This is a genomic window from Sphingobium sp. SG1 (assembly GCF_057063145.1).
This window is the reverse complement of sequence record NZ_JBVVOJ010000008.1, coordinates 54911-112581: the sequence shown is the minus strand read 5'-3', so window position 1 is coordinate 112581 and position 57671 is coordinate 54911. Positions and strand designations below refer to the sequence as shown.

At 65.5% G+C, this 57671-nt stretch carries 46 protein-coding genes (2 of these 46 running past the window's edge); 17 read left to right on the top strand and 29 right to left on the bottom strand.

Translation table 11 applies throughout. The features are described from left to right. Positions 1-2049: the 3' portion of a TonB-dependent receptor plug domain-containing protein gene (locus AC0KVN_RS17715; RefSeq protein WP_435568442.1), read on the top strand. Its footprint begins 933 nt before the window's first position; 2049 of the gene's 2982 nt are visible here — the last part of the coding sequence; its start codon lies beyond the left edge, outside the window; the stop codon is at positions 2047-2049. Positions 2050-2165: 116 nt separating this feature from the next. On the opposite strand, the gene AC0KVN_RS17710 is transcribed toward AC0KVN_RS17715, so the two are convergent. The 3 genes from AC0KVN_RS17710 to AC0KVN_RS17700 all read right to left on the bottom strand — a co-directional run bounded on the left by AC0KVN_RS17710 (position 2166) and on the right by AC0KVN_RS17700 (position 7236). Beyond that, positions 2166-2897, bottom strand: coding sequence for a 2OG-Fe(II) oxygenase family protein (locus tag AC0KVN_RS17710; protein ID WP_435568441.1), 732 nt, complete (start codon positions 2895-2897; stop codon positions 2166-2168). Continuing rightward, complete coding sequence (gene clpB / locus AC0KVN_RS17705; RefSeq protein WP_435568440.1) at positions 2894-5473, bottom strand: ATP-dependent chaperone ClpB; 2580 nt, start codon at positions 5471-5473, stop codon at positions 2894-2896. The genes AC0KVN_RS17710 and clpB overlap by 4 nt, the downstream gene beginning before the upstream one ends. Before the next feature lie 95 nt (positions 5474-5568). After that, positions 5569-7236, bottom strand: a complete 1668-nt coding sequence (locus tag AC0KVN_RS17700) for a M28 family metallopeptidase (RefSeq protein WP_435568439.1) — start codon at positions 7234-7236, stop codon at positions 5569-5571. A 186-nt stretch (positions 7237-7422) separates the two neighbouring features. Between AC0KVN_RS17700 and AC0KVN_RS17695 the strand changes: the two genes are divergently transcribed. The 7 genes from AC0KVN_RS17695 (at position 7423) to AC0KVN_RS17665 (ending at position 15821) form a co-directional block, all read left to right on the top strand. Further along, positions 7423-10308, top strand: coding sequence for a M16 family metallopeptidase (locus AC0KVN_RS17695; protein ID WP_435568438.1), 2886 nt, complete (start codon positions 7423-7425; stop codon positions 10306-10308). A gap of 23 nt (positions 10309-10331) precedes the next feature. Beyond that, entirely contained in the window at positions 10332-10634 is a 303-nt protein-coding gene (locus AC0KVN_RS17690) for a hypothetical protein (RefSeq protein WP_004209325.1), read from the top strand. A gap of 143 nt (positions 10635-10777) precedes the next feature. Continuing rightward, complete coding sequence (locus tag AC0KVN_RS17685; protein WP_251007672.1) at positions 10778-11188, top strand: MarR family winged helix-turn-helix transcriptional regulator; 411 nt, start codon at positions 10778-10780, stop codon at positions 11186-11188. After that, the gene (locus tag AC0KVN_RS17680; RefSeq protein WP_435568437.1) at positions 11185-13275 is read left to right on the top strand and encodes an FUSC family protein; all 2091 of its coding nucleotides are present in this window, start codon (positions 11185-11187) and stop codon (positions 13273-13275) included. The genes AC0KVN_RS17685 and AC0KVN_RS17680 overlap by 4 nt, the downstream gene beginning before the upstream one ends. Continuing rightward, positions 13272-13487, top strand: coding sequence for a DUF1656 domain-containing protein (locus AC0KVN_RS17675; protein ID WP_004209328.1), 216 nt, complete (start codon positions 13272-13274; stop codon positions 13485-13487). Before AC0KVN_RS17680 ends, AC0KVN_RS17675 begins: the two co-directional genes overlap by 4 nt. Then, positions 13484-14386: an efflux RND transporter periplasmic adaptor subunit gene (locus AC0KVN_RS17670; protein WP_435568436.1), complete on the top strand. Its 903-nt coding sequence runs from the start codon at positions 13484-13486 to the stop codon at positions 14384-14386. The genes AC0KVN_RS17675 and AC0KVN_RS17670 overlap by 4 nt, the downstream gene beginning before the upstream one ends. Then, positions 14379-15821, top strand: coding sequence for an efflux transporter outer membrane subunit (locus AC0KVN_RS17665; protein ID WP_435568435.1), 1443 nt, complete (start codon positions 14379-14381; stop codon positions 15819-15821). The genes AC0KVN_RS17670 and AC0KVN_RS17665 overlap by 8 nt, the downstream gene beginning before the upstream one ends. On the opposite strand, the gene AC0KVN_RS17660 is transcribed toward AC0KVN_RS17665, so the two are convergent. From AC0KVN_RS17660 to AC0KVN_RS17605, 12 genes are all read right to left on the bottom strand, one after another. Next, positions 15777-16718, bottom strand: a complete 942-nt coding sequence (locus AC0KVN_RS17660) for a glycoside hydrolase family 43 protein (protein WP_435568434.1) — start codon at positions 16716-16718, stop codon at positions 15777-15779. The genes AC0KVN_RS17665 and AC0KVN_RS17660 overlap by 45 nt on opposite strands. Continuing rightward, on the bottom strand, positions 16718-17929 hold the full coding sequence (locus AC0KVN_RS17655) for a glycosyl hydrolase 53 family protein (protein WP_435568433.1): 1212 nt from the start codon (positions 17927-17929) through the stop codon (positions 16718-16720). Before AC0KVN_RS17655 ends, AC0KVN_RS17660 begins: the two co-directional genes overlap by 1 nt. After that, complete coding sequence (locus tag AC0KVN_RS17650; protein ID WP_435568432.1) at positions 17926-20322, bottom strand: beta-galactosidase; 2397 nt, start codon at positions 20320-20322, stop codon at positions 17926-17928. The genes AC0KVN_RS17655 and AC0KVN_RS17650 overlap by 4 nt, the downstream gene beginning before the upstream one ends. Positions 20323-20412: 90 nt before the next feature. After that, positions 20413-21168 (bottom strand): 2-dehydro-3-deoxy-D-gluconate 5-dehydrogenase KduD, encoded by a 756-nt coding sequence (kduD, locus tag AC0KVN_RS17645; RefSeq protein WP_483656227.1) that lies wholly within the window; start codon positions 21166-21168, stop codon positions 20413-20415. Between the two features lie 90 nt (positions 21169-21258). Further along, a complete protein-coding gene (gene kduI, locus AC0KVN_RS17640; protein ID WP_004207756.1) occupies positions 21259-22098 on the bottom strand; it encodes a 5-dehydro-4-deoxy-D-glucuronate isomerase in 840 nt (279 codons plus the stop codon). A gap of 79 nt (positions 22099-22177) precedes the next feature. After that, positions 22178-22816: a LutC/YkgG family protein gene (locus tag AC0KVN_RS17635; RefSeq protein ID WP_435568214.1), complete on the bottom strand. Its 639-nt coding sequence runs from the start codon at positions 22814-22816 to the stop codon at positions 22178-22180. Next, complete coding sequence (locus AC0KVN_RS17630; protein WP_435568213.1) at positions 22813-24228, bottom strand: lactate utilization protein B; 1416 nt, start codon at positions 24226-24228, stop codon at positions 22813-22815. Before AC0KVN_RS17630 ends, AC0KVN_RS17635 begins: the two co-directional genes overlap by 4 nt. Further along, positions 24225-24983, bottom strand: a complete 759-nt coding sequence (locus AC0KVN_RS17625; RefSeq protein WP_435568212.1) for a (Fe-S)-binding protein — start codon at positions 24981-24983, stop codon at positions 24225-24227. The genes AC0KVN_RS17630 and AC0KVN_RS17625 overlap by 4 nt, the downstream gene beginning before the upstream one ends. Then, the gene (locus tag AC0KVN_RS17620) at positions 24980-25951 is read right to left on the bottom strand and encodes an alpha/beta hydrolase (RefSeq protein ID WP_435568211.1); all 972 of its coding nucleotides are present in this window, start codon (positions 25949-25951) and stop codon (positions 24980-24982) included. The genes AC0KVN_RS17625 and AC0KVN_RS17620 overlap by 4 nt, the downstream gene beginning before the upstream one ends. After that, entirely contained in the window at positions 25948-26754 is an 807-nt protein-coding gene (locus AC0KVN_RS17615) for a rhamnogalacturonan acetylesterase (RefSeq protein ID WP_435568220.1), read from the bottom strand. The genes AC0KVN_RS17620 and AC0KVN_RS17615 overlap by 4 nt, the downstream gene beginning before the upstream one ends. Before the next feature lie 126 nt (positions 26755-26880). Beyond that, positions 26881-27645, bottom strand: a complete 765-nt coding sequence (lra1, locus tag AC0KVN_RS17610; RefSeq protein ID WP_004209342.1) for an L-rhamnose 1-dehydrogenase Lra1 — start codon at positions 27643-27645, stop codon at positions 26881-26883. A gap of 17 nt (positions 27646-27662) precedes the next feature. Then, positions 27663-28490: an IclR family transcriptional regulator gene (locus tag AC0KVN_RS17605; protein ID WP_004209343.1), complete on the bottom strand. Its 828-nt coding sequence runs from the start codon at positions 28488-28490 to the stop codon at positions 27663-27665. 134 nt (positions 28491-28624) lie between these two features. On the opposite strand from AC0KVN_RS17605, the gene rhmD reads away from it, so the two are divergent. Genes rhmD through AC0KVN_RS17565 form a run of 8 tightly spaced genes read left to right on the top strand, consistent with a single transcriptional unit; the run spans position 28625 to position 35460 of the window. Continuing rightward, positions 28625-29845: an L-rhamnonate dehydratase gene (rhmD, locus tag AC0KVN_RS17600; RefSeq protein WP_017500963.1), complete on the top strand. Its 1221-nt coding sequence runs from the start codon at positions 28625-28627 to the stop codon at positions 29843-29845. Positions 29846-29872: 27 nt separating this feature from the next. After that, positions 29873-30730 carry a 2,4-didehydro-3-deoxy-L-rhamnonate hydrolase gene (locus AC0KVN_RS17595; protein ID WP_063976044.1) on the top strand — a complete coding sequence of 286 codons (858 nt, stop codon included), beginning with the start codon at positions 29873-29875 and terminating at the stop codon, positions 30728-30730. Beyond that, complete coding sequence (locus AC0KVN_RS17590) at positions 30727-31476, top strand: SDR family NAD(P)-dependent oxidoreductase (RefSeq protein ID WP_004209347.1); 750 nt, start codon at positions 30727-30729, stop codon at positions 31474-31476. The genes AC0KVN_RS17595 and AC0KVN_RS17590 overlap by 4 nt, the downstream gene beginning before the upstream one ends. Further along, complete coding sequence (locus AC0KVN_RS17585; RefSeq protein ID WP_313228658.1) at positions 31419-31655, top strand: hypothetical protein; 237 nt, start codon at positions 31419-31421, stop codon at positions 31653-31655. The genes AC0KVN_RS17590 and AC0KVN_RS17585 overlap by 58 nt, the downstream gene beginning before the upstream one ends. Beyond that, positions 31652-32554: an amidohydrolase family protein gene (locus tag AC0KVN_RS17580; protein ID WP_063976045.1), complete on the top strand. Its 903-nt coding sequence runs from the start codon at positions 31652-31654 to the stop codon at positions 32552-32554. Before AC0KVN_RS17585 ends, AC0KVN_RS17580 begins: the two co-directional genes overlap by 4 nt. Next, entirely contained in the window at positions 32551-33615 is a 1065-nt protein-coding gene (gene rhaT / locus AC0KVN_RS17575; RefSeq protein ID WP_159367584.1) for an L-rhamnose/proton symporter RhaT, read from the top strand. Before AC0KVN_RS17580 ends, rhaT begins: the two co-directional genes overlap by 4 nt. Then, on the top strand, positions 33615-34655 hold the full coding sequence (locus AC0KVN_RS17570) for a glycoside hydrolase family 43 protein (RefSeq protein WP_435568209.1): 1041 nt from the start codon (positions 33615-33617) through the stop codon (positions 34653-34655). Before rhaT ends, AC0KVN_RS17570 begins: the two co-directional genes overlap by 1 nt. Beyond that, on the top strand, positions 34642-35460 hold the full coding sequence (locus tag AC0KVN_RS17565) for an alpha/beta hydrolase (protein WP_435568208.1): 819 nt from the start codon (positions 34642-34644) through the stop codon (positions 35458-35460). Before AC0KVN_RS17570 ends, AC0KVN_RS17565 begins: the two co-directional genes overlap by 14 nt. A gap of 25 nt (positions 35461-35485) precedes the next feature. Here AC0KVN_RS17565 and AC0KVN_RS17560 read toward each other — a convergent pair whose 3' ends face one another. From AC0KVN_RS17560 to AC0KVN_RS17510, 11 genes are all read right to left on the bottom strand, one after another. Further along, complete coding sequence (locus AC0KVN_RS17560) at positions 35486-36535, bottom strand: LacI family DNA-binding transcriptional regulator (protein WP_004209352.1); 1050 nt, start codon at positions 36533-36535, stop codon at positions 35486-35488. A gap of 46 nt (positions 36536-36581) precedes the next feature. Continuing rightward, a complete protein-coding gene (locus AC0KVN_RS17555; RefSeq protein ID WP_435568207.1) occupies positions 36582-37547 on the bottom strand; it encodes a glycoside hydrolase family protein in 966 nt (321 codons plus the stop codon). Next, a complete protein-coding gene (locus tag AC0KVN_RS17550) occupies positions 37544-38734 on the bottom strand; it encodes an SGNH/GDSL hydrolase family protein (RefSeq protein WP_435568206.1) in 1191 nt (396 codons plus the stop codon). The genes AC0KVN_RS17555 and AC0KVN_RS17550 overlap by 4 nt, the downstream gene beginning before the upstream one ends. 13 nt (positions 38735-38747) lie before the next feature. After that, entirely contained in the window at positions 38748-40262 is a 1515-nt protein-coding gene (locus tag AC0KVN_RS17545; RefSeq protein WP_435568205.1) for an MFS transporter, read from the bottom strand. 108 nt (positions 40263-40370) lie between these two features. Further along, a complete protein-coding gene (locus tag AC0KVN_RS17540; protein WP_435568204.1) occupies positions 40371-42803 on the bottom strand; it encodes a glycosyl hydrolase 115 family protein in 2433 nt (810 codons plus the stop codon). Continuing rightward, entirely contained in the window at positions 42803-44383 is a 1581-nt protein-coding gene (locus AC0KVN_RS17535) for a rhamnogalacturonidase (RefSeq protein ID WP_435568203.1), read from the bottom strand. The genes AC0KVN_RS17540 and AC0KVN_RS17535 overlap by 1 nt, the downstream gene beginning before the upstream one ends. 28 nt (positions 44384-44411) lie before the next feature. Beyond that, on the bottom strand, positions 44412-45527 hold the full coding sequence (gene bglB, locus AC0KVN_RS17530) for a beta-galactosidase BglB (RefSeq protein ID WP_435568202.1): 1116 nt from the start codon (positions 45525-45527) through the stop codon (positions 44412-44414). Then, positions 45528-48536, bottom strand: coding sequence for a glycoside hydrolase family 35 protein (locus AC0KVN_RS17525; RefSeq protein ID WP_435568201.1), 3009 nt, complete (start codon positions 48534-48536; stop codon positions 45528-45530). Positions 48537-48558: 22 nt separating this feature from the next. After that, positions 48559-48873: an L-rhamnose mutarotase gene (locus tag AC0KVN_RS17520; protein ID WP_097385013.1), complete on the bottom strand. Its 315-nt coding sequence runs from the start codon at positions 48871-48873 to the stop codon at positions 48559-48561. A gap of 104 nt (positions 48874-48977) precedes the next feature. Continuing rightward, positions 48978-50513 carry a rhamnogalacturonidase gene (locus AC0KVN_RS17515; protein WP_435568219.1) on the bottom strand — a complete coding sequence of 512 codons (1536 nt, stop codon included), beginning with the start codon at positions 50511-50513 and terminating at the stop codon, positions 48978-48980. Positions 50514-50525: 12 nt separating this feature from the next. Continuing rightward, positions 50526-51737 carry a rhamnogalacturonan acetylesterase gene (locus tag AC0KVN_RS17510; RefSeq protein WP_435568200.1) on the bottom strand — a complete coding sequence of 404 codons (1212 nt, stop codon included), beginning with the start codon at positions 51735-51737 and terminating at the stop codon, positions 50526-50528. Between the two features lie 328 nt (positions 51738-52065). Here AC0KVN_RS17510 and AC0KVN_RS17505 point away from each other — a divergent pair, with 328 nt between their 5' ends. After that, positions 52066-55008, top strand: a complete 2943-nt coding sequence (locus AC0KVN_RS17505; protein ID WP_037519407.1) for a TonB-dependent receptor — start codon at positions 52066-52068, stop codon at positions 55006-55008. Positions 55009-55161: 153 nt separating this feature from the next. On the opposite strand, the gene AC0KVN_RS17500 is transcribed toward AC0KVN_RS17505, so the two are convergent. The 3 genes from AC0KVN_RS17500 to tolB all read right to left on the bottom strand — a co-directional run. Next, positions 55162-55938 carry an IclR family transcriptional regulator gene (locus tag AC0KVN_RS17500; protein ID WP_313393393.1) on the bottom strand — a complete coding sequence of 259 codons (777 nt, stop codon included), beginning with the start codon at positions 55936-55938 and terminating at the stop codon, positions 55162-55164. A gap of 162 nt (positions 55939-56100) precedes the next feature. Beyond that, a complete protein-coding gene (gene pal, locus AC0KVN_RS17495) occupies positions 56101-56613 on the bottom strand; it encodes a peptidoglycan-associated lipoprotein Pal (protein WP_004209366.1) in 513 nt (170 codons plus the stop codon). 119 nt (positions 56614-56732) lie between these two features. After that, a protein-coding gene (tolB, locus tag AC0KVN_RS17490) for a Tol-Pal system beta propeller repeat protein TolB (RefSeq protein ID WP_037519409.1) crosses the window boundary here: on the bottom strand, positions 56733-57671 show its 3' portion. The gene runs 396 nt beyond the window's last position; the window shows 939 of its 1335 coding nt (coding positions 397-1335); its start codon lies off the right edge, out of view; its stop codon occupies positions 56733-56735.

The following is a 57671-nucleotide window of genomic DNA, read 5'->3' as shown; positions in this document are numbered from 1 at the left end:
AACCTGACCCCTTATACGCTCACCGATCAGGAATACGCGGACAACGCAACCGCGCCGCATACCGTCTGCCAGCAGGACATTACCCATGATTATGGACAGGTTCTGCCGGAACAGCAGCGCTGGGGCATTTCGGGCCGCTTCACCAAGATCGTCGGCGACAGCGGCGAAGCCTATCTCGAACTCAACTATGAGAACAGCAAGTCCTCCTATACCGGCCTTGCCTCGATCATCCGCGCCAATGCGCCGGCCGGCATCGACTATTCGGCCTATTCGACTTCGACCGGTGCGGGGCTGCTGCGCCTGCCGGTCTATGTCTGCGCCCGCGGCACCGCCAGCTGCGATGCCAGCAACGGCACGCTGAACCCGAACAACCCCTATGCCGCCCAGGGTCAGGAAGCCGCCATCATCGGCCGCCTGCCGACCAGCACCGAATATAATGAATCGGTCAGCCAGGTCTTCCGCGCTGCCGCCGGTATCAAGGGCGATTTCGGCAACGACTGGCATTATCAGGTCGATGGCACCGCCATGGTCTCGAAGCTGAAGACCACGGCCAAGGGCTATGTCTATATCCAGCATCTGCTCGATGTGATCGCGGACGGTTCGTATAATTTCATGAACCCGTCGGCGACCTCGCAGGAGACGCTCGACTATCTGACCCCGACCCAGATCAACCACAGCAAGACCCAGCTCTATCAGGGCCAGGCCAGCATTTCGAAGGAAGTGTTCGACCTGCCGGGTGGCCCGCTGCAGGTCGCAGTCGGCGTCGCCGCGCGTTATGAATCGCTCAACAATCCCAGCGGCAACCCCGACTATGATGGTCAGACTGAGCGCTATTTCCGCCTGAACGCCTTCGGCGCCAAGGGCCATCGCGATGTCGAATCCGCCTATTTCGAACTGAGCGCACCGATCGTCGAGCAGCTCGAACTGACGGCGGCGGGTCGCTACGACCATTATTCGACCGGCCAGGACAATTTCTCGCCCAAGTTCGGCGCGAAGTTCAAGCCGATCCGCGAACTGATGTTCCGGGGCACCTTCTCGAAGGGCTTCCGCATCCCCAGCTTCGCGGAAATGGGCGCCCTGCCGACCACCGGCTATGTCACCCAGTCGATCGGTTCGATGCCGCAGGAATTCATCGACCAGCATCTGAACTCGGTCGGCACCGGTCCCAACACCTATCTGACCAACTATTCGATCGGTCAGACGACGGTGGGCAACCCGAACCTGAAGGCGGAAAAGTCGCGCAACATCACGCTTGGTGCGACCTTCCAGCCGCTCAACAATGTGTCGTTCAGCGTCGACTATTATAATATCAAGAAGACCGGCGCGATCACCTCGGTGAACTTCTCGAACGCGATCGCCAACTATTACGCCACCGGGGAAACCTCCTATGATGGCGTGACGGTGATCCCGGACGAAGTCGATCAGGAACATACCGGTTCGCAGCGCCGCATCGCCTTCGTGCAGGGCAGCTTCATCAACGCCAACACGATCAAGACGTCGGGTATCGATTTCAACGCGATGGGCAAGTTCCGCCTGAGCGACAACATCACCTTCTCGACCTCGATCGATGCGACCTATGTCATCAAGCTGAACACCGAATATCCCGACGGGACGGTTGAACATTATGTCGACACGCTCGGCAACTTCAACCTGACGGCCGGTTCGGGCACGCAGCAATGGCGTGGCAGCTGGCAGAATACGCTGGACTTCGGCCGGGGTTCGATCAGCGCCACCGCTTATTATACCGATGGCTATAATTATTCGGCCGAGGATCAGGGCGGCACCGCTGGCGACTGCAGCCTGGTGCCGACCAACTATAATGGCGACGCCTATCAGGGCTGCCGCGTAAAGTCGTTCATCAGCGTCGACATGACGGGCACGATCAAGGTCAATGACCAGTTCGAGCTTTATGCCAACGTCATGAACGTCTTCAACAACAAGCCGCCGATCGATGCGACCACCTATGGCGCCTATCTCTACAACCCGGTGGTTGGCGAGTCGGCGATCCTGGGTCGCTCCTTCCGCATCGGCGCGAAGGCAAGCTTCTAAGCCAGATAATATAAAAGGGCGGCCCTCCCTTGCGGGGCCGCCCTCCTTTCAGGACCAACTGGCGCGCGGCGCGCCTGACTTAGCCGACACTGGGTCTCCGTGCGCCGTCGCCGTCTTCACCCCATCGCCGACCGGAACCAGCCGGTCACCGACGTCCGGGCTGCGCCAGCGGAAGGCGCGACATAGCTGACGCTGTGCAATTGCGGCACGCGGAACAGGTCGAGCCTGTTGAAGGCCGGAGCCCGGCCGGAAAAGCCGCCATCGGCACCATGGAACATCAGCAAGCCGCCCCATTCGGTCCGCCATCCCTCGGTCAGGCCAAAGACATAGGCGGCGTGCCGGTTCTTGCCCGCGACCCCATCATCATGGCCGGTCAGGAAATCGCCGCTGACATAGCGGGTCGCCTGCCCGTCGGCGAAGCCGATCGCCTCGCTGCCGGTGATCGCCCGGACCAGCGCCCGCACCTCCGGCCCCGCCATGAAGCGGACAAAGGCATCGAGCAGATGCGGCGACTGCCGGCGCGCCTGCTCTTCGTCGGGTACGCGAATGCTGCCATAGCGGAACTGGAAGCCATGGCGTGCCGCCTCATGCACCGCCTGGTTCAGGGCGCCCCATTGCTGCGACGTCATCGATTGCGCCGTCGGGCGATCGATCTCGAACAGTTTCTCGTCCGAATTGAGGACGATCCGCCAATCCTCGCGCGCATCCAGATGCGCTGCCAGCGCGCGGGCCGCCGCATCGGTCAGGAAGGGACCGATGCGGACATGCCCGTCGCGCTGATAGTCGGATCGCAGCTGGTCGATGTCGATGCCATCGGCCAGCGCGAAATCCGCCACCTTTGTCGTCATGCGACGCTGAGCTTCAGTGCGCCGTCGCCATCTTCCACCGTCACGGTCGATCCGTCCGGCACCGCGCCGCGCAGGATCAGGTCGGCCAGCGGATCCTGCAGATAGCGCTGTACCGCCCGCTTCAATGGCCGCGCGCCATAGACCGGATCATAGCCGACCCGGCCCAGCCAGGCGCGCGCGCCGTCGGTCAGGTTCAGCACCACCTTGCGGTCCTTCAGCAGCTTCTGCACCCGCGCCACCTGGATATCGACGATCGGCGCCATATGGCCGGCCCCCAAACGGTGGAACAGGATGATCTCGTCCAGCCGGTTGAGGAATTCGGGGCGGAAATGGCTGCGCACCATTTCCATCACCTGGTCCTCGACCTTCTCGACCGGCTCGTCGTCGGGCTGGGCGGCGATATATTGGCTGCCCAGGTTCGACGTCAGCACGATGATCGTGTTGGTGAAGTCGACGGTGCGGCCCTGGCCATCGGTCAGGTGGCCATCGTCCAGCACCTGCAGCAGCACATTGAACACGTCGCCATGCGCCTTCTCGACCTCGTCGAACAGCACGACCTGATAGGGCCGGCGCCGCACCGCCTCGGTCAGCACGCCGCCTTCCTCATAACCGACATAGCCCGGAGGCGCGCCGATCAGCCGGGCGACCGAGTGCTTCTCCATGAACTCGCTCATGTCGATGCGCACCATCGCGCTTTCGTCGTCGAACAGGAATCCGGCCAGCGCCTTGGTCAGCTCGGTCTTGCCGACGCCCGTGGGCCCCAGGAACAAGAAGCTGCCCAGCGGCCGGTTCGGATCCTGCAGACCCGCCCGGCTGCGGCGCACGGCGGTCGCCACCGCGCGCACGGCATCGGCCTGGCCGATCACCCGCTTGCCCAGTTCGGCTTCCATCGCCAGCAGCTTCTCGCGCTCGCCTTCCATCATCCGGTCGACCGGAATGCCGGTCCAGCGCGACACGACGCTGGCAATATCCTCGGCCGTCACCTCCTCGCGCAGCATCGCGCCCTTGGACGCGCCCTGGGCTTCGGCCAGCTGCTTTTCCAGCTGCGGGATGGTGCCATATTGCAACTCGCCGGCCTTGCCATAGTCGCCGCCGCGCTGCGCCTGCTCCAACTGGAGCCGTGCCGCGTCGAGCTGTTCCTTCAGCTTGGCCTCGTTCGCGATCTTGTCCTTCTCTGCCTGCCAGCGCGTCGTCAGCTCGGCCGACTGCTGCTCCAGATTGGCAAGGTCGGTCTCCAGATTGGCCAGCCGGTCCTTCGACGCCTGGTCGCTTTCCTTCTTCAGCGCCTCCCGCTCGATCTGCAGCTGCATGATCCGGCGGTCGAAATTCTCGATTTCCTCGGGCTTGCTCTCCACCTCCATGCGGATGCGGCTCGCGGCCTCGTCCATCAGGTCGATCGCCTTGTCGGGCAGGAAGCGGTCGGTGATATAGCGGTTGGACAGGGTCGCCGCCGCCACGATCGCGCCATCGGCGATGCGCACGCCATGATGCGCCTCATATTTGTCCTTGATGCCGCGCAGGATCGAGATCGTGTCCTCGACCGTCGGCTCGCCGACGAACACCGGCTGGAACCGCCGCTGGAGGGCCGGGTCCTTCTCGACATATTTGCGATATTCGTCGAGCGTGGTCGCGCCGATGCAATGCAGCTCGCCCCGCGCCAGCGCCGGCTTCAGCAGGTTGCCGGCATCCATCGCGCCTTCGGATTTGCCCGCACCGATCAGCGTGTGCATCTCGTCGATGAACAGGATGATATGCCCGTCCGCGCCCTTCACCTCGTCGAGCACGCCCTTGAGGCGCTCCTCGAACTCGCCGCGATATTTGGCGCCCGCGATCAGGCTGCCCATGTCGAGCGCCATCAGCGTGCGGTCCTTGAGCGTATCGGGCACGTCGCCATGGGCGATGCGCAGCGCCAGCCCTTCCGCGATCGCGGTCTTGCCGACGCCCGGCTCGCCGATTAGCACCGGGTTGTTCTTGGTCCGGCGCGCCAGGATCTGGATGGTGCGGCGGATTTCCTCGTCGCGGCCGATCACCGGATCGAGCTTGCCGGCCTTGGCCGCCTCGGTCAGGTCGCGTGCGAATTTCTTGAGCGCATCATAACGGTCTTCCGCGCCCGCGGTGTCGGCGGTGCGGCCGCCGCGCAGCTGGTTGATCGCGCCGTTCAGCGCCTCGGCGCGCACGCCGGCGGTCGCCAACGCCTTGCCCGCCGTCGTGGTCGTCGCCAGCGTCAGCGCCAGCAGCAGCCGTTCGACGGTGACGAAACTGTCGCCCGCCTTCTGCGCCACCTGCTCGGCGCTATCGAGCACGCGCACGGCATCATTGTCGAGGCCCGGCGTCTGCTGCGCGCCGCTGCCCGATACGGCCGGCACCTTGGCCAGCGCGGCATCGGTCTCGCGCAGAGCGGTCGCGGCATCGCCGCCCGCCGCCTTGATCAGGCCGGACGCCATGCCCTGCTCATCTTCCAGCAGCGCCTTCAACAGATGTTCGGGGCTGATCCGCTGATGGTTCATGCGGATCGCAACGGTCTGCGCCGACTGGAGGAAACCCTTGGCGCGGTCGGTGAATTTTTCGAGGTTCATTAGCATCCCCTTCAAGGCATTGCTGGCGATGTAATGTTGCAAAAATGACACACAAGGGGCGCGGGCAAAAAATCCGCGCCCCTTGCCTATTTTACTTACTGCTTGGGCGCCTTGGCCGCGTCCGGTGCGAACAGGTCGCCGAAGAAGTCCGCCTTGTACCATTGCGGCGGGGTGTCGCTATCGGTCATAACCCGTGCAATGCGATAATTCGCCTCGGCAAAACGGGCGCCCGCGTCCCAGTCGATCTTCTGGCTCATGTCGTCGCCGGGATGGTGATAGGCGCCGCTCAGAAATTCGCCCCAGGCCTTCTCGCCGCCATTGGCATAGCCGGTCGCCAGGAAGACGGCGGGCACGCCCTGCTTCACGAACATATAATGGTCCGACCGCACGAAAATGGTTTCCTGCGGCATCGGATCGGCGGCCAGCTTGATCCCCATCGGCGCAACCGCCTTGGCGACGATCGGCCCCAAGGTCGAATGGTCGGCGCCGAACGCGATCACATCGGTGAAGGGATAGAGCAGCAGCGGCATGTCCAGGTCGACATTGCCGACGATCTGCTTGCCCGGCACGGTGGGATGGCGGGCATAATAGTCCGCGCCCAGCAACCCCTTCTCCTCGCCGGTGGAGGCCAGGAAGACGATCGACCGGCGCGGCTTGTTGGGCGACTGTGCCATGGCACGCGCCACTTCCAGCATGGTCGCGATGCCGGCGCCATTGTCCAGCGCGCCATTGTTGATGCGGTCGGTGTCCGGCTTGTCGCCGGGCTTTTCCGGACTGATGCCGATATGGTCGAGATGCGCCGACAGGACGACATATTCGTCTTTCAGCTTGGGGTCGCTGCCGGGCAGGATGGCGACGACATTGGGGCTGGTCACCCGCTCGCTGACGCTTTCGACCTGGATCTGGGCAGTCGACTTGAGCGCAAAGCCCTTGGGCTTGCCGCCGGCCTTGTCGGCTTGCTTGCGGATCGCGGCGATGCTGGTCGGCGCGCCGGCGAACACCGCCTGCGCCGCGGCATCGTCCAGGCTGGCGCCGACCCGGATGCCGGGGGCGGCGTCGAACGGCACGCCCTCGGGCGAGACCCAGGTGAAGTCGGGCTCATCGGCGAACTGGACCATGCGGTTCCAGGGGCGGGCCTTCATCGACTGGAGGGTGCCGATGGACAGCATGCCGATCGCGCCATGCGCCTCGGCGATCTTGCCCTTGGTGGCGGACAGATGCGCGCCTTCCTCGCTCGGCAGCCCCTTGGGATAGCCGCGCAGGGTGACGACGATCTTCCCCTTCACGTCCAGCCCGGCATAGTCGTTGAGGCCAAGCCGCGCATTTTCCAGGCCATAGCCCACGAACACCAGCGGCGCCGACACGTCCAGCTTGGGCTCGGCCGCGTTCATGCCGATCAGCACGTCGCCGGCATGGGTGAAGCTTTTGCTGCCGGCCGGACCGGTGACGGTCAGCGTGCCCGGCGTCCTGGCGCGCTCGGTCTTCTGGAAACCGATGCGCTGCAGCCAGCTTCCATTGTCGCCGGCGGGCTTGAGGCCGAGGCCATCGAACTGGCTGGCGACATAGCGGGCGGCGATTTCATGGCCTTCGCTGCCGGTGTCGCGCCCTTTCAGCAGGTCGTCGGCCAGAAATTCGACATGGGCGCGCACCGCTGCGGCCGAGAAGGTCGGCGCATCGGCTGCGGCCGGCGTTGCTGTTTGAGCGGGCAGGGTGGCGGGCAGCACAAGGGCGGCGGTGGCGGCCAGCAGGGCCAGGCGTTTCATGGGATCGGGGACTTTCCGTCTCTATGGATGATGGCGTGCAGACTTGCCGCTGCGCCCCGTCGCTGTCCAGCCTCCGCTTGTCGATATCATGCGTATTGCGCCGCTATCACGCCCCGCTATGCTGCGCGCCATCGCGGCGGGGTCCGTCCCGGCCGTATCGACTGCCCTCCTGTCCTAGAGGTCTTCATGATCCTTACCCGCATGTCCCGCCGGCTTCCCCTGATGCTCGGCCTGTCCGCGCTTGCGTTCGCGCCGCTTGGCTCCGCCGCGCAGGCCGCCCCGGCCGCTGCCGCCGCCGCGCCCGCGCCGCTCTCCAGCCTCGTTTCGGCGGTGGACATCCCCTATCAGGAATTTCGCCTGCCCAACGGTCTGCGGGTCATCGTCCATACCGATCGCAAGGCGCCGATCGTCGCCGTGTCGGTCTGGTATCATGTCGGCTCGCGCTTCGAGCCTGCCGGCAAGACTGGCTTTGCCCATCTGTTCGAACATCTGATGTTCTACGGCTCGGAAAATGCCGACGGTCCCTTCTTCGGCCGTCTGGAAGATATCGGCGCGACCGACTGGAACGGCACGACTTGGTTCGACCGCACCAATTATTTCGAAACGGTGCCGACCGGCGCGCTCGATCGCGCGCTGTTTCTGGAATCCGACCGCATGGGCCATCTGCTCGGCGCCGTGACCCAGACCAAGCTCGATGCCCAGCGCGGCGTCGTCCAGAATGAAAAGCGCATGGGCGAGAATGAGCCCTATGGCCTGGTCGAATATGCCCAGCTTGCCGGCATGCTGCCCGAAGGCCATCCCTATCGCCACTCGACCATCGGCTCGATGGCGGATCTGAACGCGGCCAGCCTCGCCGACGTCCAGAGCTGGTTCAAGACTCACTACGGCCCCAACAACGCCACCCTGGTGCTGGCCGGCGACATCGACGTGCCGACCGCCAAGGCGAAGGTCGAAAAATGGTTCGGCAACATCGCCTCCGGCCCGGCGCCGCAGGATGTCGACGCGACCGTGCCGACGCTCGACAAGGATGTGGAAAAGGTGATGCACGACAATGTCGCTGCCACCCGCCTCTACCGCAACTGGATCGTCCCCGGCGTCAATTCGCCCGACCTGCAGCAGCTTGACCTTGCCCTCTCGGTGTTCGGTGGCCTCGGCTCCTCGCGCCTCGACAATATCCTGGTCCGCGACGAGAAGGTGGCGGTTGCGGTCAAGGCCAGCATCCAGCCGTTCGAGAAGCTGTCGATGGTCGAAATCACCGTCGACGTGAAGCCGGGCCAGGATCCGGTCGCCGTGGGCAAGCGGCTCGACGCGCTGCTCGCCGACTATCTCGCCAAGGGCCCCAGCGCGGACGAGGTGCTGCGCGCCGCGACCCAGCAGCTCTCCGGCACGATCGGCGGCCTTGAAAAGGTCGGCGGCTTCTCCGGCAAGGCGGTGACCCTGGCCGAAGGCGCGGTCTATTCCGACGATCCGGGCAAATATAAGAAGGATCTCGCCATCTATGCCGCCGCGACGCCCGCCAGCGTCTCGGCCGCCGCGCGCAAATGGCTGGGCCGTCCGGTCTTCCGCCTGACCGTGTCGCCGGGCGAACGCTCGGCCGAGGATAATGCGCTCGCCGGCAATACGCCGACGGGCAGCGCCACCATGCATCCCGCCCATTTCCGCGATCCCAATGGCCCGGCGCCAAAGGCCGGCACGCCGCCGCCGCCGACCAAGGTTGCCGAGCCGCCGATCGAGCCGGTCAAGGATCTGGTCTTCCCGCCGGTCGAGCGCGCGAAGCTGTCGAACGGCATGTCGGTCGTCTTCTCGCGCCGCGCCACCGTGCCGGTGGTCAAGGTCTCGGTCGCCTTCGACGCGGGCAATGCCGCCGACAACCGGCAGAAGCTCGGCACCGCCGCGCTCACCACCGCCCTGCTCGACGAAGGCACCACCAGCCGCAACTCGGTACAGATTTCAGAGGAGCAGGAACGGCTCGGCGCCGGCATCAGCGCGGCCAACAGCATGGATGCCACCAATGTCGGCCTCTATGCGCTCAAGCCCAATCTCGACGCCTCGCTCGGCCTGCTCGCCGACATCATTCGCAACCCCGCCTTCGATCCCAAGGAAGTGGAGCGGTTGCGCAGCCAGATGCTGACCCGCATCGCCGCGGAAAAGACCCAGCCCATGGCCATCGCCCAGCGCATGCTGCCGCCGATGCTCTATGGCCAGGCCCATCCCTATGGTATTCCCTTCACCGGTTCGGGCACCGAAAGCGGGGTGAAAGCGGTGACGCGCGCCGATCTGGTCGCCTTCCATGACACATGGATGCGCCCGGACAATGCGACCATCTTCGCCACCGGCGACACGACGCTGGCCGAATTGCTGCCGCTGCTCGAAAAGCGCTTCGGCGACTGGAAGGCGCCGGCCATTGCCAAGGGCGCCAAGCTGTTCCGCATGGACCGCATGATGCGCCCGTCGCGCATCGTCCTCATCGACAAGCCGCAAAGCCCGCAGTCGATGATCCTCGCCGGCCAGCTCACCAACAAGGCGGGCACCGACAATCCGGTCACCCTCATCACCGCGAACGAGGTGCTGGGCGGCAGCACCACCTCGCGCCTGACCATGGACCTGCGCGAAGCGAAGGGCTGGGCCTATGGCGCGGGCACTGGCATGCCCGGCGTCAAGGAAACCATCCCGCTGCTGGTCTATGCCCCGGTCCAGACCGACAAGACTGGCGAATCGATCATCGCCGCGCGCCAGGACATCAAGGATTTCCTGACCAGCAAGGGCACGACCCAGGCGGAGCGCGACCAGACCATCAACGGCCAGATCCTGTCGCTGCCCGGCAGCTTCGAAACCTCGTCCGACCTGCTCTCGGCGATGATGCGCAACAATCTCCTCGGCCGGCCCGACGACTATTATGCCACCCTGCCGGCGACCTATCGCGCCATCACCGCGGCGCAGATGGATCAGGCCGCGCGCGAGGCGATCAACCCCGATCGGCTGATCTGGGTCGTGGTCGGCGATGCGAAATTGGTGAAGCCCCAGCTTGACGCGGTCGGTCTGCCGGTGGAAATGGGCACATTGGCTGATTGACGCTAACGTAAAGGAGAAGAGAGATGGCTGCAGTGGATGGTGCCTATGATTGCGTGGCTAAGACCCCGCTGGGCGAACAGACCGGCGTGTTCACCGTGATCAGCACGGGCGATCGCTTCAACGGCACCTTTGCCGGCATGATGGGCTCGCTCGACGTCAAGGATGGCGTGGTTGCCGGCAACAAGCTGACCTGGAAGATGGAAATGACCATCCCCATGCCGATGACGCTGGAATGCGAAGCCGAAATCACCGGCGAAAGCCTGACCGGCACGATGCAGCTCGGCGCCTTCGGTGCCGCGCCCTTCACCGGCACGCGTCGCGCATAATCCCGATCGGCTGCGGCCCGGTTCACGCCGGGCCGCAACCGACATTACCAAAAATTCATGGCCGACCCGTTGCACTATAAAATTAGTTAGCTATCTAAGCGTTCGTGAATCGGACCGAACTTCAGCGCGCCTTGGCGCATAATATGCCGCAGATCGCGCGCCTCTGGCGCCAGCTTGCCGATTCCACCCTGGCCGAATTCGGCGTCTCCAATTCCGCCGGCTGGTGCCTTCTCTATCTCGACCGGCTGGGCGCCGACGTGCGCCAGATCGAACTGGCCGACGTGCTGGGCATCACCCAGCCTTCGCTGGTTCGCACCCTCGACCATCTACAGGCCGCCGCCCTGATCGAGCGCACCCCCAATCCCGAGGATCGCCGGTCCAACTGCCTGTCGCTCACCACCTCCGGTCGCGACCTTGTCGGCCGCATCGAAACGCGGCTCAGCAACATGCGCAATGACCTGCTCGATGGTGTGCCAGAGGCGGATATCGAGACCGCCGTCAATCTGTTAGAACTGCTGCGACGCCGTATCGGGGAGCGCCGGGGCCAGTCATGAAAAAGGCCGCTTTGTCAGCCTGGAGCGAGCGCCTCGGCGTTCCCGCTGCGCTATTCTCCGTCAAATGTTTCCTGGCGGCGATGTTGGCCCTTTATGTGGCGCTCAGCATTGGCCTGGAACGCCCCTATTGGGCCTTTCTCACCTCCTATATCGTCGCCCAGCCGCTCGCCGGCGCGGTGATTTCCAAGGCGATCTTCCGCGCCATCGGCACCATCGTCGGCGCTGCCTTCTCGGTCGCGATCGTCCCGCCCTTGGTCAATTCGCCCGAACTCCTGACCCTTGCCATGGCCGCCTGGCTGGCGCTCTGCGTGTTCGTCTCGCTGCTCGATCGCACGCCGCGCTCCTACATGTTCGTGCTGGCCGGCTACAGCGCCTGCCTGATCGTCTTCCCCGACGTCGACTCGCCCCAGACCATCTTCACCGTCGCCACCCTGCGCGTGCAGGAAATCTGGATCGGTATCGCCTGCGGCAGCATCGTCCATGGCGTCGTCCTGCCCGGCTCGATCACCGGCAACCTCTTCGCCCGTGTCGAAGCCATGCTGCGCGATGCCGAACGCTGGTCGCGCGATGCGATCGCGACCGATCCGGTGCCCGGCCTTGATGCCGAACGCCGCCGCCTGGCGCAGGACGTCACCGAACTGCACCAGATGTCGATCCATCTGCCCTTCGACATCAGCCGCCTCGCGCCGCGCGTCCGCACCGTGCGCGCGATGCAGGACCAGCTCTCGCTGCTGCTGCCGCTGGGCGCCGCGGTGGAGGATCGGCTGGCCATGCTGAAACAGGCCAATGGCGGCATCGTCCCGGCCCAGGTCGAACAGCTGATCGCCGATGCGCGCGACTGGCTCGATCATCCCGGCACCGACAGTGCGACCCGCGCTGCCGGCGCCCAGGCGCTGATCGACCGCTGCGCCGCGCTGGAACCGACAGCCGACAGCCATATGGACTGGGCCGGCATGATGCGGCTCAGCCTCTATTCCCGCCTCGGCACGCTGATCGCGGTCCATCGCGACTGCCGCGACCTGTTCGACCAGATGCTGACCCACAGCCGCAGCCCGGTGACGCCGCGCGTCGCCGAACTGCTGGAGGGACGCCGCAACCGCGAATTGCACCGCGACTATGCCGGGGCCGCGCGCGGCGCCTTCGCCGCCTTCATGACGGTGACGATCGGCTGTGCCTTGTGGATCGGCAGCGGCTGGCATGACGGCGGCAGCGCGGTGATGCTGGCCGGCGTCTTCCTTGCCCTCTTCTCCGCGTCGGACAATCCGCTCGCCCCGCTCAAGGGTTTCATGATCGGCACGATCATCGCCACCTTCCTCGGCGCCCTCTATGGCTATGCCATCATGCCCCGGCTCGACGGCTTCGCCATGCTCGCCCTGGCCTATGCGCCGCCGCTGCTGGTGTTGGGCGCGATGATGGCCTCGCCGCGCTGGATGGGCATTGCGCTGCCGACGCTGCTCGGCCTGGGCAGTCCGGTGCTGCTCTCCAGTGCCTATGTCAGCGCCTTCGCCTCCTATGTGAACGGCTCGGTGGCACAGCTTGTCGGCATCTGGTTCGCCATCATCATGGCCGGCCTGCTGCAATCGGCCGGGGTGGAGCGCGCCGTGCGCCGCACCGTGCGCGCCGGCTGGGCGGATATCGCCACTCGCGCCAACCTCATGACCCAGCCCGATGTGCGCGGCTGGATCAACCGCATGCTCGATCGCATCGCGCTGCTCGCCCCACGCCTCGCCGCCATCCGCACCGACAGCGGCAAGCCGCTCTATGACGCACTGCGCGACCTGCGCACCGGTGTCGCCATCGGCGAGCTTCGCCAGCTCCGCGTCGATCTCCCCTTCGAGGAAGGCGCCCCGCTCGGCCGGGTGCTGGGCGGCGTGGCCGACCATTATCGCCGGCTCGATCCCGATGCGCCGGCTGCGGCCGATCCCGCCCTGCTCGATGACATCGACAGCGCCATCGGCGACCTTGCCGCCAATCCCGCGCCCTCGGTCCGCCGTGATGCGATCCTGGCGCTGGTCAGCCTGCGGCGTAATCTCTTCGCCGACAGCGCCGGCTATCGCATGCCCCCTATGACCGGAGTTCCCGCATGACCGGCGAATTGTCCATCGACGGGGTCTTCTTCCCCACGCTGCTGGCGCTGGCGCTGGCAGCGCTGATCCTCACCTATGGCCTTACCCGCCTGATCGCGGCGTTCGGCCTCTATCGCTTTCTTGCCTATCGGGCACTCGTCGACCTCAGCCTGTTCGTGCTGACGCTCGGGGGCCTGTCCATTCTCGTTCCGATGCTGGGAATCCGCCTATGAACCGCCTGACCGGGACGCTGATCCGCAGCGCCGCCACCATCATCATCGTCATCTTCGCCGTCATCGTCGCGGTGTGGATGTGGAACCATTATGAGCGCAGCCCCTGGACCCGCGACGGCCGTGTCCGCGCCGACGTGGTGCGCGTGACCCCCGATATCGGTGGCCTCGTCACCTCGGTCGCGGTGCGCGATAATCAGCAGGTGAAGGCAGGCGACCTGCTCTTCGTCATCGACACGCCGCGCTATGCGCTGGCGCTGGAACAGGCGGAAGCGCAGATATCCAGCGCCCAGGCCACGCTCGGCCAGGCCCGGCGGGAGGCGACCCGCGATCTGGCGCTGGGCGATCTCGTCGCCAAGGAAAGCCATGAACAGAATGTCGCCCGCGTCGCCACGGCGCAGGCCGCGCTGGCCGAGGCACGCAGCGCGCGCGACGCCGCCGCCTTGAACCTCAAGCGCACCCAGGTCCGCGCCTCCGTCAACGGCGTCGTCACCAATCTCGATCTGCATCCCGGCGACTATCTCGGCGCCGGCACCCAGGCGATGGCGCTGATCGACAGCGACAGCCTGCGGGTGGAGGGCTATTTCGAGGAAACCAAGCTGCCTTTGGTCTGCATCGGCGCGCCGGTCACCGTCCGCCTGATGGGCGAGAAGCAGGATCTGCACGGCAAGGTCGAAAGCATCGCCTATGGCATCAATGACTCGACCCGCAGCGATTCCGGCAATCTCCTGCCCACGGTCGAGCCGACCTTCTCCTGGGTCCGCCTCGCCCAGCGCATCCCGGTCCGGGTGAAGCTCACCAATGTCCCGGCCAATATCACGCTGATCTCGGGCCGCACCGCCACGGTGACGGTCGAACCGGCGAAGAAGGATGCCAAACCGGGAAGCTGCCGCCATGCGTAAGGGTATCGCCACATCCTTGGTGGCCCTGGCCCTCAGCGCCTGCGCCACCGCCGGACCGGACTATCATCCGCCCGAACATTCGGCCGCGACCGCGCCGGGCGCGCAGGGTAATTTCCAGTCGGCCCAGGGTGCGGGCTTCAGCAATGCCGACCTGCCCGATCATTGGTGGAAACTTTATAACGATCCCCGGCTCGACGCGCTGATCGCCGAGGCACTGACCGCCAATACCGACCTGCGCGTCGCCGATGCCAATCTGACCGCGGCGCAGGCCGTGCTGCGCGAGACCGAGGCGGGGCGCCAGATCAGCACCACGATCAGCGGCGGCGAAACGCTGGCGCGGCCTTCGGGCGTGACCCAGCATCTGCCCGGCTCGGTCAGCTATGATTTCGGCCTCAGCGCCTCCTATCCGCTCGACCTCAATGGTCGCATCCGCCGCGCGATCGAATCGAGCGGCGCCAATGTCGAGGCGGTGACCGCCGCGCGCGACTATGTCCGCGTCAGCGTCGCCGCCGCCACGGCCAAGGCCTATGCCCAGGTCTGCGCCGCCAATTATGCGCTCGGCGTCAATCGCCGGGTCGTCTCGCTCCAGCGCGATACGCTCAACGCCACCCAGCGCCTGTTCAAGGGCGGTCGCGGCACCGCCTTCGACGTCAGCCGCGCCCAGGCGGCAGTGGACCAGAGCGAGGCGACGCTGCCGGTCTATGAAGCCCAGCGCCAGAGCGGCCTCTATCTGCTCGCCACCCTGCTCGGCCGTCCGCCGGCCGATTATCCCAGGGATGTGGAAAGCTGCGCCACTCTGCCGTCGCTTGGCGCGCCGCTGCCGGTGGGCGATGGCACCGCGCTGATCCGTCGCCGCCCCGACATCCGCCAGGCCGAACGCATGATCGCGTCCGACACCGCGACTTTGGGCGTCGCCATGGCCGATCTCTATCCGCAGGTCAGCATCGGCGGCTCGGTCGGCCTGTCCGGCCCGCTCAAGGATTTCGGCTCCGGCTCCGCCTTCGGCTTCAGCCTCGGCCCGCTCATCAGCTGGACCTTCCCCAACCGCCCGGTGGTCCGCGCTCGGATTGCTCAGGCCGATGCCCAGGTGCAGGCCGATCTTGCCAGCTTCGACGGCAGCGTGCTGGAAGCGCTGCGCCAGACCGAAACCGCGCTCGAAACCTATCGCCGCGATGCGGAAAAGGCCGCCGCGCTCGATCGGGCCCGCGACAGCGCCAATGTCTCGGCGGGGCAGGCGAACAAGCTGTTCCGCTTCGGCCGCAGCGATTTCCTCGACCTGCTCGATACCCAGCGCAGCCTTGCCAGCGCCGAATCCTCGGCCGCGGCCGCCCGCGTCCAGCTGGTGCAGGACCAGATCGCCATCTTCCTGGCGCTGGGCGGCGGCTGGACCTCAGACGATGTCGGCAACCAGGGCACGGGGAACGCGCAGCAATGATCCGTGGCGCGCGCCGGCCGGCATGGTCAGGCGCGCGCTGACGTCGGTCCACGTCACCATGTCGCGGGTCATCGCCGCGCCCCAGCGGCCCTCCTTGTAGACGTCATAATAGCAGAGCAGCGCATCGCCGACCTGCGCGCTCATCGGCCCTTCGACCCAGCCGGGCGAGAAGGGCGGTGACAGGGGGCCGAACGGCCCGGTCGGGCTGTCCGCCTTCGCCACCTGCAGCCATTTGTGCGGCGGCTGCACCGTCTCGTCCTTGACGATCAGGTATAGGCCGCCACCTGGCGTCTGCGCGAACGTCCCGTCGATCACGCTGAAGCCGGGGTCATAAAGCGGCGCGGGCGCGCTGAACGTCTCGAAATCACTGGTGCTGACCGACCAGAGGCGGTGGTTGTAGCCCGATTCCGACGTTCCCGCCGTCTCGGTGAAACGGCCCTCCACCGTGCTCGACCAGAACAGGATGTGGCGCCCGGTCGCCGGATCGCGCACCGCCTCGGGCGCCCAGCAATTGCGGGTGCCCGGCACGTCCTGCATGACCGGGATGGCGCGCTGCGGCGACCAATGGACCAGATCGCGGCTGGTCGCATGGCCGATCGTCACCCCTTCCCAGGCGGTGGTCCACAGCAGATGATAGACGCCCTTGTCCGCGAACAGATAGGGGTCGCGCATCAGCTTCTTCTCGCCCACCTGCGGCACCAGCATGCTGCGCCCGCCCACCAGCGCGCGAAAGGCAAAGCCATCCTCGCTCACCGCCAGTTTGAGGCCGTCGGCCTCGCCCTTGCCGGTGGTGAAATAGGCAAAGACCAGCAGGTCATCGGCGCGCGCCGCCGACCGGGTGGCGCACCCCGCCAGCGCCAATGCGCCCAGCCCCAATGTGAAGTCGCGCCGTCTCATCAGCGATAATCCTTGGCCATTTGCGGGTAGAGGTCGAGCAGCTTGTTGGCGACATAGTCGCCGCCATGGCCCATCGGCCCGGTCGGTTCGGGTTTCGGCACGGCCGGCTGCTGCGATGCCAGCCCGCCCGGCGCTTCCGCCCCATTCAGCCCCTGGCTGATCAGATCGGGCTTGGCGCCTTCGCCGGCATTATGCCCGTCCTGGTCGAAAATCGCCTCCTGGTGCCGGATCGGCTCCCAGATGAACGTGCCCCAGCCATGCTTGCCGGGCAGGGCATGGACCAGATCGTTGATATAGCGCTTGCGGCTTGAATATTCGGCGACCAGCAGCCCCTTGTCGGGATAGCGCTTCACATATTCGCTGAAGGTCGTGGCCCAGTCGCCCTGCGCCCGCTGCTGGTAGCAGGAAAAGCCGACCACATCGAAATCCACCTGCCGCGCGATCAGCGCATCGGTCCATTCGCGCACGATCGGCCAGTGCCGGCCCAGATGATTATGCACCTGGATCGCGACCCCCGGCTCGGCCCGGCGCGCGCCGGCGATCCCCGCGCGCAGCAGCGCGGCAAAGCCGTCGAACCCGCCAACCTCGCCGACTTTGGCATGATTGGCGTCGGTCACCGGATTGCCGGTCGATGTCGACAGCTTCACCCGGCCATAAGGCCACAACATGCCGAAGGTCGTTTCGTTGCCGATCACCGCCATGTCGACCGGCGCGCCGCCCGCCCGCATCGCCACCAGCGTGTCATGGGTATGCGCCTCGACCGCCTTGGCCAGCGCCGGCAGGTCATATCCCGCCCAGGCCGCCGGCACCGCCTGATGCTCCGGATCGGCCCAGGTGTCGCTATAATGGAAACTCAGCACCAGCCCCATGCCGGCATCGCGCACCCGCTTGCCCAGCTTCACCGTCTGGGCCAGGCCGGCCCAGCCCTTGTCCGGCTCCCGCCTGGAATAGCCCTTGGCCGGATCGACGAAGATGCGCAGCCGGATCGCGTTGAACCCGGCATCGCGCAGGATCAGGATCGGGTCTTTCTGCTTGCCCCCGACGAAATAGCGCGCACCGGCCGCCTCATCCTCGGGCACCCAGCTCACATCGGCGCCGATCAGATAGGGGCCGGGCCGCGCGCCATTCTTCCCCGCTGCGGCCAGCGCCGGCCGGGCCAGCAAGGGCAGGGTGGCGAGGCCGAATGTGCCGCGACGCGTGAACCGGGTCATGCCTTCACCTCCATGCGATATTCCGGGACGATGCGCAGCACCTCCAGCGTGGCGACCTGCGCCCCCGCCGGCAGCTTGGCCCGCGCGGCATCGTCCAGATAGATGGGTGCATCGGCGCGCAGCGGCATCACCGTCAGCGTCCAGGGCCGTCCCAGCCGCGCGGCAAAGCGCTTGAGGCCGATCCGCCAGACCCGCCCGTCCCAATAGGCATCGTCCAGCATGTCGGGGCCATCGAACAGCCGGCCGATATCGCCGCGCCAGTCGATCTCCAGAAAGGCGTCGCCGCCCTTCGCCAACACATCCTTCGGAATGGTGAAGCTAAAGGCCGCCGCCGCCTTGTGCGCCTCGGGCAAAGGCTGCATCGCCGCCTTGGCCGGCCCGCCAATCTCGATCGGCGGCGCCGTGCCGGCCTCGCGCGTTTGGTTGAAGGGCAGGGGCGCGATAGCTGTCGCCTTCGCCGTCATCATCGCCGCCTTGCCGGGCAATATCTGCCAGGCGAAACGCGCCTCGCCGCGCTGGCGCAGTTCCAGCCCGTCCGGCCCGAACAGCGCATCCGCCGCGCTCAGCACCACGCACCGCTCGCCACCGGTCTCGCCGACCCAGATGCGCTTTGCCGCCTCCCGCTCGATCAGCAGCAGCCGCACCGCTCGCCCGTCCGCGCTCGTCACCCGCACCGGGCGCGTCGCGGATGGCGGCACTTGGACGATCACCCGCCCGCCTTCGCTGCGCGCCGGCGCATCGACCTTCGTCCCGGCCGGGAAGGCCAGCTCCACCGGGCCGGGCAGGCAGGCCGCCATCACATGGATCGGCCCGTCCCTGTCGGCGATGCGCGTCACCGGCTGGGCCGTCGCCCAGTCGAGCCGCACCCCGTCCAGATCCATGCCGATCGGCCAGAAGAAATTGTCACCCGGCGCGATCGTCACCGGCCGGCTCGGCAGGCGAACCGGGCCGCCGGCCAATGTCACATCGAACTGCGTGCCGGGATGCGCCGCCGTGCCATATTGGCGGACATGATTGTTGACGAACAGGAAGCCGGTGTCGCCCTTCGCCCGCACCGCCCAGCGCAGTGTCTTGAGGTCATCCTTGTCGGCCGGCAGAACGGCCGGCGCATGCACCGTCATCGGCGCCAGCGTCTCGCCATATTCGGCCAGGAAATAATGGAGCGGGCGCAGCGCCGCGCTGACCGGATTGACCTCGCCATATTGGCCGATCGGCGCCTGGAAATCATAGGCGATCGCCGGGCAGTCATTATAGCCGCCCGACCGCTGCGTCTCCTCCAGCATGCGCCCGTTCGCCATCGGGTTGGCGCCGCCATGGAACATATAATAGCCCAGCAGATTGACGCCCGATCCCACCTGCGTCGTCACCGCCGCCGCCACGTCGGCCGGCTGCAACAGCGGCCGCCGCCGATACATGACCGGCACGCCGCCGCCATATTCCGCGCCCAGGAAGGGCGTATCTGCCATGTCGCTGTCGGCGTCGCCGCGTCGCCCGCCGCGCGTCTGCGCGCCCAGGTCGCCGCTCACCCGGCTGTCGAAGCGGAACAGGTAATTTTCTTTGGGCGGCAGCTTGACCGTCTTCGCCGACCAGGGCTCGTCGGGATAGCCGCCATGCACCGGCACCACCTCGCCCTTGGGATAGACGGTCTGGTCCCATCCGGTCACGGTATAGAGCGGCACGTCGAAGCCGATCCGCACCGCCAGTGCCTTTAGCGCCGCGATATGCTCCCGGCCCTGGCCGGGACCGCCCAGATTATATTCATTCTCGACCTGCATGCCGATAATCGGCCCGCCATCCTTCCACATTAGCCCGTTGAGTTGATCGTGCAGCCCGCGCCAGAAGCGCTCGACCTGCGCCATATAGGCGGGGTCATTGCTGCGCGTGCGGGTGCTGCCGGCGATCCAGTCGGGAATGCCGCCAAAGCGCGCCTCGGCATGGCCCCAGGGGCCGGGGCGCAGGAAGAAGAGCAGGCCATGTTTCTGGCAGAGCCGCACGAAGCGCCCGATATCCCGATCGCCGGTCCAGTCGAGCGCGCCGGGCGCCAGCTCGACATGGTTCCAGAGAACATAGGAGGCGATGATGCCGACGCCGGCCGCCTTCATCTTCAGCAATTCCTCTTCCCAATAGGCGCTCGGGAAGCGGGTGAAGTGAAATTCGCCCATTACCGGCAGCCAGGGCCGGTCGTCGCGGGTCAGATAGAGATTGGTGATGCCGATCCGCCCCTGCGGCCCAGCGCCGGTGCCCATGTGGAGATGCCCGGATTTGAGCGGCAGGCCCGGCTTGCGCGCGTCCAGGCTGTTGGCCGTCTGGGCCAGCGCGTCAGCGGGAAGGGCGAGGCCCAGGCCGGCAAGGCCCGTGGCAGTCAGCGCCGTACGCCGGTCGATATCGGGCATCCGTCCTCCTGTGATGAAACGGGAGGCTGAGCCCTCCTCTTGGATCAAGGTTGTCCCGCGCCGGCCCGCTGGCAGGCGCAGGACGGGATATCAGCGGGCCAGCCAGCCGCCATCGACGGCCAGGACATGGCCATGGATATAGTTGGCCGCCGGCGAGGCCAGGAACACGGCCGCGCCGCCGATATCGCTCGCGTCGCCCCAGCGGCCGGCCGGGATGCGTTCCTGGATCTGGCGGTTGCGGGTCTCGTCGGCCTGCAGCGCGGCGGTGTTGTTGGTCGCGATATAGCCCGGCGCGATCGCGTTGACGTTGACGCCCTTGGCCGCCCATTCGTTCGCCAGCAGCTTGGTGAGGCCGGCAACGCCGCTCTTGGACGCAGTATAGCTCGGCACGCGAATGCCGCCCTGGAACGACAGCAGCGAGGCGATGTTGACGATCTTGCCGCTGCCTTGTGCCAGCATGTGCCGCCCGGCCGCCTGGGCCAGGAAGAAGGTCGACTTCAAATTGGTGTCGATCACCGCGTCCCAGTCTTCCTCGGTGAAGTCGACGCTGTCGGCACGGCGGATGATGCCGGCATTGTTGATGAGGATGTCGAGCCCGCCCAGCTTCTCGATCGTCTCGTCGACGACGCGCTGCACCGGTTCGATGCTGGAAAGATCGGCCGAGACGATCTCTGCCTTGCGGCCGAGCGCCCGGACCTTCTCTACGGTCTCTTCCGCCGGGGTGCGGCCGACCGCCGCAATATCGGCGCCGGCCGCCGCGAGCGACAGCGCGATCGCCTGGCCGATGCCGGTATTGGCGCCGGTGACGATGGCGACCTTGCCACCAAGATCGAAGATGTTGCTCATATAAGCTCCAAATCCCCCTCCCGCTTGCGGGAGGGGTTAGGGGAGGGCATGTGAGGGGAGAGAGCGTGACAGCCTCTCCCCCTTCTGGCTTTAGGCCAGCTGGCAGATATCCAGCACGTTCATGTCGGTATAGTCCTGGTTCTCGCCGGCCATCGCCCAGATGAAGGCATAGGATTTGGTGCCCGAACCCATATGGACCGACCAGGGCGGCGAGATCACGGCTTCCTCATTGGCCATGACGATGTGACGCATCGCATCGCCCTCACCCATATAGTGGAAGACGCGATCGGCATCGCCATCCAGCTCGAAATAGAAATAAATCTCGCTGCGGCGCTCATGGATGTGCGGCGGCATGGTGTTCCACACCGAACCGGGCTTCAGGACCGTGAGGCCCATGACCAGCTGTGCGCTGTCGCAGATGCCGGGGATGACGAGCTGGAAGATGGTGCGCTCGTTGGATTCCTCCAGCGAACCACGTTCCAGCGCATTGGCGTCGGCGATGCCGAGCTTGCGGGTGGTGAACGCCTTGTGTGCCGGGCAGGAGGCGAGATAATAGCGCGCGCCGGCGCCGGCGAACTCCACATCCTTGGCGCCCATCGTCACATAGAGGCAATCCTTGTTGCCCAGGGTGAAGACTTCGCCGTCGACGGTCACGGTGCCTTCCACGCCCGAGACATTGACGATCGCCAGCTCGCGCCGCTCCAGGAAGGGATGGCCCGCTGCCGAAGCCGGCTCGGTCTGCGCCGGCAGCTTCACCGGCGCATCGGCCACCGCCACGCCGCCGATCACGAAACGCTCGGCATGGGTATAGTTGAGCACGCATTCGCCGTCACGGAACAGCCCGCCGATCAGATAGCGATCCCGCAGCTCCTCGTTCGACACGCACTCCATCATGTCGGGGTGGGTCGCATAATAGGTCTTGTCGAACATCGGGAATCTCCATCTAAACTTTGGCGAAGCTTATAACGGCGCAGGCGGCGAATGTAAGCCTGTTTTCCCGGAATGTGGACTATTGTTCCGACATGTGAGGAAAATCGCCGCGCAACAGGATGACATGCAGGAAGCGGGGACCATGGGCGCCGCGCACATAGGTGCCCTCGATATCGGTCGTCCCTGACACGCCGGTGATCCAGTAATGGGCGCGCGGCTGCGGCCCGGCTAGCGGCGCCTCCTCCAGCCAGGGGGCGATGTCGGCCACGCGCAGCAGCACCAGATGGTGCAGCGTCAGGAAATTGGGCAGCATCGGCGCCTGCGGGCTCGTCTCGAACACCAGCGACCCAGTCTCGGCAATGCCCTTGCGCGCGATCGCAAGCGCCGCCGCCTCATCGGGGGCGGCGTCCTGGTGCAGGGCAAAGCCGCTCCAGTCGCAGCCCGACAGGCGCGGGTCGGGCGGCAGGCACAGCGCGCGCGCCTCGCCCTGCGCATCCAGATAGCGCGCGACCGCGGCCGGCAGCTCTTCGACCGTCTCGATAACGTCATGACTGGCGCTGACGCTGGGCAGGGCCAGCCGCGCCAGAAACTCCGCCTCGACATGGGCGACATCGACCGCCGGTCGCTCCGGCGTGCCGAGCAGCGCCGCAGCCTCCGCCGCTATGTCAACTTTGCTGTCATCTTTCAGGCGACCAAGGATGGCCTCGCGCGCATTCATCGGCCGTTTTCCTTGCGATATTGATCCATGAAGGTCTGCGCCGCGGGCTTGGGCATGTCGCGATAGCGGGTCCAGCCGCCCGCCAGCGGCAGCCTGCTGATCCAGCCCTTGCTGCCCAGCAGCCGCATCGCCCGCACCGCCAGGCCGGTGCCCATCCGATAGAGGCGTGGCCGGGTCGCGACCCAGGCCCATAGGCCCAGCCCCGCGCGCAAGGATTGCGGCTCCAGCCCCTCGCGCCAGCTCTTCTCGCGCCAGCCGCGCAGCAGCGTCGGCAGCGGAATGCGCACCGGGCACACTTCCTGGCACTTGCCGTTCATGGTGCAGGCATTGGGCAGGTCGCGGCTCTGCTTCAGCCCGTCCAGCACCGGGGTCAGCACCGCGCCCATTGGCCCCGGATAGGTGCCGCCATAGGCATGGCCGCCAATCTGGCGGAACACCACGCAATGGTTCATGCAGGCGCCACAGCGGATGCAGCGCAGCATTTCGGCCAGCCCGTCCTCGCGCATCTGGGTGCGGCCATTGTCGACCAGCACAATATGCATTTCCTCCGGCCCGTCCCGGTCGCCGGGGCGCTTGGGGCCGGTGTAGAAGGTCGTATATTGGGTCAGCGCCGCGCCGGTCGCCGACCGCGCCAGCATCCGCAGCATATGCACGGCATGGGGCATGCTCGGCACGATCTTCTCGATCCCGGCGGTCACGATATGGACGCGCGGCGGGACGAGCGACAGCTCGGCATTGCCCTCATTGGTGACGGTGCAGATCGCGCCGGTATCGGCGATCAGGAAATTGGCGCCGGAAATGCCGACATCCGCGCCCAGCATCTGCGTGCGCAGCTCGCGTCGCGCGCTTTCCGCCATGGCGGCGATCGTCTCTTCCTCATGCGGGGTGCGATGCTTCGCCTTGAACAGGGCGGACACCTGCTCGCGGGTCTTGTGCATTGCCGGCCAGATGATGTGTGAGGGCCGCTCGTCGGCCAGTTGGATGATATGTTCGGCAAGGTCGGTCTCGACCCGGCCGATCCCGGCCTCGGCCAGCGCATGGGGCAGGCCGATTTCCTCGCCCAGCATCGACTTGGACCGGGCGACGCTCTTGGCCTTGGCCGTCTTGCACAGGGCGATGACGATGTCGCAGGCCTCGTCGGCGGTGCGTGCCCAATGGACCTTCGCCCCGGCCGCGGTCGCGTTCGCCTCGAACTGCTCCAGATAATGGCCCAGATGGGCGACGACATGGTCCTTGATCGCTGCCGCGCGGGTGCGCGCCGCCTGGAAATCGGGAAAGGCGTCGACCGCGACGGCGCGCTTGGCCTCGGCCGTGCCCGCCGTCCGCTCGACCGCAACCTTCAGGATGCGGTCGGCCAGCGCCGCGTCGGCGCGGTCCTTGAAACTGGTCGCTTCGGCCGGTGCGCCGCTCATGCCTCTTCCCCGATCGCCGGGCCATCGCCCATGCCGGCGATCAGTTCGATCGCGTGGAAGGCGCGGACCTTGCTGCCCTGCCGATTGAGCTTGCCCGCCATGTTCATCAGGCAGCCCAGGTCGCCGGCCAGCAGCAGGTCGGCACCGGTCGCCTCGATCGCGTCCGCCTTCTCACCGACGATCGCGTTGGAAATGGCCGGATATTTGACGCAGAAGGTGCCGCCAAAGCCGCAACAGGTTTCCTCGCCTGCCAGCGGCGTCAGCTCCAGCCCGGTGATGGGTTTCAGCAACCGGCGCGGCTGCGCCTTGACGCCCAGTTCGCGCAGGCCCGAACAGCTGTCATGATAGGTCGCCTTGGCATCCATCTGTACGCCCTCGGGCTTCCACCCGCATATCTCGTCCAGATAGGCCATGATCTCCCATGTCTTGCCCGCCACTGCCTGCGCGCGCGGCAGCCATGCGGGATCATGCTCGAACAGCTCTGGATAATGGCAACGGATCGTGCCGCCGCACGACCCCGACGGCACCACCACCGCCTCATAGGGTTCCAGCGCGACGATGGTCTGCTTGGCCAGCGCGATCGCATGATCGGTGTCGCCGCTGTTGAGCGCCGGCTGGCCGCAACAGGTCTGGCCCTCGGGCACGACCACGTCGCAGCCCGCCGCCTCCAGTGCGCGGATCGCGGCAAAGCCGATGCGCGGGCGCATCATGTCGACCAGGCAGGTGACGAACAGGGCAATTTTGCGCTGGGTCACACGCCATGCCTCTTGGCAAAGGCCAGGAACAGGTCGGGCCAGGGCGCGGCCGACTGGGCTTGCGCCGTAATGCCGAAGCCATGGCCGCCATTTTCGAACAAATGGCATTCGGTCGGAATCTTCTGCGCCCGCAGCGCCGCCAGCATGGCGATGCTGTTGTCGACCGGCACCGCCGGATCGTCGATCGCATGGGCCAGGAACACGGGCGGCGTTTGCGCGCTCACATCCTGGTCCAGCGAATAGGCGCGCATCCGCTCGGGCGACGGATTCTCGCCCAGCAACTGCGTGCGCGATCCCTTGTGGACGAACGGCCCCTCCATCTGGATCACCGGATACATATAGGCGGCGACGGCGGCCTTGATCGGCTCGCGATCGGCGGCGTCGACCGGCTTGTAGCTTTCCACCGGCGCCCGACTGGTCAGCCAGGCGGCCAGGTGGCCGCCGGCGGAAAAGCCGATCACACCGACCCGATTGGCGTCGAACTTCTCCTTCGCCGCCAGGCTGCGCACCAGCCGCAGCGCGCGCTGCGCATCCTGCAGCGGCGCTTCGGCCCCGGCGGCCCAGCCATCGGCGGGCAGGCGATAGAGCAGCACGAAGCAGACATAGCCCGCCTCGGCAAAGCGGCGCGCGATCGAATAGCCCTCATGGCCGATCGCCACCCGGCTGTATCCGCCGCCGGGGATCAGCATGATCGCCGCGCCATTGGGCTTTGCCGGGCGCAACAGGGTCAGGGTCGGGGTGACGATATGGGCGAACACGCCATCGTCCGGCCCGCTGTCGGGCCGGCGCAGCGTCTCCACTTCCTTCACCGTCACATGCTCGCCGCCCGGCGCCTTGCCCGGCCAGATCGGAAAGCGGACGAACCCCTGGGGCAGCGGAAAGCTCTGCGCCAGTGCCTCGCCCATCGGCGCAAGCGCGGCGGCAACGGCAGCGCCGGTCAACAGGCCGCGACGGTCAAGCATGGTCATTGGCATTCGGTCCTTCCCAGCGGCGTGGTCCGATTGAGCGCCGGCCGGCTGGCCAGCACCTTGGCCGAAATCGGCAGGTTCAGCGCCTTGAGGCCGCCGGCGACCAGATCGGCGACATTGCGCGCGCCCAGTTCGCTGAAATGGGTATCGTCGTCGATCCCCTTGGGGAAGCCGGGCATCTTGTCCTCCGCCTTGTAATGGAGGAAATAGGTCTTCGCCTTGTCCGGCCCGGCCCGGTCGACCCAAGCACGCGACAGCGCTTCCAGATCGATGATCGGCACATGGGCGCTCGCCGCCAGTTCGCGCATCACGGCGGAATATTCGGCGAAGTCGGCCTTGGCCTTGCCATCGGCGCCAAAGCTGCGCCGCGTCACCGGCGTCACCAGCACCGGCGTGCCGCCCGCGCCGCGCACGTCCCAGATGAAGCGCAGCAGATTGTTGCGATAGTCGGTCTGCGCCGGCGCCCAGCGCTGCGGCTTGGCGCGATAGGCGTCATTATGGCCGAACTGGATCAGCACCGTGTCGCCGGGCATCAGCTCGCTCATCAATTTGGTCCAGCGCCCTTCCTCGATGAAGGTGCGGGTCGATCGGCCGCCCATCGCATGGTTGGACACCCGCACCTCGGGCGACAGGCCGCAACCCAGCATCATGCCCCAGCCGGTCTGGGGATAATTGCCCTTCTTGTAATTGGCCGCGGTCGAATCGCTGGCGATCAGGATCGTGTCGCCCGGCTGCGTCGCCAGCGCCGGCAAGGGCATGGCCAGCAGGGCGAGGGCGGCGGCGGCTTTGGTGACGATCCTCATCGGCATGTCCTGATTCCTTAATACCGTCATCCCCGCGGAGGCGGGGATCCATCTCCCAACATGGCCGCTGGACCACAGGTCCGGGGATGGATTCCCGCTTTCGCGGGAATGACGGCGCTCAATATCTTATTGCAGGTTCACATACATGCCGCCGTCGACCAGCAGCGCCGCGCCGGTGACATAGGCGGCCATGTCCGACGCCAGGAAGACGATCGGCCCGGCCAGGTCTTCGGGTGCGCCCAGGCGGCCGAGCGGCGTGCGCTTTTCCATATATTCGCGCTTCTCGACATCGGCCAGGTCATCCTTGTTGATCTCGGTCAGGATGGTGCCGGGCAGCACGCTGTTGCAGCGGATGCCATATTTGCCCAGCGCAATCGCCGTGGACTGCATCAGCGAATGCACGCCGGCCTTGGTCGGGGTGTAGTGGGTCTGAAATTCGCCGCCGACCAGCGCGGAGATGGAGGAGACGGCGACGATCGACCCGCCATGGCCCTGCTTCACCATCTGCTGCGCGGCCGCCTGCACCATGAAATAGGCGCCGTGCAGATTGACCTTGAAGGTGCGCTCCACCACGTCGACCGGCATGTCGAGGAAGCCGTGGAACGGGCAGATGCCGGCATTGCTGACCATCACGTCGACCTTGCCGAACGCCTCGACCGCCTTGGCGACGAAGTCCTGCGCGGTCTGCGGATCGGCGACATCGCCCTTCACCGCGATCGCGCGCTGGCCCAGCGCCTCGATCTCGGCGACGCAGCTGGCGGCCGGGCCGTCGCTATGGGCATAGTTGATGACGACGTCGGCGCCATGCTGGGCGGCGCCGATGGCGGCCGCCCGGCCGATGCCGGTCGATGCGCCGGTGACGAGGACGGTCTTGCCTTCAAGCAGCTTCATGCGAGCATTTCCTTGGATTAGCGCCGCACCGGGCGGCGGGGGGATTTGACGCCGGGGGTCCAGCCCAGATCGGCGCTGACCTTCTGCGCGGCGGCGCGGACTTCGTCGCTCAGCGATGCCATGCGCTCATCGTCCATATATTGGGCGGCGCTCGACAGGCTGATGGCGGCGACGATCGCGCCCGACGCATCGCGGATCGGCGCGGCGACGCAGCGTATCTGGTCCTCATTCTCTTCCAGGTCGAACGCGCGCCCGGCCGCGACATAGCCGCGCATCCGCTCCAGCCATGTGGCCGGGTCGGCATCATGGGTGCCGTTCTCCCGCTCGCTTTCCAGCAGCCGGGTCCAGCCCGCCTCCGGATCGTCCAGCATCAGCGCCTTGCCAAGGCCGGTCGACGTCAGCGGATGGCGATCGCCGATCCGGCTCGAAATCTCGACCCGGCGGCGACCGGGAATCTTGTCCAGATAGAGCGCCTGGTCACCGTCCAGCCGGCCCAGATGCACCACATCCTCGCTCGCGGCGGCCAGCGCTTCCAGATGGGGGCGGGCAATCTGCACCACGTCGGCCTGGCTCTGCGCCAGGAAGCCGAGCTGCAGCAGCTTGGGGCCAAGCTGATAGCCCTCGCGCGGCAGGAAGGTCAGGAAACCGCGCTCGACCAGCGCATTGGCGAGGCGATGGGTGGTGGAGCGCGTCAGGCCCATGCGCTCGGACAGGTCGGCGAGCTTCACCGGCCCGTCGATCACCTGGTCGAGCAGGTCCAGCCCGCGCTGAAGGGTCTGCGACCCCTGCGTCTTCGACTTTTCCTCTCGCGGACCCGATTCCGGGTTTGACGTATTTTGTCTCATCTACTAACACTCTATCCCACAAAATGAGAAAAACAAGGGTGTAGGAGAGGCCGGACGCGATTCTTCCCCTCAATTGCCCGACGTTGTGCGCATTTTGTCCATATGGTGGAAGTGTTATTGCCCATCCCCTTGCGATGGGTCTGGCCCAAGGGAGTTTCAGCGTGCCCATCGTGACGTTGCCGAAGATCAAGCATGTCCGCGCCTTCACCGTGCGCGGCGGCGGTGCCGATTATCATGACCAGGGCGAAGGCCACTGGATCGACGATCACATCGCGACGCCGATGTCGAAATATCCCGAATATCGCCAGTCGCGGCAGAGCTTCGGCATCAATGTGCTCGGCACCTTGGTGGTGGAGATCGAAGCGGAAGACGGCACCGTCGGCTTCGCCGTGACGACCGGTGGCGAGCCCGCCGCCTATATCGTCGAAAAGCATCTCGCCCGCTTCCTCGAAGGCCGGTCGCCGACCGACTATGAGAAGATCTGGGACCAGATGTATTTCTCGACCCAATATTATGGCCGCAAGGGCCTGGTCATCAACGCCATCTCCGGCGTCGACCTCGCGCTCTGGGATCTGCTCGGCAAGCTGCGCCAGGAACCGGTCTATCATCTGCTCGGCGGCGCGGTCCGCGACGAACTGCAATTCTACGCCACCGGCGCGCGCCCGGACAAGGCGAAGGAATTCGGCTTCATCGGCGGCAAGATGGCGCTGCACCATGGCCCGGCCGAAGGTATCGAGGGCCTGAAGAAGAATATCGCCGAACTGGCCGACATGCGCTCCAAGGTCGGCGATGATTTCTGGCTGATGTGGGACTGCTGGATGGCGCTCGACGTCGACTATGCCACCCGCCTCGCCATCGCCGCGCATGAGCTGGGTCTCAAGTGGATCGAGGAAGCGATCAGCCCGGATGATTATTGGGGCTACCAGCAGCTCAAGCGCAACGTGCCCAAGGGCATGCTGGTCACCACCGGCGAGCATGAAGCGACCCGCTGGGGCTTCCGCATGCTGATGGAAATGGATTGCTGCGACATCATCCAGCCCGATGTCGGCTGGTGCGGTGGCGTGACCGAACTGCTCAAGATCAGCGCGCTGGCCGACGCCCATGGCAAGATGGTCGTGCCGCATGGCTCGTCGGTCTACAGCTATCATTTCGTCATCACCCGCCACAACTCGCCCTTCGCCGAGTTCCTGATGATGCATCCGGGGCCGACGGAAGTGGTGCCGATGTTCCACCCGCAGCTGCTGGGCGAACCGGTGCCGGAAAATGGCCGCATGAAGGTGACCGCGCTCGACAAGCCGGGCTTCGGCGTCGACCTGAACCCCGACATCGCGATGCACCGCCCCTATACCCACTGATCGCCTGAACAGAGAAAGACTGATCCCATGAAATTTGTTCGTTTCGGCCAGCGTGGCCAGGAAAAGCCCGGTGTGATCGATGCCGAAGGCAAGATCCGTGACCTCTCCGGCGTCGTCGCCGACCTGACGATCGAGAGCCTCGCCGCCGCCAAGGGTGTCGATGTGGACTCGCTCCCCGTCGTCGATGGCGACCCGCGCTATGGCGTGCCGGTCAAGGGTATCGGCAAGATCGTCGCCATCGGCCTCAACTATGAGGACCATGCGATCGAATCCAACCTGCCGATCCCGACCGAGCCTATGATGTTCATGAAGGCATTGTCGTCGCTCAACGGCCCGAATGATGAAGTGATGCTGCCCAAGGGTTCGACCCATGGCGACTGGGAAGTCGAACTGGGCGTCGTCATCGGCGAAACCTGCCGCTTCGTGTCGGAAGAAGACGCGCTGTCGAAGGTCGCGGGCTATGTCCTCGTCAACGACGTGTCGGAACGCTTCAACCAGAAGCAGCGCGGCACCCAGTGGTCGAAGGGCAAGGGCCATGACACTTTCTGCCCGGTCGGCCCCTGGCTGGTGACCGCCGACGAAATCGGCAACCCGCAGGATCTTGACATGTATCTCGACGTCAATGGCGATCGGATGCAGACCGGCAACACCAGGACGATGATCTTCAACGTCGCCCAGCTCATCTCCTATGTCAGCGAATATATCACCCTCTACCCCGGTGACCTGATGATCACCGGCACCCCTCCGGGCGTGGGTGAGGGCAAGAAGCCCGAAGCCGTCTACCTCAAGGCCGGCGACGTCATGGAACTGGGCATCGCCAAGCTCGGCAGCCAGAAGCAGAATGTCGTGGAATGGCGCCACCTGGGTGACGAGGTGCTCGGATGAGCGTCTTTTCCGGACGCTATGAAGGTCGCTGCGCCATCGTCACCGGTGGCGCCTCGGGCCTGGGCAAGCTGGTTGCCAAGCGCATCGTCGAAGAAGGCGGCAAGGTGGTCCTGTGGGATCTGAATGCCGACGCCCTCGCCGCTGCAAAGGATGAAGTCGGCGCGACCCATGTGGTTGCGCTCGACGTCTCCGATCAGGCCGCCGTCGCCGCCGCCGCCAAGGCCAGCGCGGACGCGCTGGGCAAGATCGACGTCCTCGTCTGCTCGGCCGGCATCACCGGCGCGACCGCCACGGTGTGGGACTATCCGGTCGACAGCTGGCAGCGAGTGATCGACATCAACCTGAACGGCCTCTTCTACTGCAACCGCGAAGTCGTGCCCTTCATGCTCGAAAACGGCTATGGCCGGATCGTCAACCTCGCCTCGGTCGCAGGCAAGGAAGGCAATCCCAACGCCAGCGCCTATTCGGCCAGCAAGGCGGGCGTGATTGGTCTCACCAAGAGCATCGGCAAGGAACTGGCGGGCAAGGGCGTGATCGCCAATGCCCTGACGCCGGCCACCTTCGAAAGCCCGATCCTGGAACAGCTGCCGCAGAGCCAGGTCGACTATATGCGCTCGAAGATCCCGATGGGCCGCCTTGGCCTGGTCGAGGAATCGGCCGCCATGGTCTGCTTCATGGCCAGCGAGGAATGCAGCTTCACCACGGCGTCGACCTTCGACACCTCGGGCGGCCGCACCACCTTCTGATCCAAGCCTATCCGCGGCGCGACCGGCCATTCAAGAGCCCGGCGCGCCGCGATTTACGCCAGTCTCCCCCGTTCGCCCTGAGCCTGTCGAAGGGCAGGCTGAGCGAAGTCGAAGCCTTCGCCACGCTCGGCCCGAACGGAAAAGAGGCTGCTGAACTGTTCATGGGAGAGGACGCATGATCCCCTTTGTCGACGCCCATATCCATCTGTGGGATCTCAATCATATCCGCTACGACTGGCTGAGCCCGCCCTTTTCGGACGATGGCCCCAATGGCAGTGTCGAGCCGATCGCCCGCAATTATGGCGTCGCCCAATATCGCGAAGACCTGGCCCGTTGGAACGTCATCGGCGCCGTCCATGTCGATGCCGGCGCGGCGGCGGAAAGCGCGCTGCGCGAGACCCAGTGGCTCGACACGCTCGCCGCCGTCGACGGCCTCCCCACCGGTTTCGTCGCCTTCGCCGCCCTCAATGACCCGGATGTCGATGCGCTGCTGGCCGCCCAGGCCGCCCATCCCCGCGTCAAGGGCATCCGCCATATCGTCAACTGGCATGCCGATCCCCAGCGCACCTATGGCCCGGTCGACCTCACCGTCGATCCGCAATGGCAGGCGGGCTATGGCCTGCTGGCAAAGCATGGTCTCTCCTTCGACCTGCAATGCTATCCGGGGCAGATGCCCGGCCTCGTCCCGCTGATCGAGCGGCATCCCGACATCCCGGTCATCATCAACCATATGGGCATGCCGGTGCTGACCGATCCGGATGGCCTCAACGACTGGCGCCGGGGCATGAAGGCGCTCGCCGCGCTGCCCCATGTCGCGGTCAAGCTGTCGGGCATGGGCTTCATCCGCCGCGACTGGACCATGGCGGGCATCGCGCCGCTGGTGCATGAGGCGATCGACATGTTCGGCGTCGATCGTTGCGCCTTCGCCAGCGACACGCCGACCGACAAGCTGTTCGGCCCGATCGACCGTTACATGGAATCCTATCACGCCATCGTGTCGGATTTCCCCGAAGCCGATCGCCGCGCCATGTTCGCCGGCAACGCCAATCGCCTCTATCGTCTGGGACTTGCGCTATGACCCCCAATCCCCTGCTCGGCGTCCTCTTTCACTGGCTCGGCGGCTTCGCCTCGGCCAGCTTCTATGTCCCCTTCCGCGGCGTGAAGCGCTGGAACTGGGAGATTTTCTGGCTGACCGGCGGCATCTTCTCCTGGGTGATCGCGCCCTGGTTCTTCGCCTCGGTCCAGACCAATGACCTGATGGGCGTGATGGCCCAGGTGCCCTCGTCCGTCGTTGGCTGGTGCATCTTCTTCGGTTTTCTCTGGGGCTTTGGCGGTCTCACCTACGGCCTCACCATGCGCTATCTCGGCCTCTCGCTCGGCATGGCGGTGGTGCTGGGCCTCTGCACCGTCTTCGGCACGCTGATCCCGCCGATCTTCGACGGCACCTTCATGACGGAAATTGCCGGCACCCTGCACGGCCAGATCGTCCTCTTGGGCCTCGCCGTCACCGTGCTTGGCATCGTCGTCGTCGCCCGCGCCGGCGCCCGCAAGGATGCGGCGCTATCGACCGAACAGAAAGCGGCTGTCGTCGCCGAGTTCGATTTCAAGAAGGGCATCGCCGTCGCCATCTTCTCGGGCATCATGTCCTCCTGCTTCGCCTTCGGCCTCGCTGCCGGTGAACCGGTCAAGGCGCTGTCGGCCGCCGCCGGCACCGGCCCCTTGTGGACCGGCCTGCCCACCCTCTGCCTCGTTATGTTCGGCGGCCTCATCACCAACGCGCTCTGGTGCGGCTGGCTGATCGCCAGGAACAAGTCGGCGGGCCAGTGGGCCGGCGCGCCCGACGCCAGCGGCCAGCGCCCCAAGCTGCTCCCCAATTTCCTGCTCTGCGCGGTGGCCGGCACGGCCTGGTATTTCCAGTTCTTCTTCTACACCATGGGTGAAAGCCAGATGGGTCGCTTCGGCTTCTCCAGCTGGACGCTGCACATGGCCTCGATCATCATCTTCGGCACCTGCTGGGGCTTTGCCTTCCGCGAGTGGAAGGATGCTGCGCCGGCGGTCCGCCGCATGGTGTGGAGCGGGGTCGGCCTGCTGATCCTCGCCACCCTCATCATCGGCTATGGCAACAGGCTGGCGAGCTGATGCGCCGCTGGCTCGCCGCCCTGCTGCTGACGCTCGCCGCCCCGGTGGCGGCGGCCGACGCGCCGCTGCTGACCTCGCATCTGCGCATCCATGACCCCTTCGTCGTGGCGGAGCAGGCGAGCCGAACTTATTGGCTCTTCTCGAAGAATGACCCGGCCGTCACCGGCGATCCGCACATCGGCATCATGGCCTATGCCAGCAGCGATCTCGCCCATTGGCAGACACCCAAACTGGTCTTCGCCCTGCCGAAGGACAGCTGGGCCGATGACGGCGGCTGGGCGCCGGAGGTGCATCGCTGGAAGGGGCGCTATTATCTCTTCGCCACCTTCCACAATGACAAGGCGGCAATCCCGGCCAGCGGCAAGCGCCCCAATTATCGCCGCGCCACCTTGCTGGCGGTGTCAGACCGGATCGATGGTCCTTACCAACTTATCCACAAGGGTGAGCCGGTCACTACGCCCAATGACATGACGCTCGATGGCAGCCTCTATGTCGACCCGGCCGGCAAGCCCTGGATGGTCTATGCCCATGAATGGCTGCAGATGGGCGTCGGCACGATGGAGGCGCTACCGCTGAAGGACGATCTCTCGCCCGCCGGCAAGCCGCAATTGCTGTTCCGCGCCAATGACGCCGACTGGGTGATCGGCCAGAAACAGCCCGAAGGGGACATGGGCTATGTCACCGACGGCCCCGAACTCTATCGCACCAAAAGCGGCACCCTGCTGATGCTCTGGTCGAGCTGGGGGAAGGGCGGCTATGTCCAGGCGCAGGCCCGCTCCACATCCGGCACGCTCGCCGGCCCGTGGGAACAGCTTGGGCCGCTCATCATGCAGGACAGCGGCCATGGCATGCTGTTCCACAGCTTCGATGGCAAGCTGATGCTGGTCCTACACCGCCCGTTCAAGCGGGCGATCGCCAAATTCTACGAAATGCGCGACGCCGGCGATCGGCTGGAGGTCGTGCGCGAGGCCGTGGAACTGGATGGCGAAGCCTATCCCACCCATGGCTGCCCGATGGGAGTGTCCGATGCTCGCTGCTGATCTGGTCTGGCCGCTGCGCGATGCGCCAAGCGGCGCCTTCGCGCTGGAAGACGCCAATGCCGCGCCCGAACAGGCGGTCGTCACCGCCGTCGATCGCCCGGTGCTGCTCGGCTATGCGCCCGACAAGCCCAATGGCCGCGCCATGCTCATCCTGGGCGGCGGCGGCTATGTCGCGCTGATGGCCGGACGCGAAGGGGTGCAGGTCGCGCAATGGCTGACCTCGCTCGGCTATCATGCCTTCGTCCTCATCCACCGCTTCCCCCATGCCGGCACCGGCCCGTCCGCGCCGCTCGACGATGCGCTCGCCGCGATGCGGATGATCCGCTCCTCCGATCTGGCACCCGATGGCGTCGGCGTCGTCGGTCTTTCCTCGGGCGGCCATCTCGCCGCCTGCCTCGCCGCGCATTATCCGGCGGATTGGGGCGATGTCGCGCCGCAGCGGCCCGATATCATGGTCATCGGCTATGCGCCCATCTCCACCAATGCCAAAGGCCGCACCATCGTCGCCGACAAGCCGCCACTGCCGCCGGCGGAAAAGCAGGCGCTCTACGACGCGCTCCAGCCCGACGCGCAACTATTGCCCGGCCCGCCGCCGGCCTTCATCGTCTATGCCGGCAATGATCCGGTAGTGCCGGTCGAAAACGCCCATCGCCTGGATCGCGCCTGGCAGGATGCGGGCGGCAGCGCGGAACTGCACATCTTCGCCGACGCCCCCCATGGCTTCGCGCTCGACACGCCGGATCAGCCCGTCTCGCTCTGGCCGCGCCTGTGCGAAGCCTGGCTCAGGCAGGTCGGCTTCCTGTAAACTTCGCTGTCACCTTCCGGCAATTTTAATGCCGTGAGGGCACGGCATCCGACTGGCGCCGGATCAGCTGATAATCCAGCTTCACCCGGCCCAGCGCCTCTTCGCCGGCGCCATCGTCCTGGCTGCTGAAATGGGCGCCCAGCAGGCCGATCGCCTCGCGCGCCATGTCGCGGATCGGCTGGCGGATCGTCGTCAGCGCCGGCCAGATCGCGCTCGCCAGCGGCGTGTCGTCGAAACCGCAAATGGTGATGTCGCCCGGCACGTTGATCCGCCGCTGATGCGCCACCGTGATCGCCGCCGCCGCCATATCGTCATTGCAGGCAAAGATGGCGCTCGGCGGCGTGTCGAGGCTCAGTAATTGCTCGGCGGCGTCCAGCCCCGACCGATAGGAAAAGTCGCCCGGCACGATCCAGCGCTCGTCCAGCCTTATCCCCCGGTCGGCCAGGCAATCGCGAAAGCCCTGCAGGCGCCGGGCGCTGGCGCGGTGGCGGATATTGCCGGAGATGAAGCCGATCTGCCGGTGGCCAAGGTCGATGAGGTGCCGGGTCAGGTCATAGGCGGCATGGCGGTCGTCGGTCCCCACCGCCAGCATGCCGGGCACATCGCCATCGGGCGCGATGCCGACCACGGCGATGTCGCGCGCCTGCAACGCCTCGACCAGCTCGGCCCAGTCGCACAGCGGCGGCGGCAGGATGACGCCGGCGACATGCGCCTTCGACACCTGATCGACGATTTCCTTGGCAAAGGCGCCGGGCGCGCATTGCTCGACCACCAGATGCAGATGGCGCTGCGGCGCCTCGCCCAGCGCGCCGAGCAGCAGTTCGCCCAGATAGGCCGATGTCGTCGAATTGCTGTGCAGCAACGCCACCCGCCGGTCGGCGCTGCCCACCAGCGCGCGTGCCGACGCATTGGGCACATAGCCCAGATCCTTGACCGCCTGCTCGACCGCCTGTTGCGACTTGGCGCTGACCAGCGCCTTGCCGTTGATCGCGCGCGACGCGGTCATCATCGACACGCCGGCACGGGCGGCGACCTCGCGGATCGTGGGCGGCTTCTTCTTCGCGGCTTTCTGCATCACCTGACGTCCTAGCCGGTTTTCCCGACAAGGAAAATCGCGGCGATCAGGGCTTTAGTCGTATATGCGCCGGCGCATCGCGATCGACGCTGACGATCCCGTCCTTCTCGGTCAGTTCGGCGATCTGCAGCACCGACCGCCGCTTCCAGTCGGGATTGGCCTTGGCTTCATCCTCGCCCTCCTGATGGACGAAATAGATGATATAGGCGCGGTCGCCCGACACGATGATGTCGGGGTGCTGGCCCTTGGCCCGGTCGGTCGGCGCCTTGCCCGGCGTCGCGAGGATATAGTCCGGCTGGCGCGTCCAGTGCGTCCCGTCGTCGGAGCGCATCACCAGCAGCCCCTTCCACGCGTCGGAGATCAGCCAATATTTGCCCTTCCAGCGAAACGCCTTGGGCCCTTCGCCCGGCGTGTCGGTCAGCCGGTCCTTGACGCTCCAGTGAATGAGGTCGCTGCTGTCGGCGGTGCGGATCGCCTTGTTCATCCGCTCGTCGTTGAAGAACAGCCGATAGCCGCCGCCCGGTAACGCCAATACGCTGGCATCGATCACCCGGTCGGAGCCGAGGTCGAGCCGCTCGCCACAGGTCCAGCTCTTGAGGTCCGGGCTGGTCAGATGGACGATGAAGCGCGGCGCATTCCAGCCGCGATAGATGCCCGGCACCACCGTCAGCCACATATGCCACTGGCCTTCCAGCCACTGCACTTCGGGCGCCCACAGCGTTTCGCCGGTGCAACTGGTCGGGATCGTCGCGGTGCCGCTGTAGCGCCACTTAGTGCCATCCTTCGACCGCGCCGTGCCGATCGCCGTGCCATGGACCCAGCGGACATCCTTGGCGTCCTCCATCGGCAGATCGGCGCGGCGATTGGTGTAGAACATCACCCATTCGCCGCTCTTGCGGTCATAGACGGTCGACGCATCGGCCGCGCCATCATGCACCGGATCGCGCAGCAGCGGCTTGGGCGCCACCGGTCCGCTCGCGGCGGCCGCCATCAACAGCAGCGACGTAATCATTTGAACAGCCTCAGGTCGAACGCATCGGCCATGACGCGGAAGCCTTCGTCATTGGGGTGCAGCGCGTCGCCGACATCATAGGGCTTGGCCATGCGCGACGGATCGGCCGGGTCGGCCACCGCCTTGGCCAGATCGACGAAGCCGTCGGCCTCCTTGGTCGTGCGGATCCAGTCATTGACGGCGACACGCACAGCATCGCCCTCCGCGCTCCAATAGCCCGCGCCCTTATAGGGCAGGATGGTCGCCAAAATGACCTTGATATTGCGGTCATGCGCCCGCGCGATCATCTGGCGATAGGCGCCGATCACCGTCTGCGGTGTCAGCATCGGGCGCTTGTCGCGCGCCGCGCCGCCCAGATCGTTGACCCCTTCCAGGATGACGACATGGGTGACGCCCGGCACTGCCAGCACATCGCAGTCGAACCGCGCCAGCGCATTATAGCCATCCGCCTCGCTCAGCAGCCGGTTGGCGCTGATCCCGGCATTGGCAACGCCGACGCTCTTGCGGCCCGCCTTCTGCAGCCGCTCGGCCAGCAGGTCGGGCCAGCGCCGGTTGCTGTCGGGGGTGGCGCGCACGCCGTCGGTGATGGAATCGCCCAGCGTCACGATCGCCGTGCCGCGCTTCGCATTGTCGACTTCGACCGCGGAAATCACCACGCGCGGCCCGATGACGGTCGGGCTGGTCAGCGTCTGCGCACCGGTCTGGTCGCCCGGCGCGGTCCAGGTCGTCGCCGCCGAATAGCTGTGGACGGTCGCATCCGCCGCGCCCTGCGGCAAATGGATGGAAATGCTGATCCGGGTCAGCGGCTTGACCGCCAGGTCGATCGGATCGCTCAGCAATGGCGCGCGTGCGGGAATGGTCGCACCCTGCGCCTGGTTGAAGGTCACGACATGGTCGCTGCCCGGCACGATCGCGCCATTCTCGCCAGCCAGCGCGACATGCACGCTGCCCACCAGCAGCGGATTGACCGACATCTCGTTCGACAGGCGGATGCGGATGCGCTGCCCGCCGCTCGACAGGCGAACCACCTGGCGGACGGTGCGGTCGTTGAGATCGGGATGCTTTTCGGGCGGGGCGCGGTTGACCAAGGGCGCCGCCATCCAGCTGCGCGACCAATATTGGGCCTGCGCCGGCGATGCGGCGACCATCGCCAGCAGCGCCGCACCCAACAGCATCCTCTTCGCCATGCCTCTCCCTTTCTTATTGCGCGACCGGATTGCGGCCCCACAGCTGGTCATAGCGCCAGCCCGACAGATCCTCGACCACTTCGGCCGCGACCGGCGATGTCGGCGTGCGCGCACCGCCGCGCAGATGCTCGATCTCGCGCATCAATATGTCGTGCGTCGCCGGGCTCAGGCGGAATTTGGTCGACACCCAGATGCCCAGCCCCAGGCAGCCGACCGTGCCGACGCCCAGCAGCAACGCCATGGTCAGGATCGCGCCATGGCTCTGTTCCGCCGCGCCCGATACGAAGCCGCCGGCCTGCATGATGAAGCCCACGCCCGCGACAGCCGCCGCCTGCGTCGCCTTGCGCACGAAGGTCATGACCCCGGCAAAGCTGCCTTCGCGGCGCTGGCCGGTCACGATCTCGTCGACATCGGCCATATAATTATAGGTCGCCCAGGGAATATAGTTGAGCGCGCCGCGACCCAGGCCGCACAGGATGATCGGCAGCCAGATCCACGGGCTGGTCGCCGGCACGCCGGCAAACCACAGGGCGATCAGCGTCAGGCAGCCGACCGCGAAGTCGGCGGCGGCAACCTGATAGGCCTTGGCCGGCGACGCCCGCAGCGCCAGGTTGATGGCGATGATCACCGCCACGAACTGGACGATATACATGGTGCCCAGCAGGCCCGATGCGATCGCCGTCGATCCGGCCAGCGCAAAGATCACGAAGAAGGTGAAGGCCGCGTTGAAGATGTCCTGGCTGATATAGCCGCCCAGATACATGCCCAGATGCAGGCGGAAGGCGCGGATGCGCATGGTCGAAAACAGGTTGCGGTAGAGCGCCTTCAGCGCCTGTCCCGGCCCGCCCGCGCCGACCGGATGCTGGCCGATCGCCTCAGCCGATCCGGGCAGATGCCGTTCCCAGCTGAACAGGTAGAGCAGCCCCGCCGTGACCATGAACAGGGCGGCAAAGATGATGCCCATGTAGAAGAAGGTGTCGGCGCTGTCGCGGCCCAGCGCGTTGATCAGCCACAGCGGCAGGAATCCCGCCAGGATCGCCGATGCCTGGCCGAACAATATGCGCGACCCGGCGAACTTCGCCTTGGTGCGGTAATCGGTCGACATTTCTGCGGCCAGCGTTTCGAACGGAATGATCTCCATCGCATAGACCAGCTCGAACAGCACATAGCTGACCAGATAATACCAGAAGCCCTGACCCGGCAGCCACATCAATGCAAAGCTTGGCAGCAGCGGGATTGCGGCCAGGATGAAGAAGCGGCGGCGGCCGAACTTGCGGCCCAGCCAGGTGCCGCCGAAATGGTCGGAAATATAGCCGATCATCGGCGAGGCGAAGGCATCCAGGATGCGCGCCACGGCAAAGATCGTCGCCGCCTGCCCGGCGCTAAGGCCGCAGAATTGCGTGTAGAAGATCAGCACCCAGCCGGAAATGACCGCCATCGATCCCGCGCCCAGCACGTCGTTGGAGCCATAGGCGAGGTAATTTTGCAGGCGGACGGGACGCGCGGTGGATGGGGCAGTCTCGGGCAATTCAGGTCCTCCGCCTAGGGCAATGATCGGCGCTTGGGCTCTTGTTCTGACGCGCGCGGGCATATGAAAGATATGCCACATAGTGAACGGCTATCACACGATATGAGACTAATGCAAGCCGCGATCGGCCTTTTCTGCGGTCGCCGGCACGAAGCGGACTGCCTCGATCAGCACGCCGGGATCGGCATGCTCCAGCGTCACGACATGGCGCCCGCCGCTCAGTCGTTGCGTTAACGTTATGGTCGCGCGATTGTCCAGCACTCCCATCGCCCAGTCGCGACTGCCGGTCTCGCGCCGACTCTCCAGCGCCTGCGTCACGCCATCAATGCCGATGGTCAAATGCAGCGTGTCGCCATCCCTGTCGGCATAGGTCGGCAAGATATCCACAAGCACGGTCCATTCGCCCGGTGGCAGGTCGATCGTCGCGCGGCTCGCCCCGGCCTTGGTGCCAGGCGCCAGCATCGCGCCATGACGACCCAGCCCCTCCACGCGCGTCCATCCGGCGAATCGGTCCGGCGCCAGCAGCGGCAGGGGAGGGGCGGCTGGCTGCGCCTTCGCCGGCCCGGCCGGCGGCGCCAGCGCATCTATCGGCGGCAGGATCACCGGCGTCTGGCGATAGCTGCGCCATTGCCCGTCCGCCGGCTCCACCGCCATGATTCCGCGCCATTTCCCGCCCGCCAGTTCGCGGTTGTAATAGGTCGTCAGCCTGTCAATTTCGCTGTCCGCTTCATGCGCAATCCTGCCACGCCGCGTCGCCTCGGCTAGGTCGCTGTCGCGCAGCCGGTCATGCGCCTCGGCGGAAAAGAACCGCCGGTTGGCCGCCGCCGATGCCCGCACCGGATAGGCCAGCAATTCATAGAAGGCGTCGCGTCGCTCGGCCGGGATCTCCGGCTCGACTTTCGCCAGCGCCGCTTCCATCGCCGCAAACGCCGCCAGCCGTTCATCCGCCTCGCCGATCGTCAGCGGGCTTTGCCGATACTTATCCACAGGCAGGTTCCACTGCAGATGCTCGGGTCGCCGGGCGAAATTCAGCCGGTGATAATCGCGCAATATCCCCGCAATGGCGGGTGCCTGCGCGGCATCGACATTCTCTGCCGCCCAGTCTTCCACAAACTTATCCACAGGCTTTGCCCGCACCTTATCCACAGCCCAGGCGAGGCTCAAAAAATAGTCGGTGGCCAGCTCCGCCGGCTTCAAATCGCCGACATTGGCGACCCAGACCTGCCGCGCGCCGGCATCCCAGGCGCGGCCCATTTCCTCGCGGACCAGCGCCGGCGGGGTTGTGGATAACCATAGGTAGGAGAGCGGCGCGCCCAGATAGGAGAGATGATAATAGACGCCCGACCCGCCCTTGCGCGCCCGCTCGGCGGCATCGGGGAAGTGGCGGATATAGCCGAAATTATCGTCCGGCCACATCAGCGTCACATCGTCGGGCACCTTGAGGCCCGCGCGATAGACGTCCAGCACTTCCTTATAGGGCGTGAAGACCTGCGGGGCGTCCGCCGCACCGGCCCTGGCCAGCATCGCGCGCTGGTCGGCAAAGATGCGCTCCAGCGTGGCGCGCCGCTCTTCGACCGTCTTGGGGCCCACCATGCCACTGTCATGGATGCCGCGCATCCCCAGTGTCCAGATGCTCTCATAGCGGGCGTTGCTGCGCACCCGCGCATCCCAATAGCGCCGCACCCCGTCGGGGTTCTTGAGATAATCGAAATCCTCGGCCGGCGCGGTCCATTCGCCGACATTGTTGCGCAGCATCGGCTCGGCATGGCTCGACCCCATGATGATGGCATAGCGATCGGCCAGCGCCGCATTGGCCGGGTCGGCATTGAACGGCGTCGTCACCTTGTGCATCGCCGGCCACAGCAGATTGGCCTTCAGCCGCAGCAGCAGCTCGAAAACCTGTGCATAAGTTTTCGGCCCCAGCGGCTTTTCCTCGGGCGCATGGTTCCCCGCTGCCCAGGGCACCAGCCCCCAATCTTCGTCATTCAAGAATATGCCGCGATATTTGACCGAAGGCGGCCCGAACCGCCGGGCATCCCTGGCGACATAGAGCGCATCGCGATGCAGCGGCGTCACATCCGCCCACCAGTGCCAGGGCGACACGCCGATCGCGCGCGACAGTTCATAGGCGCCATAGGCGGTGCCGCGCCGGTCGCTGCCGATGATCAGCAGCGCGCGCGCCACGCCGGGCGCCGGCCGCTCGACCGGCAGGATCAGGAAACTCTCCCACGCGCCCTTCAGCTTTGCGACATCGATCCGCCTGTCCGCCACCAGCCGATCGATCGCTTCACTATGCCCCAGCGTGCCGATCCACACCTGCGCCTGTCCGCCCTCGGCCGCCCCGGTGACCCGGCCAATATCCTGCTTCAGATCGTCGGCGGCGATTCCTACCACGGCGTCATCGGCTGGGTCGGTGACGATCCGCGCCGCCTGTCCCTGCGCCACCAGCGGGAAATCCCCCCGCTGCGCCACCGACCGCACCCAGTCCGCCGCCTGCGCCGGCGTCGCGCCAAGCAGCAGCAGCGCCAGCCACCAGCGCATCAGAAACGCACCATGTTGGTTGTGTCGATCCGCCGGTCCGGCAGGTCGCGGATCGCGCTGCTGCGAAAGCCGGTCACATGCTCCAGCCGGAAGGCATCCGCGCCGCCCGGCATCTTCAGATAGGATACGTCAAACCCCTCGACATGTTTCAGCCAGAAGGCCGGCCGCGCGTCCGCCGCCCGTGCCCGTATCTCGACATGGCTCAGGTCCAGATTGCGGGCATGCCGGATAAAGAAACCGCTCGCCGGCAACGGCCCGAACCGGTCGGGATCGGGATAATCCTCTTCCTTCGCCGGTGGATCGATCCCGGCCATCGCCGCGTCGCCGCCGCCCGGCTGGTCGATGAAGAAATTGCTGATCTGGACGTCCTCGACCGGATGGCCGGCCACGCCCGCGATGATCGACGGCAGCATCGACCCGCTCTGGCAGGTGATATTGTCGATCAGCACCCGCCGCATCGATCCCACCGCCGCGCCGGCCGGCCCGCGCATCCGCCGGCCCAGCCGCAGGAACAAAGCCGGGCTGTGACAGCCGCGCATGGCGATGTTGCTGATCGTCACATCCTCCATCACCGCGCCGTCCACCGTTTCCAGCGCCAGCCCCCAGCATTGGTCGAACACGCAATTGCTGATCGTGATATTCTTGAACCCGCCATTGCTTTCGGTGCCGCACTTGATCCGCCCCAGCAGCCAGGTGTCGCGATTGCGCGCCAGCGGCCGGAACGTCCCGTCCAGCAGCGTGCCGACGACATAGGATCCGCTGACATGGCAGTTGGTGATGGTCACATTCTCGGTCGCGCGCGGATAGCCCAGCGCATAGCTGGACTTGGGCACGATCGCGTCGTCATAGGGGGTGTTGAGCGTGCAGTTGCTGACCCGCACATTGCGGCAGCAGTCGATGTCGAAGCCGTCGCGGTTGGTGTCGACGGTGAGGTTGTCGATCAGCAGATTGTCGACCCCGGTGGCCAGCAGGGCGAAATGCCCGCCCTCCAGAATGGAAAAGTCCCGCAGCGCGACATTGCGGCAATTTTTGAGCGCGATCGCCTTGTTGCCGACGCCGGGCAGTTCGGCGGCCGGCCGATCCTTGTCGGGATGGCCCCGGCTCAACCCCTTGCCCCAGATCAGCCCGTCGCCGCAGATCGCGATATCATGCAGCCCCTCGCCATGGATCAGGCTGTTGCGCCAGTGATTATGGCCATAATCCTGATAGGGGGCGATTGCAGGATCCTGCGGCTCGGCCGCGTCGTAGCCGCCCTTGGCGAGGCCCGTCAGCGGCACTGATGCGGCCAGCAGGGTGGCGCCCCGGTCCAGCCACAGGGTGATGTTGCTCTTCAGGTGAATGGTATAGCTGGCATAGCGGCCGGGGGGCACATAGACGGTCCCGCCGCCGCGCTCCGCGGCAAAGGCGATCGCTCGGTCGATCGCCGGACTGTCGATATGGCTACCATCGCCCTTCGCGCCGAAATCGCGGACATTGACGATGCCCTGCGGCAGGGCGCGGCCAAAAGCGGGCAGTGCCGCCAGCATGGATATGCCGGCGGCACCTTTCAGCAGGAAACGGCGATCGAACGGTCCTTCCATTTACCCCTCGATCCCCGTTTCCCGTGACTCAGATATAGGTGCGCAGGAACTCGCCGAGTGCGCACATGGCCAGGCTCTGGCCATAGGGCATGGAGGTGAGCGCGATGTCCTTGTAGAACTGCATCGTGTCGCCCATCGCCGTGCCGAAGCTCACCTGCTGCAACTCGCCGGTCTCGTCGATATTCGCCAGCACGCCGCGCACCGCCTTGATGCCGACCGCTTCATAATGGCGCGGCAGATAGCCCTTCCGCACGGCCTTCAGGATGCCATAGGCAAAGCCGGCGGTGGCCGATGCTTCCAGATAGCTGGTGGGATCGACGATCAGCGTGTGCCACAGGCCGGTTTCGGCGTCCTGCGTCTCGGCCAGGGTCTTCACCTGGGCGGCCAGCGTGTCGATCAGGAAGGTGCGGAAGAAATCGCCTTCCTTCAGGTCCAGGATCTCGATGATCTCGGGGATGGCGATCGTCACCCAGCAATTGCCGCGCGCCCACAGCGCTTGCGCGAAATTGTGGCGACCGTTGAAGTCCCAGCCGTGGAACCACAGGCCGGTCTTCGTATCATAGAGATATTTGATATGGACCAGGAACTGGCGCTTGGCTTCCTCGACATAGGCCGGGCGATCCAGCAGCAGGCCGATCTTGGCCAGCGGCAGCACCGACATCATCAGCGTGTCGTCCCACATCTCGCCGGGATTCACGTCATTATAGACGATGTGCTGGAACCCGCCTTCTTCGGTCTTGGGCAGGCCGTCGGCCGCCATCAGCCATTCGGCCCAGACGTCCAGATAGGGGATATAGCGCGGGTCGGGCTCATATTCATACAGATAGGCCAGCGTGATGAACGGGGCCATCGTGTTGATATTCTTGGTCGGCGTGCCTTCGGCAAAGCGATCCTCGAACCACTGCTTGATGATGCCCAGCGCCTTCTGGTCGCCGGTCTGCTCGAAATAGCGCCACATGCCGAACAGGCCGACGCCATGGGTCCATTCCCATCCGGCCCAGCCCTTGGTGTCGATGATGCGGCCATCTTCCAGATGGAGCAGGAATTCGCCTGTCTCGTCCTTGATATTGACGAGATTGTCCATCAGCCGGTCGATGGATTCGACGACCTGCTGGCGCGGTACATCATGGGTGAGAGCGGCCACTTACTTGGTCTCCTTGAGGTCTGAAGGTGCGTTTGGCGCGGTCACCATCTGCACCGGCAGACCGCCTTTCACATTGCGTAGGGTGACGAGGCGCACGGTTTCGAGCGCATCGCCCGGCTGACCGTCGGACGTGACGGCCAGCGCGACATGGTTCTGGCCCCTGTGGTTCAGGATGCCTTCGGGAATGGGGAAGGTCCGCTGCGGCCCGACATGGGCGATGAACTGCCCCATGTTCCAGCCGTTGACGAAGACCAGCACACGGTAACGGACCGGCGAACGCGGCTTGCTGGCGTCGCCGAAGCTGAGGCCAATGGTCGCGTCCTGCCCCTTGGGCACGCTGAGGGCAAAGCTGGTGCGATACCAGCTCGTCCCGGCCGCCGCCTGGGTCGCGGGCACGCTGGCCTTGGCCCATGCGCTGTCGTTGAAGCCGGGCAGGTGCCAGCCCATCCGCTCGCCATAAAGGCCGCCATTATTGGCCGGACCACGGGCGACATCGGGCAGATCCTCGCCGCCCTGCTTGCCCTGGATCTTCCAGTTGATCGGCACCGCGAAGCTGCGCCCGCTCGGGCCGCCCTCCAGCGATGCGGACACCAGGCCGCGCGCTTCCTTGTGGAAATCGTCGCTGTCCAGGTCCCAATTATGGCCATTGTTGCGGACCATGACGGAAAGGACATGCTCGCCCGCCGCCTGCGCCTCCGCCGGCAGGGCGAAGCGCGCGGTGCCGGTGGTGATCGGCCGGGGCAGGCCGCCGGGCGTTTCGCCTTCGCCCAGGAACTTGCCATCGATCCAGGCCTGCACCAGTCCCGAACCGCCGGCGCCATAATAAAGCGACAGCGCCTTGGCGTCGGGCGACCCGGTGAAGCGGCCGCGATACCAGACGTCGCCGTCATGGAAGCCATAGGCGTCCATCAGCATATTGGGCTGGCCGTCGGGCTTGGCGGTGGTGCTGGCGTAGGATCGGTTGTCGATCGCCTGCCAGCCGCTGTCGTCGAAACCGGGCTGCGCCTCGGGCGAACCCTGCGCCATGCGCCAGTCGTTGAGCGCCGGCAGCGCGACATCGACCGGACCGGCGAGCGGCTGGACGGCGGCGATGCTGCCGATGGCTGTCGCCTTCGTCGTCACCTTCGCGCCGTTCCAGCTGACCGAGCGGACCGCCTTGGGCGCCCAGATTTCGAGCGGGCTGGCCGCAGCCGTATCGCCGGTCAGCGCCAGCGAACCGCCTTTGGCAACAGCGCTGCGCACCAGCGCCGGCCCGCGCACCAGCATGTTCTGCTCGCGCCAGTAACGCGCACCCTCTGCCTCGTCGGCCAGGATCAGGGTCAGCGGCGGACGCCCGCCCCCCTCGATCCGCACCACGGCGCGGCCCTGATGATTGTAATCCAGCTTCAGGTCGCCCTTGGCGGCATCGAACGCGCTGTTCGCCTGCCCCTCAACCACCGTCACCTTGGGTGCGGATGCATAGCGCAGCACCGTCTCGCCCGGCTCGCCGGCGCGGCCATAGAGCAGGATCAGGTCGTTGCCGTCGATCTGCTGCGCCGATTGCAGTTCGGAACTGGAATAGACCAGCCGCTGCCCGCCGAGCGTCACGCCCGCAACCAGCCATTTGGCATCAAAGCCATTAAGCTGCATCGGCACGCTATAGCGGCCATCGGGCAGGTCGGCGGTGAAGCTGAAATTGTCGCTGGTCTGCCCGTTGGACGGCTTGTGCGTCACCATCAGGAAGCGCGCGTCCGTCTCCGGGCTCTTATTGTGATAGACCTGAATATTGGGCGAGCTGATCTCCGGTGTCCCGGCCGGGATCATGCCGGCCATGTCGGGGACGGAGGCGATCAGGCCGCCCAACTGCTTCATCTCCAGCGCCTTTTCGCGAATTTCGCGCGGCTCGGAAATGGCGGAGCCATAATCATAGCTGCTGAACACCACCGGCGCGGGCAGCCAGCCCCAGCTGGTGCCGCCATAGCCCATGTAGAAGCTCTGGATGCCGATGCCATTGGCGAGGTTCGTGCCATAGAAGACCCGCTGAAACCGCTTGCCACGCTGGATCGCGTTGCATTCATAGCCGCCGTTCGATCCCCAATAGTCGAACCAGCCGCCACCGAATTCGGCCAGGAAACCGGGCGTGTCGGGCGAGGCCGAAGCGCCGCCCTTGGCGCCGCCAGGACCATAATAGCCCCAGTCGGGTGCGGCCGATCCACGCGTCGGCTTGCCATCCACGGTACAGGTGCCACCGGGATAGCCGTCGAACGCATACATGTCGTTGGGGCCATGGACGACCTTGTCCACCTTGCTGCTTTCGGGCGCCCAATAGCCGTTGCGGCCCTGGTCGTTGTGGAACAGCGGCACGGTGATGCCGTCGGCGCGTGCCTTGGCATAGAGATGATCCATGTAACGCCGCTGGGCCGGCGTGGTCATCGCCAGCTCATTTTCGATCTGGTGCAGGATCACGCCATATTTGCGGCTCGGATCATTGTTGATCTGGTGCTTGGCGATGATCGCGTTGACCTTCGTCAGCCATTCGTCGGCCGCCGCCATATAGTCGGGATCATCGGTGCGGGCGCGGGCGCGCTGGTTGACCAGCCAGCCGGGAAAGCCGCCGCGCGACAATTCCGCATTCACATAGGGTCCGGCGCGGGTGATGACGTAGAGGCCTTCTTCCTCCGCCATGGTCAGCAGCCGGTCGATGTCGCGGATACCACTAAAGTCGTACACGCCCTTTTTCGGGCTGTGGAAGCCCCAGTCGAAATAGACGGCGACGCTGTTGAAGCCGCTCGCCTTCATCTTCTGGAGGATATCGCGCCACAGATCGGGCGAGGGCAGGCGGAAATGGTGGAATTCCGACGACCAGATCACCATCCGCTTGCCGTCGATCATCAGCGATCGTGCGTCATAGGAGACGCGGCCGAATGTCTTGACCGGCGCGGAGAGGTTGGCGGTGGGCTTGGCCTGCTGCGCGAGCGCAGGCGTGGCCAGCATGGTGCCAAGGGCGAGGGCGGCGATGAAGCTACGCATGGGTGTCAGCCTGTTCCTGCACTCAATCCATGTGGAACAGCAGCGACAGCGGCCATTCCTTGGGCTGGTTGCTCGGCTGCACTTCCATCAGCGGCGCCATATAATCCCACCAGCGCTTCATGATCGGATGGTCGGGCAGGCTTTCGCGGCTATTGTCCTCGCGCAGCTTCAGCACCGCGAACAGGCTCAGCGTCTCTTCGTCCAGGAAGATCGAATAATCATGGATCCCCGACTCGGTCAGCAGCGCCGACAATTCGGGCCAGATCTCGTCATGGCGCTTGCGATATTCCGCGACCACGCCGGGCTTGAGCTGCATCTTGAAGGCGTGGACGGACATCGGCTCTCCCCTGTGAACCATATTATGGAACTCGAAACCGATATTTGGGTAACATCGTCCCACATGTTCGTCAAATGCTAAGAATGGGTGGGACGATGTCCGTTTCAGCGCGCCAGGATCGGGCTGTTGCGGATCGTCAGGCCCGCCACATCGTCGAACAGCGCCGGTGGCCGCGCGTCGGGTGTCGCCGTCTCGGCGGAAAAGCGCTCGATCGTCAGCCGCTCGGCATGGCGCGCCCATAGCGCCCAACTGGGCAGCACGCCGAACATGCTGGGTTCGGGATAGGCATCGGCCAGTTCGGCGGGCCTGCGCGCCGCATCCTGCGCGGTGCCGCCGCCCTGATAGACCAGATGTACGTCGCGCAGCGTCACGTCGCGCACCGGATGGCCCGGCAGGCCGGCAATGCTCGCGGCAAATCTGTGGTCGATCCCGCGCGCATCCACCTCGCTGATCTCCACGCCGTTGATCGCGCCGATGCCGGTGCCATCCGGCCCGCGCCGCCGATCGCCGATGCGCAGGAAGATCGGCGCGGTCGTCACCTCGCGCATGGTCAGCCGCCGCGCGGCGATATTCTCCATGACCCCGCCGTCGACCGTTTCCAGCGCCAGCCCGCGGCAGCGGGTGAAGCGGCAATCCTCGATCCGGATATTGCGATATCCGCCATTGCTCTCGGTGCCGAGCTTGATCCGACCGGTGACCCGGTCCTGGTCGGGCGCGATCTGCTGTGTGGTGCGCTTGGTGCCGTCCAGCATCGATCCCATATCATAGCCGGACACGTCGCAGTCGCGGATCAGGATATTCTCCGATGCGATCGCGCGGCCCAGCGCATAGCTGCTCTTGACAACGATGCCGTCATCATTGGGCGAATTGACCCGGCAGCGTTCCACCACCACGTCGCGCACGCAGTCGAGGTCGATGCCGTCGCGTTCGGTGTCGATCGCCAGATTGTCGATGCGCAATTGCTGCGTGCCGGTCGCGATGATCGCGAAATGCCCGCCCTTCAGGATCGAAAAGCCGCTCAAATGAATGTCGCGGCCGTTCTTCAGCGCAATCGCCTTGTTGCCCAGACCGTTCATCTTCGCGGCATCGGGCTCCAGCTCGGCAATTTGCGCGTCGCTCATGCCGCGCATCGACAGCGGCCGTTCGCCCGCCTGCTTCTTCCAGCGGGCGCCCGGTCCGTCGCGGGTCAGGCCCAGCCCATGGATCATGCCGGGGCCAAGAATCGCAACCTCGACCAGATCCTCGCCCCAGATCAGGCTGTTGTGCCAATGGCTATGGCCGAAATCCTGATAAAGCTGATCGATCCCCGTCTCGGGCAGGTCATAGCGCCCGGCATGGCGCGCCGGATCGGCCGCCTCGATCACCGCGCCGTCGCCGATGACCAGGGTGACATGGCTCTTCAGCCGGATCGAGAAGCAGAGGTAGCGGCCCCGCGGCAGCAGCACCGTGCCGCCCCCCGCTTGCGACGCGGTCAGGATCGCGGCATTGATCGCATCGCTGTCGATCGCCATGCCGTCGCCGCGCGCGCCATGATCGCGCACGTCGAAGCGCCGCGTCGCATGACCGGCAAAGGGGAAGGCGGTGCCGGGCGCCAGCAGCGCGCCGGCGGCCAGGCCCAGGCTCATCTCGCGCCGGCTCATCTTCAGCATGCCTCAGTTGCCCGCCGGCCGCACGTCGCTATGTGCCCGGCTCGGCACGATCGCCACCTGCGCCGCGCTCGGCGGTTGGGCCGGCACAAAGGGGGCCGCGACGATATGGGGCGCCAGTTCGGGAATCTGTGCCCTGATCCGCTCGGCCACCGCGCTCGCCAGCAACCAGGCGCCATAATTATTATGATGGGTCTTGTCCTTGCCGCCATCATTGAAGGCGGTGGGTGCGACCTGCGGCCCCAGCACGTCGTAGATGGTACGGCTGTCGGCATTGAGGTCGATCAGCGGCACCCGTTCCTCGGCCGCCAGCTTGCGCACCGCATCGGCATAGCTGCCCAGCGTATCCTTGATGCGGCCGCTCTCGTCGAAATTGCGCCGTTCGGGGGACGTCACCAGCATCGCATGGGCGCCGCGCCGCCGCGCCTCGGCGATATAGGCGCGCAGATAGGCAGGGTAGGTGGTGGCCGCATCGGCATAGGTCTGCGGCCACTCCTGCTTCTGGTCATTATGACCGAACTGGATGAACAGCCAGTCGCCCGGCTTTACCGCCGACAGCAGCTTGTCGAAGCGCAGGTCGGTGAGGAAGGATTTGAGCGTCGCGCCCGACTTGGCATGGTTGGCGACCGCGACGCTGCCGTCCAGCATCACGGGGAGCATCTGGCCCCAGCTCGCCGCCGGCTCGGCCGCCTGATCGGTGACGGTCGAATCGCCCGCCAGGAAAATCGTGGGTGCGCTCACCGGCTCGATCGTCACCGAAGCGACCTGGGGCTTGCCCAGAAATTCCAGCGTTAGCCGGTCGTCCCACGTATATTCGCGCGCATCGCCGGCAGTGATCCGCACCGCCGTTCCGCCTGGCGCATTGGCGGGCGGCGGCGGTAGGGCAGGGCTGCGGACATTGACCAGGAACTGCCGTTCGACGAACTGCCCCTTCCTGGTCGCGACATTGCGCAGCATCAGCCGCCGTGCCTCCGCCTTGACCGTGGTGTCGCCAGCCGCCTTACGGTTACCCAGCGTCAGCGTCACCCGATAGGTGCCGTCGGGCACGGCCACCGAAAACAGGAAATCATCGTCCGTGCTGCCCGGTTCCATGCCATGGCCGCCAGCCTGATAGGGTGTCTGCCGTGTGGCGCTGCCCGACGACAGGTCGAAGGACTGCGGCGCGGCGATGGAGGATCCTGCCATCAGGATCAGGGCAAGGCTGGTGCTGAGCGGCATGACGCAAACATCCTGAGCGAGACAAATAGGGGAGCGCGCCAAGACGCGCTCCCCCAAGAAAACCGCCCGTGCAGAGGCGGAAGCAGGAATCCGGTCGCGATCACGATAGGATCGGTCTCATAAATTGATAGCATGATCCATATATAGGGAAAAAATTCCGGTCAATCCCTCCCTGCATCCAATGCGATCAGCGTCATGGCGGTCCACATCGTGGAACTTGCGATCATATTATGATTTTTATGGAAATGTCGTGAAATATAATATAGTGTGACACAAAATTTCACATAGTGGGAATGCTGGCGAGGGCCGGCACATTGGGGAGGAAGTCATGATCGAGCATTACAGCCGTATTGCGTCCGCGCGCCGTTCGTCGGTGATCGCGCTGGCCGTCGCCATGATGGCGGGCGCGCCGGCCTTTGCGCAGGACCAGGCGCCGCAGGCACAGCCCGACCAGGAAAATGCCGACATCGTCGTCACCGGCTTCCGCGCCTCGCTCAACAGCGCGCTCAGCATGAAGCGGCAGGAAGCCGCCGCGATCGACTCGATCGTCGCCGAAGATATCGGCAAGTTCCCCGACTCCAACCTTGCCGAATCGATGCAGCGCGTGCCGGGCATCGCGCTCCAGCGCGGCGACGGCGGCGAAGGCCGCAACATCTCGGTCCGCGGCCTTGGCCCGGCCTTCACCCGCACCCGCATCAACGGCATGGAAGGGACGTCGCAGACCGGTTCGTCGGACATTTACGGCGCCGGCAATAATGGCCGCAGCTTCGACTTCAACGTCTTCCCGACCGAAATCTTCTCGGCCCTGTCGGTGCGCAAGACGCCCTCGGCCGATGTCGAGGAAGGTTCGCTCGGCGCGACGGTCGATCTGAGCGCGCCCAAGCCGATGGAGCAGAAGGAGGATTTCGTCCTCTCGATGACCGCGCGCGGCGTCTATAACGAGCTGTCGAAGGAGGTCGATCCGCGTGCCTCGCTGCTGGTATCGAAGAAGTTCGGCGACAGCGGCTTCGGCATCCTCGGCTCGGTCGCCTATCAGAAGCGCCATATCCGCGAAGTCGGCTATTCGGCGGTGGACATCCTGTCGGCCAATACCAATGGCGGTTTCTGCTCGCCGGTCGGCTTCGCGCCGCAGAACCCGGCCGACAATGCTGCCAAGGGCGCCGATGCGCTCAATTGCTCGACCGGCAATCCGCGCACCAGCACCAGCGCCGCCTATCAGGCCATCTATGATCTGCGTCGCGACGACCTGCCCAATACGCCGGGCAGCGGGGCCTTCCTGCCGCGCATTCCGCGCTACCTCAATTCGGAACAGAATCAGGAACGGATCGGCGGGTCGCTGACCCTGCAGTTCAACCCCGACGACGACACCGACATCTCGCTCGACATGCTCTATTCGCGGTTCGAGGTGACCCGCCGCGACAATTATATCGCCGCCATCTCCTTCGCCCGCTCGGCCGCCAATAACGGCCAGCCGATGACCTCCGTGCGCGATATCGAGTTCGACGAAAATGGCTCGCTGCTCCAAGGCGTGTTCGATGGCGTCGATGTCCGTTCCGAAGGACTGGTCGACCATTTTGTCTCGACCTTCAAGCAGGCCAACCTCAACTTCCGCCGTCGCCTCAACGACAGTCTGGAACTGAGCGGGATCGTCGGCTTCAACCGCTCCATCTGGGATGGCAAGAAGCGTCTGCAGACCTTCATGGACGCGATCGACACCGATGGCTTCTCGATCGACTACAGCAAGGGAGGCACCACGCCGACGCTGGGCTTCGGCGTCGATGTCAATGATCCTGCCAGCTTCAACTATGCGCCGGGCCGCGCCGACGGCACCGTGCTGGGCGGCTTCAGCTATCAGGGCAAGCCGTCGAAGAACACCACCGACAATATGACCGCCGACATCAACCTCAAATGGACGGTCAGCGACGCCTTCTCGATCAAGGGCGGCGCGCAATATCGACGCAGCAATTTCCTCTCGACCTTCCTAAGGCCGTATAATGCCGATACCGTGGTGCGGGCGCTGCCGGCCGGCACAACGCTGGCCGATATCACCACCAACATCACCGGCGTCGACAAGCTGTGGGGCCATGGCGCCCCGTCCAGCTGGGCGGCGATCGATCCCGACAAATGGGCCGACACCTTCGGCTTTGACGATGTCCGTTACTGCGGCGTCGAATGTGGCGGCGGCCGCAGCCGCGTGCGCGAAGAGGTCATGAGCAGCTATCTCATGGCCAATTTCGACCTCAGCGATGCGATCGGCTTCGGCATTCGCGGTGACGTCGGCGTGCGCTACGTCAAGACCGACATGCTGTCGTCGGGTTATATCGCCGTGGCTCAGGCCAGCTCGCCGACGGGTCTGACCGGCCAGTTCGCGGCCGCCAGCAACAGCTATGACGATTGGCTGCCCTCGGCGAACATCGTCGTCGAACCGGTCGAGAATGTTCTGGTCCGCTTCTCTGGTGCCAAGGTCATGGCCCGTCCGGAACTCGGCCTGCTGACCCCGACCAGCGGCGTCAATCCGGTCACCCGCGTCGGTAATGTCAACAACCCGTTCCTCGACCCGATCCGCGCCAACACCTTCGACGTCGCGGTCGAATGGTATTTCCGCCCCGGCTCGCTGCTCTCGGCCGCCTTCTTCTACAAGGATATCAAGAGCTTCATCCAGAATGTGAACAGCCAGATTCCGTTCAACCAGCTCGGCCTTCCCAACGCCCTGCTGGAAAACAGCAACACCTTGCCGGATGAGCTGTTCACCGTGTCGCAGCCGTTCAACACGCCGGGCGGCAAGCTCAAGGGCATCGAGCTCAATGCCCAGATCCCCTTCACCTTCCTCGACGGCTTCTTCAGCAATTTCGGCGTGCTGGCCAACTACACCCATGTCACGTCGAAGATCGACTATATCCTCGCCAGCGTGAACGGCGTGCCGACCGTGACGACCACGGCGGACCTGGTCGGCCTGTCGCCGAACACCGCGTCGGGCACGCTCTATTATGAGGATGACAAATTCTCGATCCGCACCACCGGCAACTTCCGCGACAAGTTCATCCGCGGCATTCCGGCCTCGCCGGGCAGCGACCTTCAGGGCAATGCCAAGACCTTCTACATGGATGCGTCGGCCAGCTACAATGTCACCGATCGCCTGAAGATCATCGTCGAGGCGCAGAACCTGACCGACGAGCAGAACCGCCTCTATATCGACAGCCAGCGTCAGGACACGCTGTTCGAAACCCGCATCGGTCGCACCTTCACCTTCGGCGTGACCTACCGGATGTAATTTCCCAGTCCTCCCCAAACTTGGAGCCTGATCGTCTGAGGTGGAAGCGCTTCGCGCTTTCACCGAAGGCGTGAATCAGGCTCCATTTTTATGTGGCAGGCGCGGTTACCATTGGTAACCGCGCCCATTTTCTTATCCGGGAGGTCAGGAAACTCAGCGCTGGCCGCTGAAGCCCACCGCGGCGCTGATCTGTTCGGCCGACTTCATCACCTGCTCGGCCAGCGCCGGGCGAACATCGTCGGTCAGATAATGGGCGGCGCTTGCGATCGAGATGGCGACGCAGATCTGCCCTTTGGCATCGCGCACCGGCACCGCGATCGACCGCACGCCATCGCCCAGTTCGCTGTCATGCAGCACTTCGCCGCGCCCCTTGTGGATGCGCATTTCTGCAATATAGGCGTCGATCTGCGCCCGGCTGGCCTCGCCGCCCTTGGCCTCGACATAGAGCCGTTCCCAGGTCGCTTCATCCTCGTCCAGCAGCAGCGCCTTGCCCAGGCCCGTTTCGGCGACTGGACGACGATCGCCCGGCGCGGTCGCGACACGCAGCCGCTGGTTGCCGGTCACCCGGTCCAGATGGCGCGACCAGTCGCCTTCGCGCTTGCCCACGAACACGCAAAAGCCGGTCTTTTCCGACAGCAATTCCATGAACGGGCGGGCGACACGGACATAGTCGATCTGCTCGGTCGCCAGCACGCCCAGTTGCAACAGCTTGGGGCCGAGCGCGAAGCCGTTGCGCGTCACCGCCAGATAGTCGCGCGATTTCAGCGCCTGCACCAGCCGGTGCGCGGTGGTCTTGCTCATGCCCAGCTTGCGGGCCAGATCGGCGGCACGGATCGGCCCGTCGATCACCTCGTCCATGATATCGAGCGCGCGCATCAGCGTCTGCGTGCCCTTAACGCCCTGTTCCTGCTTCTCTTCGCCATCTTGCATATGTTTTTTCGCTTCCTGTTTTCGTCCCATATATAGGGTCGTCCCACATATCGGAAACGAATTTCGCAAAGACGGAACGAAGATCGCGGCTGGCCCAAAAACATAAGGGCCCGCCGATCGAAATCGGCGGGCCCATAGCCGTCAGTCGCGACCCGACGGGGATCAATATTGGACGGTAACGGTCACTGCGCGGCGGTTCTGCGCCCAGCTTGCCTCGTCCGAACCCAGAGCCGCCGGCCGTTCCTTGCCATAGCTCACGGTGTTGATGCGGCTGGGCGAAATGCCCAGCGATGCGAGATAATTTTTGGCCGCATTGGCGCGACGGTCGCCCAGCGCGATATTGTAATCGCGGGTGCCGCGTTCGTCGGCATGGCCTTCGATGGTGATGCGGACATTGGGGTTCTGCTGCAGCCAGGCGGCCTGGCTCTGCAGCGTCGCCTGATCCTCGGCATCGACATCATATTGGTCGAGGCCAAAGAAGATGCGGTCGGACGACACCGACGCGACGAAATCTTCCTGGCTGCCCTTGACCGGGCCGGTCTGGCCGACCGGACCGCCCGTCTGGGTCGTGTCGCTGCCACCCGGTGCCGGCGGCAGTTCGGCCGGCGGCTTCTTCGAGCAGGCGGCGAGGGCCAGGACGGCGGTTGCCATGAGCAGGGGCCGGGTGATCTTCATCGGGGTCTCCTAAGGATATCGCCATTCTGCCACCCGGACGGGCAACAGCATGGTTGGTAAAAATCGTTACGCTGTCAAGACGATAGGGTTCCCTATCGCGTCGAAAAGCTGTGGAAAACTTATGGCAGCAACGGACCCCAGGCCGGGTCGGAGCCGCTGAGCGGCGTCGGGATGCGCCGTTCGTTCACGCCGGTCAGGTCGACCTGCCACACCTGGCTGCTGCCCTGGCGGCCCGGCGTGGTGCGGAAGAATTGCAGCACGCGGCCATTGGGCGACCAGGTCGGCTGCTCGTCCTGCCAGCCATTGGTCAGGATGCGCTCATTGTCGCCGCTCGGCGTCATCACCGCGATCTTGAAATCGCCCGACAGCTTGGTGAAGGCAATGAGGTCGCCGCGCGGGCTCCATTCGGGCGTCGCATAGCGGCCGCCGCCATGGCTGATGCGGCGCTGGTTCGACCCATCGGCATTCATCACATAGATTTGCTGTCCGCCCGACCGGTCGCTTTCGAACACGATCTGGCGACCATCGGGCGAATAGGAACCGCCGACATCGATGCCCGGCGAATTGGTCAGCCGCACCGGCGCGCCGCCCTGGGCGGACACGCGATAGATATCGGTATTGCCCGACACCGCCATCGAGAACAGGATGTTGCGGCCATCGGGCGACCAGCGCGGCGCGAAGGTCGTATTGTTGCTCTCGGTCACCAGCCGCTGCTGCCCGGTGCCGATGTCATAGACATAGATGCGCACCCGGCTGCCCAGATAGCTCACATAGACGATCGACTTGTAATCGGGCGAAAAGCGCGGGGTCAGGGCGATCGACTGACCATTGGTGATGAAGCGGTGGTTGGCGCCATCGGAATCCATGATGGCGAGGCGCTTGACGCGGTTATCCTTGGGGCCGCTCTCGGCGATATAGGCGATCCGGCTGTCGAAGAAGGGGCTCTCGCCCGACAGGCGGGCATAGATGGCGTCGGCGCATTTATGCGCGGCCCGGCGCCAGTCGCGCGGCGCGACGACATAGCCCTGGCGCGTCAATTCCTGCTTCAGCGCCACGTC

Excerpts from the sequence above, each read along its gene's own strand:
- AC0KVN_RS17710 (WP_435568441.1), bottom strand. The coding sequence starts at position 2,897 with ATGACGACAAAGGTGGCGGATTTCGCGCTGGCCGATGGCATCGACATC.
- clpB (WP_435568440.1), bottom strand. The coding sequence starts at position 5,473 with ATGAACCTCGAAAAATTCACCGACCGCGCCAAGGGTTTCCTCCAGTCG.
- AC0KVN_RS17700 (WP_435568439.1), bottom strand. The coding sequence starts at position 7,236 with ATGAAACGCCTGGCCCTGCTGGCCGCCACCGCCGCCCTTGTGCTGCCC.
- AC0KVN_RS17695 (WP_435568438.1), top strand. The coding sequence starts at position 7,423 with ATGATCCTTACCCGCATGTCCCGCCGGCTTCCCCTGATGCTCGGCCTG.
- AC0KVN_RS17690 (WP_004209325.1), top strand. The coding sequence starts at position 10,332 with ATGGCTGCAGTGGATGGTGCCTATGATTGCGTGGCTAAGACCCCGCTG.
- AC0KVN_RS17685 (WP_251007672.1), top strand. The coding sequence starts at position 10,778 with ATGCCGCAGATCGCGCGCCTCTGGCGCCAGCTTGCCGATTCCACCCTG.
- AC0KVN_RS17680 (WP_435568437.1), top strand. The coding sequence starts at position 11,185 with ATGAAAAAGGCCGCTTTGTCAGCCTGGAGCGAGCGCCTCGGCGTTCCC.
- AC0KVN_RS17675 (WP_004209328.1), top strand. The coding sequence starts at position 13,272 with ATGACCGGCGAATTGTCCATCGACGGGGTCTTCTTCCCCACGCTGCTG.
- AC0KVN_RS17670 (WP_435568436.1), top strand. The coding sequence starts at position 13,484 with ATGAACCGCCTGACCGGGACGCTGATCCGCAGCGCCGCCACCATCATC.
- AC0KVN_RS17665 (WP_435568435.1), top strand. The coding sequence starts at position 14,379 with ATGCGTAAGGGTATCGCCACATCCTTGGTGGCCCTGGCCCTCAGCGCC.
- AC0KVN_RS17660 (WP_435568434.1), bottom strand. The coding sequence starts at position 16,718 with ATGAGACGGCGCGACTTCACATTGGGGCTGGGCGCATTGGCGCTGGCG.
- AC0KVN_RS17655 (WP_435568433.1), bottom strand. The coding sequence starts at position 17,929 with ATGACCCGGTTCACGCGTCGCGGCACATTCGGCCTCGCCACCCTGCCC.
- AC0KVN_RS17650 (WP_435568432.1), bottom strand. The coding sequence starts at position 20,322 with ATGCCCGATATCGACCGGCGTACGGCGCTGACTGCCACGGGCCTTGCC.
- kduD (WP_483656227.1), bottom strand. The coding sequence starts at position 21,168 with ATGAGCAACATCTTCGATCTTGGTGGCAAGGTCGCCATCGTCACCGGC.
- kduI (WP_004207756.1), bottom strand. The coding sequence starts at position 22,098 with ATGTTCGACAAGACCTATTATGCGACCCACCCCGACATGATGGAGTGC.
- AC0KVN_RS17635 (WP_435568214.1), bottom strand. The coding sequence starts at position 22,816 with ATGAATGCGCGCGAGGCCATCCTTGGTCGCCTGAAAGATGACAGCAAA.
- AC0KVN_RS17630 (WP_435568213.1), bottom strand. The coding sequence starts at position 24,228 with ATGAGCGGCGCACCGGCCGAAGCGACCAGTTTCAAGGACCGCGCCGAC.
- AC0KVN_RS17620 (WP_435568211.1), bottom strand. The coding sequence starts at position 25,951 with ATGACCATGCTTGACCGTCGCGGCCTGTTGACCGGCGCTGCCGTTGCC.
- AC0KVN_RS17615 (WP_435568220.1), bottom strand. The coding sequence starts at position 26,754 with ATGAGGATCGTCACCAAAGCCGCCGCCGCCCTCGCCCTGCTGGCCATG.
- lra1 (WP_004209342.1), bottom strand. The coding sequence starts at position 27,645 with ATGAAGCTGCTTGAAGGCAAGACCGTCCTCGTCACCGGCGCATCGACC.
- AC0KVN_RS17605 (WP_004209343.1), bottom strand. The coding sequence starts at position 28,490 with ATGAGACAAAATACGTCAAACCCGGAATCGGGTCCGCGAGAGGAAAAG.
- rhmD (WP_017500963.1), top strand. The coding sequence starts at position 28,625 with ATGGGTCTGGCCCAAGGGAGTTTCAGCGTGCCCATCGTGACGTTGCCG.
- AC0KVN_RS17595 (WP_063976044.1), top strand. The coding sequence starts at position 29,873 with ATGAAATTTGTTCGTTTCGGCCAGCGTGGCCAGGAAAAGCCCGGTGTG.
- AC0KVN_RS17590 (WP_004209347.1), top strand. The coding sequence starts at position 30,727 with ATGAGCGTCTTTTCCGGACGCTATGAAGGTCGCTGCGCCATCGTCACC.
- AC0KVN_RS17585 (WP_313228658.1), top strand. The coding sequence starts at position 31,419 with ATGCAGCTTCACCACGGCGTCGACCTTCGACACCTCGGGCGGCCGCAC.
- AC0KVN_RS17580 (WP_063976045.1), top strand. The coding sequence starts at position 31,652 with ATGATCCCCTTTGTCGACGCCCATATCCATCTGTGGGATCTCAATCAT.
- rhaT (WP_159367584.1), top strand. The coding sequence starts at position 32,551 with ATGACCCCCAATCCCCTGCTCGGCGTCCTCTTTCACTGGCTCGGCGGC.
- AC0KVN_RS17570 (WP_435568209.1), top strand. The coding sequence starts at position 33,615 with ATGCGCCGCTGGCTCGCCGCCCTGCTGCTGACGCTCGCCGCCCCGGTG.
- AC0KVN_RS17565 (WP_435568208.1), top strand. The coding sequence starts at position 34,642 with ATGCTCGCTGCTGATCTGGTCTGGCCGCTGCGCGATGCGCCAAGCGGC.
- AC0KVN_RS17560 (WP_004209352.1), bottom strand. The coding sequence starts at position 36,535 with ATGCAGAAAGCCGCGAAGAAGAAGCCGCCCACGATCCGCGAGGTCGCC.
- AC0KVN_RS17555 (WP_435568207.1), bottom strand. The coding sequence starts at position 37,547 with ATGATTACGTCGCTGCTGTTGATGGCGGCCGCCGCGAGCGGACCGGTG.
- AC0KVN_RS17550 (WP_435568206.1), bottom strand. The coding sequence starts at position 38,734 with ATGGCGAAGAGGATGCTGTTGGGTGCGGCGCTGCTGGCGATGGTCGCC.
- AC0KVN_RS17540 (WP_435568204.1), bottom strand. The coding sequence starts at position 42,803 with ATGCGCTGGTGGCTGGCGCTGCTGCTGCTTGGCGCGACGCCGGCGCAG.
- AC0KVN_RS17535 (WP_435568203.1), bottom strand. The coding sequence starts at position 44,383 with ATGGAAGGACCGTTCGATCGCCGTTTCCTGCTGAAAGGTGCCGCCGGC.
- AC0KVN_RS17525 (WP_435568201.1), bottom strand. The coding sequence starts at position 48,536 with ATGCGTAGCTTCATCGCCGCCCTCGCCCTTGGCACCATGCTGGCCACG.
- AC0KVN_RS17520 (WP_097385013.1), bottom strand. The coding sequence starts at position 48,873 with ATGTCCGTCCACGCCTTCAAGATGCAGCTCAAGCCCGGCGTGGTCGCG.
- AC0KVN_RS17515 (WP_435568219.1), bottom strand. The coding sequence starts at position 50,513 with ATGAGCCGGCGCGAGATGAGCCTGGGCCTGGCCGCCGGCGCGCTGCTG.
- AC0KVN_RS17510 (WP_435568200.1), bottom strand. The coding sequence starts at position 51,737 with ATGCCGCTCAGCACCAGCCTTGCCCTGATCCTGATGGCAGGATCCTCC.
- AC0KVN_RS17505 (WP_037519407.1), top strand. The coding sequence starts at position 52,066 with ATGATCGAGCATTACAGCCGTATTGCGTCCGCGCGCCGTTCGTCGGTG.
- AC0KVN_RS17500 (WP_313393393.1), bottom strand. The coding sequence starts at position 55,938 with ATGCAAGATGGCGAAGAGAAGCAGGAACAGGGCGTTAAGGGCACGCAG.
- pal (WP_004209366.1), bottom strand. The coding sequence starts at position 56,613 with ATGAAGATCACCCGGCCCCTGCTCATGGCAACCGCCGTCCTGGCCCTC.